The organism is Bacillus sp. B28 (assembly GCF_029536185.1).
GTDB lineage: Bacteria > Bacillota > Bacilli > Bacillales > Bacillaceae > Bacillus > Bacillus halotolerans.
This window is the reverse complement of sequence record NZ_CP120511.1, coordinates 1207126-1264531: the sequence shown is the minus strand read 5'-3', so window position 1 is coordinate 1264531 and position 57406 is coordinate 1207126. Positions and strand designations below refer to the sequence as shown.

The following is a 57406-nucleotide window of genomic DNA, read 5'->3' as shown; positions in this document are numbered from 1 at the left end:
CAAGACATCTACCCTTTCCAATTACAAACGAGAGGGCCGATGCGTGGCTCAGCTGTATGAAAGACGCAATGGACCATGTAGGACTAGAGGGCGATATTCGTGAATTTTTGTTTGGCCGGCTGGAGTTGACAGCAAGGCATATGGTGAATCAAACAGAAGCGGAGGATCGATCATATTGACAAACTATCAGCATGAGCAATACTTCGCCCATTGCCACGGCGATCCAAAAAAACCGCTGGAAATCTACATGTTTGTTGACCCTTTATGTCCCGAATGCTGGTCCTTAGAGCCTGTCATAAAAAAAATGAAAATCAGATACGGGCGTTTTTTCACCTTACGCATCATCGCATCCGCAAGCCTTACAGCGTTAAATAAGAAACGTAAAAAACATCTTCTGGCAGAAGCCTGGGAAAAGATCGCTAGCCGCTCCGGTATGCCGTGTGACGGCAGTGTATGGTTTGAGCAAGGTCAGCCGCTCTCTTCTCCATATATGGCCGCTCTCGCATTTAAGGCAGCCGAACTTCAAGGAAGAAGAGCCGGTATGCAATTTCTTCGGAATATGCAAGAGAGTCTGTTCGTTTCGAAGAAGAATATTACGGATGAAAACGTGCTTTTGGAAATAGCGTCAAAAACAAGCCTAGATCTCGAGGAATTTCAAAAAGACCTTCACTCCCAAAGCGCGGTAAAGGCGCTTCAATGTGACATGAAAATCGCGGCTGAGATGGATGTTACAGCCACCCCGACGCTGACGTTTTTTAATACGCAGCATGAAGACGAAGGACTTAAGGTCCCCGGCAGCTATTCATATCATGTATATGAAGAAATCTTATTTGAGATGCTTGGCGACGAGCCGAAGCCGTCGGAAACACCGCCTCTGGAATGTTTTATTGAATATTTCCGTTTCGTTGCCTCTAAGGAAATCGCTCTTGTATATGATTTGAGTCTTGAAGAGGTAGAAAAGGAAATGAAAAAATTGGCGTTTGCTAAAAAGGTTGCCAAAGTAGAGGCCAAGCACGGAATGTTTTGGCAGTCCCTCACCAGCAGTTCTGATGAATACCAATCATGTGAAAAATAGCCGCAGGCGTGTATATGCTTGGGGCTGTTTTCTTGCACAAAAACCAAACGTATGTTTCGTTCAAAGCACTAAAGAAACCGCGCCGGGATAAGCGCGGTTTCATATGTCTTAACGACAACAAAGGGGATGGGAGAAATTTTTCACGGTCAAACAAAGGGGTAATGTTTGTTTGTGATCAATTTCACATCCTTATCATATCAAAAGTTGTCGACTGTTGACAACCATTAAGCTTAATGTTCATATTTTTGTCACAAAACATAACTGACAGATTTCATTCATATGCTTGTAAGGAACAAGGACGAGGAGGATCGCCATGATGTTTAATGTGATCTCAATTGTGTGCATTGTTGTTTTTTTCTGTTTAAATTTATTGGCTATGATGCATATGCTGCCTCTTTACATTACATCCCCTCTGCTGTTTCTGTCTATTCTGTTTACCTTGTATCGCCTGAACCATCGGAAAACCTTTAAAGGATTTTAAAAAGCCTGTGCATCATTTATGCACAGGCAATTTTTTTAAGACTGCTTTACTTTTAACAGCAGTTCTTCCATCTCATCAAGCTTTTCCTCAAACATTTTGCACGCAGCTTCAATCGGTTCTGGAGACGTCATATCAACGCCCGCTTTTTTCAGGATGTCGATCGGATATTGTGAGCTGCCCGCTTTCAGGAAGTCAATATAACGGTCAACCGCAGGCTTGCCTTCCTTCAAAATTTGGCTGCTTAACGCCTGGGCCGCACTGTACCCTGTCGCATACTGATATACATAGTAGTTGTAATAGAAATGCGGAATCCGTGACCATTCGAGTCCGATTTCTTTATCAATCACCATGTCGTTTCCGAAATACTTTTTATTCAGATCATAATATACATTGGTCAGGAGCTCAGGTGTCAGGGGCTCTCCTTCTTGCGCTTTTATATGGATAAGATGTTCAAATTCTGCAAACATCGTTTGTCTGAAGACGGTTCCTCTAAAGCCCTCAAGCATATGGTTGAGAATATATAAACGCTGTTTTTCGTCCTCTAAATTGTTCAGCAAATATTCACCAAGCAGCGCTTCATTTGTCGTGGAGGCAACTTCCGCGACAAAGATGCTGTAATTGCCGTAAGGATATGGCTGATGTTTTCTCGTATAGTAGCTGTGAACAGAGTGGCCGAACTCATGGACCAGCGTAAAGAGATTATTGACGTTATCATGCCAGTTCATTAAAATATAGGGATTTGTGCCGTATGTTCCAGAAGAGTAAGCGCCGTTGCGTTTCCCTTTATTTTCATAAACATCAACCCAGCGGTTTTCAAGCCCCTCTTTTAAGATAGAGCGGTATTCTTCTCCTAAAGGTGCAAGCCCCTTTAGCATATAATCTTTAGCTTGTTCGTACGTAACCTTCATCCCCGCATCCTTCACAAGCGGTGTATACAGATCATAGATATGCACTTCATCCAGCTCAAGCACTTTCTTTCTCAGTGCAATATAGCGATGCAGCAGCGGAAGATGTTTGTTAATCGTTTTGACGAGATTGTCGTATACCTCTTCAGGGATACTGTTGTTAGAAAGCGAAGCTTCGCGTGCTGATTTGTACTTTTTCATTCTTGCGTAGAAGTTGTCTTTTTTCACAGTCCCGCTCAAGGTAGTCGCCATTGTGTTTTTATATTGGCCGTATGTTTTATATACAGCGTCAAACGCATTTTTGCGGACTTCGCGGTTTTCGCTTTCTAAGAAATTAATAAAATTGCCGTGAGTGATCTGTTTTTCATTTCCCTCTTCATCTTTAATAGATGGGAATGTAATATCGGCGTTATTTAACACGCTGAACGTATTTGACGACGAAGACAGCACCTCAGAAGCTTCAGCCAGCAGCGCTTCTTCCTTCTCGCTCAGCACGTGCGGGCGTTCCTTTGTGATTTCCTCAATCGCGTGTGAGTAAAGCTTCAGCTCTTCTTTTTCAAGAATAAACTGCTGCAGTTTGTCTTCCTCTATGGATAAAATCTCCGGAACAAGATAGGCTGTTGCGCTTGCGGCCTGTGTATACAGATTTCCAGCCTTATCATTAAGCCCCTGATAAAAGGAGTTCCCGGTATCTTGGTCTGAGCGCATATGCGCGTATGTGTAAAGTTTGCCCAAACGCTCCATCACCTTATCTTGGTAAGTAAGGGCTTCGTATAAATGATCAGCTGAATCAGCCAGCTTGCCTTTATACTTAGATAAATCCGGTATTAATTCTTTGACAGCTTGAAATTCTTTATTCCAGGCCTCATCACTAGGAAAAATATCCTCTAGTCTCCATGTGTCCTCTGCCTTTACCTCGCTTCGGTCAGGCAGTTGATTAGCTTTTTTTTCCTCAGCCATGGTGATCCCCCTCGTTTTCTTTGATTCAAGCCAATTGAAAAAACGGTTGTTTCTCAATAAACTTGTGTTGTGAATATCTTCCGGTTTTTCACTGCCATTTGTCAAATCATATGCAGTTATGAAGAGAACGAATGCCAAAAAAGCAGTAAAAACACGAAAAACCTTTCCTTTTGTGCTTCTCATAACCAGCCCACCACCTTTGTCTTAGGGTGAGCCAAATCAGGAAAACTCATTCGATAAAACAGCTTCTGTCTTTTTCAATGAGATCCTGTAATGATTGGCTGCGCTTTGCGGGCTGATCCAGCACATACACTTCTTTCTGAGTCTCCCTCAAAAATCCCTTCTTGCACAAAAACTCAATGTACTGTTTAACCGCCTCAATGAAATCCTGATCCCTGTATACGCCTCTTAGCAGAATGTTCTTTTTATGAATGTGTATTTTGCAGTGCTGCAAAACGGCTGAAAAGCGAATGGGCGCATGTTTATATCCAAGATCCGTAATAAACAGATAAAGATAGCCCTGCCATACAAAAACTGGACTCTTAAAAACAGCTCCTTTCTTTACAGGAACAAACACCTCTGTCGGAAGAAAAGAGAGAGGTGTTTGCCGTTTTTCATAAAACAGAAGCCTGATCCGATTCATATCTTTAGAGAGAAACCGATGAGTTTTGCGGCGAAAACGGAGAATGGCTCCTGTCCAATCTGAGTGCTTAAACGACGAATCTGGTTCAGTGAAAAATAAATCTTCAGCCGTTGCCTGGCGGATTGGAATCGTTTGGACGGAGCAGTAAAAATGGGTTGTGTAAAACGGGATCATGCGGCTGAGCCTCAGGAAAGAATGTATTTCGGGGCAGTAACATAACAGATCACTGTTCGGACTGGCATTGATAAACTGCCAATGGAAATCGGACAGCTGGTAAAAGGATGATGATGTCCGTTTTAAGCGGCTGCCTCCAAGAATCCACTGCGGTATCATTCCTGCTTGTTTGAAACCGGCTGTTCTTTTTTGAAAGACATCTGGAGCGAGAGTCGCGCATTGGTATTCAACTGCAAGCGTATCCCCCTTTACTTTTGCCAAGATGTCGGGCCTTTGTTTAATCTCTTTCACGTACGGCTCTAAGAGCGGGGAAGCCTTTTGCGTTTTCAGCCATACATAAAGCTGCCGTTTTCCTTCTAAGTGATAGGCGCTCTCAGGTTCTATGTCTATCGTGCAGGACTTGTTCTGTTTATGGGCAAAATGCGGCGCTTTCTGAGACCCTAGCTTCACATCGAGCTCCTCAGCACACACCGGGCAGAAAAACCTGGTCTGCTTTAATTGTTCTCTCCTCTGCCTGCCTATGAGGTGAAACACTTGGCCGTCTTCTGTCACAGCACTAAACAATTGTCATCTCTCCTTTCCAGATTCATAACTCTTTCTGGAAATAACCGATGAACTCCTGTTCGCTGATGTTTTGCCTATATGTATGTTTTTGATTTTCCAGCTTCAATATGTTGTTTTGAAATAGAAAAAAACCGATTTCCGTCAAGAAATCGGTCTGCTATGATGCAAAGTGTTTTTTTATCGTTTCAAGAGCGTGCTCTGATACAACCAGCTTGCCGTATTCTTCAAGACGGTGTATGCTGATTGAGGATTCAGACGCGTACTCCAACAGGATGCTTAGCTGATTTTCAACCTCTTCATCAGTCAAATTGTAAAAATCCACATATAAATAATATCGGTTCTCAAACGAATATAAAGTCGTTTTACTTCCGTTAACGTTTAATTTAGATAGAGAAATTACATCTTCGAAGTCATCAAACCGTAAGACAAATTGAAGCTTTTGCTCCTTCTCTTCCTGATTGACTTCTTGCTCTTCTTTTTGAAAATCATCCAGCAAGGCGTCAAGATCCTCAGATGCTGGTTCTTGCTTTTTATCCTCAGGAATCGGCAGTTCGAGCTTTTGTCCGTCTTTGGAAAGCTGGGCTTTGGTGACGATAATTTCTAATCCTTTGTCCAGTGCCTGAACTTGAATCCAAAGAGGACCTTCAACAGCGAATTCCTCTTCCTCATGAACTTCATCCATAACTTCCCAGAATAGTTCTTCACTGCGCTCACGGTTATACCAAATTTCTTCTCTGTCAAAACCGCGATCTTCAATATCTCCATAAGACATATAAAATTTTACTGTATGCTCGTTAATTCTTTCAATTTCCATTTGCCAACCTTCCCTTCTATATAAGATGTTGAAGGGACATCTAAGCTCCCGATTAATAGTACTTTACTACACTTTACCCATTCCGTCCACATCTTAACCTTGAACCAAGGCAAGTGTGAATTCCTTTGTATTTCTATTTTATGATAAATCAGTCACAAAAGAAATAAAAATGCATCTTCGGCCAAAAAATGGCTTGTCTTCCGCACCGCTATCATAAATTGCCTCCCGCTTCATATATTAGTGGTACAAGCGATGGAACGAAAGCGAGGTGCCGATTCATGGAGCATGACTATCTGATATCGCTGCTGCTTATCGTCGGAATTGATCTGATTCTCGGCGGCGATAATGCAGTCGTGATCGCCATGGCCAGCCGAAATTTACCGGACAAGCAAAGACAGCAAGCCATTATTCTCGGAACATTTATCGCCGTTGCGATGAGAATCGGATTAACAAGCGCAGCGGTTTATCTTTTGAATATTCCTTTCCTGCAATGCGCCGGCGGAATTTTCCTTCTATATTTGGGATACCAGCTATTAATTGAAAAAAAAGACGCTCAGCACGTCAAAAGCAGCACCTCTCTGTGGAAAGCCATACGAACAATTGTACTCGCAGACCTGTTTATGTCGCTGGACAATGTTATTGCTGTCGCAGGAGCGTCGCACGGTGAGCTTTCTCTCGTTATGATTGGTCTGTGTGTATCGGTGCCGGTTATTATTTGGGGCAGCAAACTTATCCACATCGCGCTTGAGAAAATACCTTTATTGATTTATGCGGGAAGCGGATTATTGGCTTATACAGGCGGAGAAATGATTGTCCGGGATAAAAAGCTGTCTTTTTTTATGGCTCAGCACGGGGCCGTTGAAGCGCTTCTCCCCATTTTAACTGTCGTCTTTGTCATCCTTGCCAGCATTTATTATCAGCAGGTTGAAAAATAAAAGAAGGCTGATGATGTCTCAGCCTTCTTTTTAACGTGCGATCTATTAGTTTGCCAAACGCTGTGCTTCTCTTAATTGGAAAGAGCGGACTTTTCTTGGCAGGAAACGTCTGATTTCGTCTTCGTTGTATCCGACCTGCAAACGTTTTTCATCGATGATGATCGGACGGCGAAGCAACCCTGGGTGCTCGTTGATCAAGCGGTACAAGTCTTGCAGCGGCATTGATTCAACGTTCACATTCAATTTTTGGAATACTTTTGAACGGGTTGAGATGATCTCATCTGTTCCGTCCTCAGTCATTCTTAAGATTTGTTTTATTTCATCAATTGATAAAGGTTCAGAGAAAATGTTTCTTTCTACATAAGGAATCTCATGCTCCTCGAGCCACGCTCTCGCCTTTCTGCATGAAGTACAGCTTGGTGATGTGTATAATGTAACCATTCATCTTCACTCCTCTAATTAGTAGGATGAACATCTATTTTATTCTTAAATTGAAATTACTCTAAAAAAGGAATCTTTATAGGTATTATACTATAAAAAAGTAAGTGTGAACAGTGTCCTAAGAAAAAAATGTGTCAATCCAGCAAATTTTTATTTTTTCATGTGTTTGCATTCTCAATTAGCTTAACTCATCGAAAATATTTTTTTGCTTTTCTTCATCAATGAGTGTCAGGACTTCATCCGTTTTTTCGTATGATTCCCCGTACCATTTCTCATCTTTATAAGTATGAATGTTTTCATATGTCTGTTTCATGGCTTCAAGAATTTCTTCTTCTGATTCTGTTTTCGGTGACCAGTACAGAATCTCCATCTTGTTGACTTCATTCGTAGCCAATGACCGGCGTCGGTACCCAATTGACTGAGCATGCTTAAAATGCTCTCTTTGATAAAATCTCAGGCGTTTTTCTGTATCAGCATCATCTTCATCCACAGGCTCCACCTCAAGCAATATCGGCTTATTTTTCTTTTTCAGCTTGGCAAGCAGTTTGCCCCCTAGCCCCTGCCCTCTTGCATCTTTTGACACATACAGATAATCAACGAAGATAAAAGATTCAAATTCCGCAAACATTAAAATATGATGCTTGCCTTCGTCTTTATGATAAATATCGCTTCGCTCTTTCAAAAGAGCTTCCATATGCGCTTTTGATTTCAATTCTTCAATTGGAAAGTACTCGCTAAGCTTTTCGTACCAGTTCATTGATTTGCTCCTTATGAGTTCGTTGTCTTCATACTTTTAGATATACCCCATTTCTTCTTGTTTAAACAGCCTTACATCTATAAAGACGTACGAACTTTCCGCATGGTTTCATTTTTTTTTCGGCAAGTAAGACGATTCGTCGTTCCACCGGAGATGTTTGGTCATGCTCAATTCGCGTGTTTTTTCCGTTTGTAATGACTCAGGCCGGGCTGCGCCAACGCAATCAAAAAAGTCATGCCGTATAATACAGCCGCCGAAATAAAAGCTGTTTTTGCACCGGCAGCATCAGCCAGCAGTCCCATGATGGAATAAGTAACACCAGACCAAGGAGTCAACAGCGCGTTTTTGGCAGCCATGATCCCGATGCGCTTATGTGCCGGAATGACCTCCTGCAATACGGTTTCCTGACAAATATCTCTGACCTGATAAAAAGGCCCCATTGCCGCGCAAGCCAGGGCGCATAAAAACGGCAAGGGAGAAATCGCAAAGAAAAATGTCAGCACTGACATCACAAGTGAGCTGAATATAATCACGTACCCCATGTTTCGCTCAAAAAATGCAGAAAAATGGATGGCGATGACACTGCCGATCATAGCACCTATAAAATAAGAAGCGTTAAAGATTCCCCACCACACTTCTGTTTCATGCAGAACAGCCACTGTAAAAGCCAAAAGAATGGCAGATGACCAAACTGAGCCGGCAAGAGCTTCTATCATGTCCATTGCAGTGATGTCTCTTACAATCGGGGTTGTCATCAAATCCTTCCATACACTTCTGGCAGATGCTGCTTCAGCTGTTCTTTTCGTTCCTTCATCGTTCACATGAAGCAGGCTGATGAAAGCTCCGGAAAAAACAAACAGGCATATGGCACTGCCGACAACGAACTCAAAAGATACAGCATATGTAAGAAAACCTCCAAGTCCCCAGCCAGCTGTTAAAAACAATTGATTAGCGAGTGAAATCACGCCGTTTGCTTTCACGTAATGCTCTTTTGAAACAATGACAGGCAGCAGCGCGAACCTTGCCGGCTGAAAAAAAGCGCCCAAAAATGAAAAACAAAAAACAAACAGCAGCGTCATGATCAAGGAGGAAATTCCGTTTTGGCTGACACTGTATGCGATTAGCATCGCAAAAACCGCTCTCAGCAGGCTTGCACCGGCAAGCACCTTTTTAAAACCAAGCTTATGGAGTGCATCTGAAATGCAAAAGCTTGCCGCAACACTTGCAAACGACATGAATGATAAAATAAGACCCGAAAAAAAGACAGAGTCGGTCATTTGATAGACCCTTACCATTAAAACGATTGTCACCAGTACTCCAGCTAAAGATTGCAGAGATTGCGACAGAAACAGCGCAAAGACGTTTTTCTGATGAATAATTTGAATAGTGTTCGCCTCCGTTTTTCCTCTAATTGTAAAAGATATGCCTCTTACTTTCTATCAGCCTGTATAAAAAAATCCTTCAAAACATTTGTTTTGAAGGATTTTCAACTTATGAATAGGCTTTAAATTCTTCTTCCGTGCACATCACAAAATGACCTGGTTTTACTTCACGGAATTCCATCTTTTCTCCATCCTTTAATCGATGCACGGACGGATCGTATTTCTGGCGTACACGATTTCTCTCATAATCCGGGTCAGGAAGCGGAATGGCAGAAAGCAATGATTTTGTATACGGGTGTAGCGGGTTTTCGTAAAGTTCATCTGCCGGCGCAAGTTCAACCAGTTTTCCGAAATACATCACTCCGATACGGTCGCTGATGTATTTGACCATTGATAAATCATGAGCGATAAACAAGTAGGTGAGCCCTTTTTCCTTTTGGAGTTCTTTCATTAAGTTCACAACCTGTGCCTGAATAGACACATCCAATGCAGAAATCGGTTCATCGGCGATAATAAATTCAGGATCAACGGCAAGAGCTCTCGCGATCCCGATTCTTTGCCGCTGTCCGCCGGAAAATTCATGCGGATAACGGTTGGCATGCTCCTTGTTTAAACCGACTGTTTGCAGGAGCTCATGAACCCGTTGCATACGCTCTTTCTTCGTTTTGGTCAGCTTATGAATGTCGAGGCCTTCTGCAATAATATCTGCGACTGTCATTCTCGGATTCAGCGATGCATATGGGTCCTGGAAAATCATTTGCATTTTGCGGTTGAATTCAAGCAGCTTTTTGCGAGATTTTTTACCGTGAACATTTTCACCGTTAAACAGCACCTCGCCATCAGTTGCTTCGTACAGCCGAATGATGCTTCGGCCTGTTGTCGATTTACCGCAGCCGGATTCACCAACAAGACCCAATGTTTCGCCTCTATAGATATCAAACGACAGGTCATCTACGGCCTTAACCGTTCCTCTCGGTGTAACAAAGTGCTGTTTTAAATGTTTGATTTCTAATAGTTTCTCCGTCAATTTATTCACCTTCTCTCACTAAGACAGGTTTTTGATACGTATTCGCCAGCGTCCGCATTTTCGCTTTTACCGCTTCAGGCGGCTCTACCTTTGGCGCATCAGGATGAAGCAGCCACGATTTCACATAATGCGTATCGGAAACCTTAAACATTGGCGGCTCCTGTTCAAAATCAATTTTCATCGCATATGGACTCCGGAGCGCAAAGGCATCTCCTTTTGGTGGATTTGTCAAATCAGGCGGCGTGCCCGGGATTGCCGTCAGCTGTTCGTCTCCTGAGCTGTCAAGTGTCGGCATGGATGCCAGCAGCCCCCAAGTATACGGATGTCTCGGATCGTAAAAAATTTCGTCTACCGTGCCGGTTTCTACAATCTGTCCCGCGTACATGACAGCGACCCTGTCAGCAACGTTAGCCACAACACCGAGATCGTGAGTGATAAAGATAATAGACGTGTCAATTTTCTTTTGTAAATCCTTCATCAACTCCAGAATCTGCGCTTGTATCGTTACATCAAGAGCAGTTGTCGGCTCATCGGCAATCAGAAGCTTCGGATTCGCTGCAAGCGCCATCGCAATGACGACACGCTGTCTCATCCCGCCTGAAAACTCGTGCGGAAATTGGTTGACCCGTTTTTCCGGCATTGGGATACCTACTAAATCCAGCAGCTCAACAGCACGTTTTTTCGCAGCTTCCTTTGAAATGTTTTCGTGTTTAAACAGCACTTCCGTAATTTGTTTGCCGACTTTCATTGTCGGATTTAAAGAGGTCATCGGATCTTGGAATATCATTCCGATCTCTTTCCCCCGTACATTTTGCATTTCTTTTTCGGACAGCGGCACTAAATCCTTGCCGTCAAATAAAATCTCACCGCGTTTAAAATAACCCGGGGGCATCGGTATCAGCTTCATGATCGCTTGAGATGTCACACTTTTTCCAGATCCTGACTCCCCGACGATTGCCAATGTTTCACCTTTATTCAGATGGAAATTCACTCCGCGGATCGCCTGGACCTCTCCGCCGTATGTTTTAAATGAAATCGCTAAATCTTTTACTTCTAATAGGCGTGTCACCCGTATCACTCCCTTATTTACGTAACTTAGGATCCAATGCGTCTCTTAATCCATCGCCGACAACGTTAAAACCAAACATGGTAATGCAGATAAAACCGGCAGGGAAAAACAAACGCCACGGATAATAGGTCAATGCAGGCAATCCGTCAGAAGCCATCGTTCCCCAGCTTGCAAGAGGAGCCGGAACACCAAGTCCTAAATAGCTTAAAAAGGCTTCTGTAAAAATCGCGGTTGGAACAGTCAGTGTCATCGTGACTAAAATAGAGCCCATTGCGTTCGGCACGATATGTTTAAACAGCAGACGGGATGTTTTCGCCCCGAGTGTCTGCGACGCAAGCACGTATTCCTGGTTCTTCAGCTGCAGCACTTGTCCGCGAACGATTCTGGCCATGTTAATCCAGCCCGTAATCGTCATGGCAATAATAATCGTTAACAGCCCTTTCGGAAGAACGACCATCAGCAGGATAACCATTAATAATGAAGGAACAGCCCAAAGGATATCTGCGATACGCATCATAATCTCATCTGTTCTGCCTCCGCGGAACCCTGAAATACTGCCCCAAATAACACCGATCAGCAAGTCAAGAACAGCGGCTGCGACACCGATAAAGATTGAAATTCGCGCACCTACCCATGTACGGACGAAAATGTCCCTTCCTAGATCATCAGTCCCGAACCAGTGATCTTTTGAAGGCGGCTTATCCGCATTTAAGAGATTGGTAGTCGAATAATCATATTTTGAGAAAACAGGCGCAAAAATCGCCATGAGAATAATGAGAACAATAATAACAAGCCCGACCATCGCAAGCTTATTGCTGCGGAAGCGTAACATCGCATCTTTCCAGAGGGAAAGGCTCTTTTTACTTATTTTCTCAGCATCGCCGGCATTCGCTGCGGCTGGTTCAAACATGTTTTTTGGAATGTTCTGCATGGCCTAGGCTCCTTTCTTTGCTTTGGAAAGCTTGATTCTTGGATCAATAATGCCGTATAACACGTCTACGATTAATACACACAATAGCAGGATGACACTGAAGAACACCGTTACACCCATAATGACCGTATAATCACGGTTTGTAATACTGTTTACGAAGTGTGAACCAAGCCCCGGGATACCAAAAATGGTTTCAATGATAAAGCTTCCAGTTAAAACTTGAGCGGCCATAGGGCCCATATATGTAACGACTGGCAACAGCGCGTTTCGGATGGCGTGCCGCACTGTAACTGCAGGACGCGACAGCCCTTTTGCTTTCGCTGTGCGAATATAATCACTGTTTAACACTTCGATCATGCTTGAACGGGAAAGTCTGGCAATAAACGCCATCGGCATGGAAGCAAGTGCGATGGAAGGCAAAAAGGTGTATGACCAGGACTCCCACCCCGCGACCGGAAACAGCTCAAGCTTCATGGAGAACACATATTGCAGCACAGCCGCCATGATAAAGCTCGGAACTGAAATACCAAAGATCGTTAAAATCGCGACGGTATAATCCTGCCACTTATTATGGTAAAGGGCTGCAATGACCCCAAACAGTACACCAAACGCTAAAGCGAGGAGAATAGCTTCTGCTCCAAGAGTGAATGAAACGGGGAAACCTGAACTGATCAGGTCATTGACACTCTGACCTTTATATTTAAATGACGGTCCGAAATCCCACATTGCAACTGATTTCAAATAGCTCGCATATTGTACAAACAGCGGCTTGTCCAAGCCATAATGCGCATTTAAGTTTGCTTCAATTTCAGGCGGAAGCTTTTTCTCACCCGAAAACGGCCCGCCCGGTGCTGCTTGCATTAAGAAGAATGTCACGGTTACAATCACAAATAATGTGATAATCATATAGACTAAGCGTCTTCCAATATATTTTAGCAAGGGGGAACACCTCCATGATTTTTACATTTTTACAATCCTTCAGTAAGAAAGGTATATGGGAAATAAGTCCCCATATACCTTGAGGTTTTTGTTTTCACAAATAAGACTTATTGAAAGTACGCGTTTCTGAAATAAATTTCTCCGGTTCCAGTAATGATGGTTCCTTTCAGATTTTCGTCTTGCACCCAAGGAATCGTATAAAAATAAACTGGCGCTACTGGCATTTCATCAATGAAAATACCTTCAGCTTTTTTCAGCAGCTCAGCACGTTTAGTTGGATCAGTTTCAGTTTGTGACTGGTTCAGAAGTTTTTTGAATTCTGGATTTTCCCAGCCGGTATCGTTATTTCCTCCGTCTTTGTCACGGAACAGCTCAAGGAAGTTAATCGGATCGTTGAAGTCGCCAAGCCAGCCCATACGGCCGATTTGATAATCTTGGCTGTGAAGCTTATCAATATATACATTCCATTCTGAGTTATCAAGCTCTACATCCACGCCTAAATTTTTCTTCCACATTTCTTGCACTGCCTGAGCGATTTTTGCATGTGCATCATCAGTGTTATAAGACAACTTGATTTTCGGAAGGTCAGATGCCTTGCTTAAGCCCATTTCTTTCAGGCCTTTTTCAAGATATTCTTTTGCCGTTTTGACATCGTTGTCTTTGTAGTAGCCTTCTTTGTTATCTTCAAATCCCTTCATTGTCGGCGGCACCGCAGCCATTGCCGGGATTTGTTCACCCTGTGTAATGTTTTTAACAATCGATTGGCGGTCAATCGCATAAGATAATGCTTTGCGGATATTGACGTTGTCTAACGGCTTTGCTTCAGTATTGAATTTGTACCAATACACACCCGCCATCGGCTCAACATGTAAAGAACCGTCTTTTTTCAAGCTAGGAAGCGATTCAGTCGGAAGCTGTCCGAGCGGCAAACCAGCCCAATCAAGTTCGCCAGCTTGGAATTTTTTGAGTTCAGTATTGTTATTGTTGATCATAACCATATTGATACTCTTCAGTTTGACTTTGTCTTTATCCCAGTATTGATCATTCTTTTCAAGATCGATAGATCCGCTGTGTTTCCATGCCGTCATCTTAAATGGCCCGTTTGACACATAATCGTCTCCGGCATTTGTGTTCCACTTTTTGTTTTTCTCTGCAATTTTTTTGTTAATCGGCATATAAGTATAGAATGCTGTTAATTCAGTGAAGTATGGAGTCGGGTTGTTTAGTTCAACCTTTAATGTCTTATCGTTTTCAGCTTTCACTGCCACATCATCAAGGCTGCCTTTACCGGTATTTGCCGCCTCAGCACCTTTTATGTAGTAGAGCTGGTAAGCGTATTGTGATTCGTTATTAGGATCAAGCGCCCATTTCCATGCATATTCAAAATCTTGCGCTGTGACAGGGTCACCGTTTGACCACTTTGCATCATCACGAATCGTAAACGTATAGGTTTTTCCATCTTTGCTTGTTTCAATTTTAGAAGCTGCGCCTTCTTCAGGCTCACCCTCTGCATTAATACGTGTCAATCCTTCAAAAGTCTGACGGATAACACCGCCTGATACCGAGTCATTTGCCAATCCGGGATGTAAGGAGAACGGCTCAGTTTTAATATTAATGTTAAGTGTCGTCTTCCCTTTGCTGTCTTTTTTCCCATCACCGTTTGAACCGCTGCCGCCAAAGCCGCATGCGCTCAGCACGAGAGTGAAAATGAGCATTAACGTGACAATCGACCAACGTTTTTTCATATCCACAAACCCCCTAATAATCATTTTTTCAGCTCCTTACGGCTAAATCCTCAGAAATATCAGACAAATGAACCTAAGTTTACATAACTTTTATTCTGTTCCGTCTTTTCTGATTATTTTTGTAAAAAAGCTGTAACAATAGAGTGAACAAGTTCATTATAATGAAACAAATTCTTTATTGCAATATTATTTTATCAATTTAAAATTTTTAAACTTCGTTAGTTTTTCTGCCAATAACGCGATATCCTTCTACCGTTTAAAGCATAAATTGATTAAAAACTATTTTAGGATTTTCCAATCCATATTGCTTTATACATATAATATCTAGCTGTTTAACTGCTGAGAGCGGTTATCATTTGGGCGATTTACAACTGTTCTTTTATTTATATCATTACAATTTTCATGCAAAAAGAACGTTTTTTCAGGATGACAATTGGTTATAATTGATTTATAATGAAGCAATCAAAAGAAAAGCTTGCTATGAAAAAGAGTAGTACGCATTTCACCCGTTTGAAGAGAGTCTGCGGTGCTGGGAGCAGATAACGGGCAATGTGGAATGGACTTTGGAGCAGCTGACCGAACCAAAAAGTAGGCTCAGCCGGAGCAGTCTCCGTTACAAACGTCAGAGTGATTCCATTTTAATGGAATAATCAGGGTGGTACCACGGTTCATTCGTCCCTTTTTTATAGGGGAAGAATGAGCCTTTTTTATTATGTTCTAAGAAATGAGGTTGATTTTCCAATGAAACAGACGATTTTTTCAGGCATCCAGCCAAGCGGTTCCGTTACACTCGGCAACTACATCGGTGCAATGAAGCAGTTTGTCGAACTGCAGCATGATTATCACAGCTATTTTTGCATAGTAGACCAGCATGCGATCACAGTGCCTCAGGATCGGCTTCAGCTGAGAAAAAACATCCGCAGTCTGGCTGCGCTTTATCTAGCTGTCGGTCTCGACCCTGAAAAGGCAACGCTGTTTATTCAATCAGAGGTTCCCGCACATGCACAGGCCGGATGGATGATGCAGTGCGTCGCTTATATCGGCGAGCTTGAACGAATGACTCAATTTAAGGACAAGTCAAATGGCAAAGAAGCAGTTGTCTCGGGCCTGTTAACGTACCCGCCGCTGATGGCTGCTGACATTCTGCTGTACGGAACTGATCTTGTGCCTGTCGGCGAGGATCAAAAGCAGCATCTTGAGCTGACACGAAACCTTGCAGAGCGATTTAACAAAAAATATAACGACATCTTTACAATTCCGGAAGTGAAGATTCCAAAAGTAGGCGCTCGGATCATGTCTTTGACTGACCCGCTGAAGAAAATGAGTAAATCTGATCCAAACCAGAAATCTTTTATTACATTGCTGGACGAACCAAAGCAGCTTGAAAAGAAAATCAAAAGCGCTGTGACAGATTCTGAAGGTATTGTAAAATTTGATAAAGAAAACAAACCCGGCGTTTCCAATCTTCTTACGATTTATTCAATTCTCGGCAATACGACGATTGAAGAGCTTGAAGCGAAATACGAAGGAAAGGGCTATGGCGAGTTCAAAGGTGATTTGGCAGAAGTGGTAGTCGGCGCATTGAAGCCAATTCAAGACCGTTATCATGAACTGATTGAGTCCGAAGAATTAGACCGGATTCTTGATGAAGGCGCTGAGCGGGCGAACCGGACAGCAAACAAAATGCTCAAAAAAATGGAAAATGCCATGGGTCTCGGCCGAAAAAGACGATAACAAAAAGACCGCTCTTGCGATTTGCAAGAGCGGTTTTTTTTAATTTACCTTTGATTCATTTTCTATTTCCCAAAGCTTCTCGAAAAAAGGCTGTCCTTTGATCAGGTTTTCGCAAAAAGCCAAATGCTTGTCCGACCAGCCTTCAATGGTTTCGTTATACAGCATGTCCCAAATCTCTTCAAAGCTCATCCGTTTGATTTGTTCATACATATGCGGGTTCCACTCTGTGTACCAGTAGCCAATCTCCGCACGGTTTTTCAGCCCTTTTAATTGATCCAGCGCCATAAACATAAGCTGCTTAATTTGCCGCTCTTTTCTCGTTAATCCTCTGACGTGCTCTGGTGCCAATGATAAGATATGATATTCTTTTAAGGACTCCAGCTTCTTCGGCTCAAATTCATACGTTTCCGGCTCTACATCTTTCACCATTTCATACACGAGCTGCTCCTGCCGCGGGATAAGGCGGCTTTTTCTGACAGGGATCGTGTAGCCGATTGTATCAACAGCCAAAATGCCGATTCCGTCCGTCACAACAAAACAATACTCCAGCTTTGTGCGTTCATGATTTTTGCGAATGTACGATTTTTGATGAACCTCTTCAAGCAAATCTTTCGGAAGCTCTGACAAATCGTTTTCTATGTAATGAAACAATACTGACGGCACCCTTAAGAGAGGCACCTGATCCAAAAGCTCAACCGTATCTTCCTTGCGCCATTCATGAAAGTGGCATACATTGTAGCCATTTTCTTCCCCTTCAAACCAATTGACCCACACATCATGAAGAAATAACATCTCTAACCCCTCACTTTATAAAAACTGTTGTCCACAGTATAGGCAAGGTGCAGAGAAATTATTCCATAGAGATTGAGGAAATCTGGAATAATTGGGTTTCTGTTATAAACACAAAAAGCAGACTCCCTCGTATATTTTCTGACAAAGGAAATCTGCTTACTTTAGGAATTCGTTACATTTTCTAACGAACATGATTTTCATTTTTATTTAATATTTTTGGGATCCAGAGCATCCCGCAAGCCGTCACCGACAAAGTTGAAGCACAGCACGGTAATTAAAATAAATAGCCCGGGAAATAATGGGTACCACCATGCTTGAATCATCACTGTGAAATTTTGTGCGTCTTGAAGCATATTTCCCCAGCTTGCGATTGGCGGCTGGATCCCAAAGCCTAAGTAGCTAAGCGCGGACTCAGCGAGAATAACTGAACCTACCTTTAATGTTGCTGACACAATAATCGGCCCTAATGCATTGGGGAGAATATGTGAAAAGATAATTTTGTGAGTCTTCGTTCCGATTGTTTTAGCAGCCAGAACGTATTCCCTTGAACGAAGCGATAGAAACTCTCCTCTTACCAATCGTGCCGTTGTTGTCCAGCCGGTGAGACAGAAAATTAAAATCAGTTTGTCCACGCCAGGCTTGAAAATGGTAACCAGCGTGATCAGCAAGAAAATATCCGGAATGGATAATACAATGTCGACTAAACGCATAATGACAGCGTCGACAATTCCTCTGAAATAACCTGCTAACGCCCCTAATACAGTTCCGATTAAAATAGAACCGACTACAGAAGCAAAACCGACCAATAAAGAGACGCGCGCTCCATATAAAATCCGGCTGAAAATATCGCGGCCGAATTTATCCGTTCCCATCAAATGTTCAAGACCCGGCGCTTTATACTTATCAAGCAAGCTTTGCTGCTCTTGGGGATAAGGTGCAATCAAAGGAGCGAAAACAGCCGACATAACAATGATAAACAGAATGACGGCACCTAGAATGGCCAGCTTGTTTTTCGAAAATTTTTCCCAGAATATCTTGGTCATCGTCTCTGGTTTTTTCGAAATGTTTTCTTTCAGTCTGATCTCCGGCGAGGGAGTTGTTTGCAGCTCTGACATCTCTGTTTCCCTCCTCTTAATATTCGATCCGCGGATCAACAATCGCGTAAAGGATGTCTGCAACGAGGTTTCCGACCACGACAAGCACCGCTGAAATTACGGTCATTGCCATAATAACCGGATAATCACGCTGGAATGCCGAATCCACAAACAGTTTTCCCAGCCCCGGCCAAGTGAAAATCTGCTCTACGACAACCGCTCCACCGATAAAAGAGGGAATCATTAATCCGAAGATCGTAATAACAGGCAATAGCGCATTCCGCAAGCCATGCTTAAATAGCACGCGATTTTCTTTAAAGCCTTTTGATCTGGCTGTTCGGATATAGTCTTGGTTTAACACATCAAGCATATTTGACCTTGTATATCTCGTTAAGCCAGCCATATCTGCCGTAGCTAACACAAATGCGGGTAATAACAAATGATGAATCCGGTCTAATAAGCTAAAATCCGTGTTAAGAGTAGCGACTCCCCCAGTTGGGAACCAGCCGAGATTTACAGCAAACACCATAATTAAAATCAGTCCAAACCAAAAATTCGGGATCGCTAAACCGATAAATGAAGTAAATGTAATGCCATAATCCAGTTTTGAATACGGTTTTTTTGCAGAAATCACACCAAATGGGATTGAAATGATCAGCGCCAAAATCGTCGACACCAGCATAAGGAGGAGTGTGTTAGGCAGCCTTGCTATAATCAGCTCTGAAACAGGCGTTCCTTTTCTGATAATGGACGTTCCGAAATCCCCTTGAACCATATTGCCGAGCCATTTTAAATATTGAACGTATTCCGGGTCATTCAGGCCGTATTTTTCAATAAACTGCGCTCTGTCTGCCTGGCTGATGGTAGGGTCCATCATAAGCGTCATCGGGTCTCCGGGAGCCGCTTTCATAATGACGAAAGACAAAATTGTAATTCCTAATAGGATAGGAATCGAAGATAGCGTTCTTCGAATGATATATGTAACCATATTCTTGTCCCCTTCGTTGTACTTTTTCAAATTCAAAGGGGAAGGAAACGCGCTCCCTCCCCTGCAAGGGAAAATTATTGGGCAAGCCACCATTTTTCAATTTGGTACAGCTCGCGTTTTGGATGATACACATACCCCTCTAAATTAGCCGGCATCGCCATATGGTTGTTTGGATAATAAAGGAAGGTATACGGCTGATCTTCAGCAAGCTTTTGATAAATTTTTTCATAGGCCTTAGAGTATTCCTTCCGGTCACTGATTGATTTTGCGTCTTTCAGAAGCTTATCAACTTCAGGGTTTTTGTACCACATGTTATTTAAGCCTTTTTCAGACTGGCTTGAATGGAAGATATCGTAATGATCCGGGAAAGTGGACAGACTCCAGCCTAATACCATTGCGTCATAGTCCCAATTAGGGGCACTGGTTTGTTCAACAAGCGCACTCCATTCCACGATTTGCGGCGTTACTTTAATACCGACTTTCTTCAGCTGTTCTTGGACAACAACTGCAATATCCTCACGCACCTTATTTCCTTGGTTCGTTTTCAGCGTAAACTCGAATTTTTTGCCGTCTTTATCTAAGATGCCGTCACCGTCAGTATCTTCCCAGCCGGCTTCTTTCAGCATCTTCTTCGCTTTTTTCACGTTGTATTTAAATTTAGGCACTTCTACGCCTTTCGGATAGTTCCAGGAAGCCGGGCTTTCCGGAATATAAGCGACTTCCGCGTCTCCATCCAATACAGTTTGCACCATCGTTTCACGGTCTAAAGCGGTGGTGAGCGCTTGGCGTACTTTTTTATCTTTAAAGAGCTCGTTTTTCTCATTCCAGCCGATATATGAGTAGCTCAGCGCCAAGTCTGTTACAACCTTGACATTATTAAACGATTCGGCTGTCTTATAATCAGTTGACGGAACGTTAAAGAAATCAATATCCCCCGCTTGAAGCTGGGCAACCGCAGCATTGGCATCAGGAATGATTTTATACGTGACACTGTCTAAATACGGACGCCCGTCATAGTAATCATCATTGGCAACGAGCTTGACGTATTGCCCATCTTTCCATTCTTTAAATTTGAAAGGCCCTGAGCCGATTGGATTTTTTCTGTTAAATTCATTATCTTCAAGCTGCGCAACCGGTACATCTTTTAAAATATGCTCCGGAAGAATGCCGTAGCTGTCTAATGTATTGTTATAGAAGTTAGGGTCTTTGTATTTCAGGGTAAATAAAACCTCGTAATCTCCCTTTTTCTCTACTGATTTCAGCATTTCAAAGTTAGAGCCGCGCTCACCTTTGTAGTCCTTGTTCAGCGGGATGTTAAACGTAAATACTACATCGTCAGCAGTAAGTTCTTCTCCGTCATGAAACTTAACGCCTTTTTTGATTTTTACATCATATTTCAGTCCGCCATCCAGCTCTTTGACACTCTCAGCCAATGACATTTTGACATTTAATTTTTCATCTGTCTTTGTTAAAAAGCTGTAAATCATTTGTTCTATATCTGTACTCGATTCATCCGTTGAATATAATGAGTTGAAAAGTGTCGGGGCACCGATTGAACCAACAACCAAGTCCCCGCCCTGCTGCGGTTTGCCGGTTGATTTTTTCTCGCTGCTGCTTGATTTCGATCCCGAGCAGGCCGATAAAAAGATGGCCATCACCATTAATACACTTAGCATCATCAGTGCGGTTTTACGTCTTTTCATTAGATATTCCCCCTCTTGAAATGTTCGTTCTTCTTAGCTGCTGTTTATGTAGTAGCATACCCCCTCTCAAAGCTGTGCGCGCGACAGTTAGCTATAAAGGTGACAAGCCACAAAATGGCTGGGAGCAGCTTCTTTGAATTCTGGTATTTGTTCCTTGCATATTGGTTTTGCAACGGGACATCTCGTATGGAAAACACAGCCTTTTGGCGGATTGGCCGGGCTGGGCAGTTCTCCTTTCAGGACGATGCGTTCGCGTTTGACAGATCCTTTTTTTCTTGTAACCGGGACAGATGATAAAAGTGCTTGGGTGTATGGGTGCAGCGGATTGTCATATAACTCGTGCTTATCGGTCAGTTCCATCATTTTGCCAAGGTACATTACCCCCACTCTGTCGCTGATATGGCGGACGACACTTAAATCGTGAGAGATAAATAGATACGTCAGATTAAATTCTTCCTGCAATTCTTCCATTAAGTTGATGACCTGGGCCTGTATCGATACATCAAGTGCAGAAACCGGTTCGTCTGCAATAATAAGCTCCGGATTCAGCGTGAGGGCTCTCGCAATGCCGATCCGCTGACGCTGCCCGCCTGAAAATTCATGAGGATAGCGTGAGGCAAACGACGGATGAAGGCCTACTCTCGCAAGCAGCTCTTCGACTTTCTCATTTCGTTCTCGCATCGTGTACATGTGATGTGTGTTAAAAGGCTCCTTAATAATAGACCGCAGCGTTTTTCTTGGATTCAGCGAAGCAAATGGATCTTGAAAGACCATCTGAATATTTTTGCGGACGTTTTTTCGTAAATTCTCCTCTGACAGATTGGAAATATCCTGTCCCTTAAAGAGAATCTGGCCTTCAGTCGGTTTGTACAGCCTGATCATCGTTCGGCCGGCAGTCGATTTTCCGCAGCCCGACTCTCCAACGATTCCGAGTGTTTCTCCTTTTTTTAAAGAAAACGAAACACCGTCCACCGCTTTCACATCACCAACTTTTCTTTGAAAAAAACCTGAGCGGATCGGGAAATATTTTTTTACGTCCCGAAGTTCTAAAATTGTTTCCTGATTAGCTGCTGTCATGATTGTTCGGCACCTTCTTCCTCGTATAAAAAGCATCTCACTGACCTTCCGCTTTTGTGTGTCAAAAGCGAAGGCTGATGGGTCCAGCATTTATCCATCGCTTTTGGGCACCTAGGAGCAAAACGGCACCCCGGCGGCAGATTATCTGGTGTCGGCACGCTGCCTTTAATCGCATTTAATTTATCAATCTCTCCATCTATGACTGGAATAGACATAAGCAGGCCTTCTGTATAAGGATGAAGGGGCTCTAAAAATAACTCATCGACTGAGGCATTTTCTACGACTTGTCCGCAGTACATGACAATGACTCTGTCGGCTGCTTCCGATACGACTCCTAAGTCATGTGTAATCAGCAAAATTGAAGTATCAAACTTCTGGCAGAGATCTTTCATTAGCTCCAGCACTTGGGCTTGTATCGTCACGTCTAACGCCGTGGTCGGTTCATCGGCAATAAGCAGTTTTGGATTACAGCTGAGCGCGATGGCAATCATTACCCTCTGTCTCATGCCGCCAGATAGACGGTGCGGGTATTCCTTCATCATTTGCTCAGCTCTCGAAAACCCAACCATCTTCAAGAGTTCGACGGCTCTTTGATGCGCTTCTTTTTTCTTCATGTTTTTATGGTAAATCAGCACTTCGGTAATTTGTTCTCCGATCGTTAACACCGGATTAAGGGAGGTCATTGGTTCTTGAAAGATCATGGATACTTCGTTTCCGCGGATTTTGCAATAGTCATTTTCAGTGAATGAGGTGAGGTCCTTGTCTTCGAGTTTAATCGTGCCGTCCATGATTTTTCCGCCTGAGCTCTGGACGAGACCCATAATAGATAATGAAGTAATACTTTTGCCGGAGCCCGATTCGCCTACAAGCGCGACGGTTTCGCCTTTTTTGATGTAGAAATCGACTCCGTCCACCGCAGGGATCGGCTCCTTTTTTCTAAAAAAATAAGTCTTTAAATTATTCACTTCTAAAAGTGTGCTCATGCTAGCTCCCCTTTCCCCCTCTTGTCGCCAAACGTTTTCAAGAGAAAGTAATCCTTCTATTCAGAAATAATAAACAATATTGAATTATCGAAAAATTTTATAGTTGTATATTATTACAATCATTTTGCAAAATCAAGAATTTTTTAGGATAATTGTAATATTATTAATGGAATTCCATTATTTTATTCTTTTAAAGCGTTGCTTTCAAAAAGGTTTCAGGAGAGATGGACAACCCTTCTGTTGTACTGGCTCTGTTCTCTGTTAAATATTTTTTTACAATATTGAATCCGACTGCGTATCCAAGCATTTTCGGCTGATATCCTTTGCCGTATAAAAGCTGATCGAACAATCGATGACCCCGTTTGATGTTCAGATGAGGCGCTATCTTTTTTTCGTAAAAAATCTCAAGCTGCAGAGGGGTATACCAGGTGGTCCATTCAGCCGTTTGGCTTTGGCCTAACCTCTCATAAACAGCATATTCTGCCAGCCCTTCCATGATGATTGTATCAAGTAATGTGACGTCTTTTTCCTCTTTTGTCATATGATCTAACCGGCAAACATGATGATATTCATGTGTCATAAGGGCTGAAACCGAGGACAATTCGATATCTGATGAGAGAAAGAGAAACATTTTATCTGGGAAGGCGAGCCCTGATTTTGACCCGAATTCTAAACGGATTCTTCTGTTACGTTCATCAACCGGCAGTGCTACGATTGGCACGTCAGGTCCTTGCCACTTCTTTTTGAGATACTGCTCCTCTTTTTGTATATGCCGGAAAAGTCCTTTTTCTTTCAGAATAGAAGACGTGCTTATTCCCTCTTTTATGTTTTTAAACATTCCGTGATGCTGCAAATGTCCCAAGATGCCTTTCCAGTCTTCTTTCTTCGTTTTTGAAAAGTACGGGACAATGTAATGCGCCAGATCATCTATTGAAGCGGCTTTTTCAAACCATTTGTATGTTTGTTCCACGCTCATGCTATCGCCTCCTCTTTTTTATCCTATGCGGACGAAAAAAACCGGCTACCCTTTTAGGGCAGCCGGTTTGGCGTTATGATTACTGATATTTTTTGAAGATTAGCGTTGCATTATGTCCGCCGAATCCCAATGAGTTGCTGAGAACATAGCTGAGATCCTGTCTGCGTGCTTCATCGGGCACATAATCTAAATCGCATTCTTCGTCAGGCGTTTCAATATTGATTGTTGGCGGGATCATGCCTTCTTTAATGGCAAGGATAGAGAAAATGGCTTCAATACCGCCCGCCGCGCCTAGAAGGTGGCCCGTCATAGATTTTGTAGAGCTTACCGCAAGTTTATAGGCATGCTCGCCAAAAACTGTCTTAATCGCCATTGTTTCATATTTGTCATTGTAATATGTGCTTGTACCGTGAGCATTGATATAGTCAATCTCTTCAGGCGCAATGCCCGCATCTTTAATGGCTTCTTGCATCGCTCTCGCTCCGCCTTCGCCGTCTTGGGCAGGCGCTGTGATATGATAAGCGTCTCCCGTCGAACCGTAACCGACGATTTCTCCGTAAATTTTGGCGCCGCGTGCAAGTGCATGCTCAAGTTCTTCAAGAACGATAATACCCGCACCTTCACCCATAACGAATCCATCACGGTTTTTATCAAACGGACGGCTCGCTGTTTTCGGATCCGGATTTGTAGAAAGCGCTTTGTTGGCACTGAAGCCCGCGAATGACATTCTAGTCAGCGGCGCTTCTGTTCCGCCTGTGATCATAGCGTCTGCATCGCCGCGCTGAATCACTTTAAATGCGTCACCGATAGAGTTTGTTCCTGTTGCACATGCAGTTACCGTACAAGAGTTAACTCCCTTTGCTCCTAAAGCGATAGAAATTTGGCCTGTCGCCATATCAGGAATCATCATCGGCACAAAAAACGGGCTTACCCGTCTTGGGCCTTTTGTTAAGAAGATTTCAAACTGAGACTCAAGCGTTTCAAGCCCTCCGATTCCGGAACCAACCCAAACACCGACTCTCGGCGCGATTTCATCAGTAATTTCAAGACCTGCGTCTTCAACTGCCATTTTCGCAGCGACAACCGCATATTGAGTGAAACGGTCCATTTTTCTTGCTTCTTTTTTGTCCATGTAATCTTCAACATTAAAGTCTTTTAATTCAGCGGCTACTTTAGCCGGATATTCTTCAGAATCAACACGAGTGATCGGACCGATCCCGGACACACCGTTGATTGCGTTATTCCAACTTGTATCGACGTCGTTGCCAAGCGGAGACAATGCTCCGAGTCCTGTAACAACTACTCTTTTTTTACTCATCTTGTGTGCACCTCACCTTTTTTTATCGGCCCCAGCGGATTGCAATGGCGCCCCAAGTTAATCCTCCGCCGAATCCTACCATGACGATCACATCGCCATCTTTGATTTTACCGGCTTCCAATTCTTCTACTAGAGAAATAGGAATGGATGCGGCAGAAGTGTTTCCATATTTATGAACAGTTTTAGACATCTTTTCGACAGGAAGCTCTAAACGCTCACGTGCAGCTTCCATGATGCGGATATTCGCCTGATGCGGAATCAAAAAGTCGACGTCCTCTTTTGAGAGTCCGGCTTTTTCAATGACGTTTACGCATGATTCACCCATTTGGCGGACCGCAAATTTGAAAACTTCACGTCCATTCATGATTGTATGTCCTTTTTCATTCAGATACAAGTGCTGACCGCCTGTGCCGTCTGCTCCTAGTTCAAATGAAAGGATTCCTCTGTCATCACTGACTGGCCCGACTACCGCAGCGCCCGCTCCGTCACCAAACAGAACGGCTGTGTTGCGGTCTTCCCAGTCTGTAATGCTTGAGAGCTTTTCTACACCGACAACAAGGACATGCTTATAAGTTCCGGATTCAATAAATTGTTTACCCGTTACAACCCCGTACATAAAGCCTGCACAAGCCGCGCTGATATCCATGGCACATGCTTTCTTTGCGCCGAGCTGTTCTTGAATCATACAAGAAACTGTAGGAAATGACTGATCAGGTGTGACAGTCGCAACGAGAATCATATCGAGATCCTCAGCGGACACTTCAGCTTGTTCCAGCGCTTTTTTCGCTGCTGCAACAGCCATATGTGATGAATATACGTCATCAGCGGCAATTCTTCTTTCTTCTATTCCTGTTCTTGTACGAATCCACTCGTCAGAAGTTTCAACCATTTTTTCTAAATCATGATTTGTTAAAACCTTCTCAGGGATATAACGTCCAACTCCAAGTATTCCAGCTTTCATAAGGGAAGACTCCTTTATATAGTTAATTTAGAAGATCAATCAGGTTATGATCAATTATTAGTATCAGGTACTAATTCTATCTTATTTTTTTTCACATGGCAATATATTCGTCTAATCTATCGGTTCATCTTACTCATAGAGTATGGTATATGGAAAAGGAGGCGTATGCAGATGGATGTGTTTTCAAAAATGATGTTCGGCGATAACGCCAAACAAAAAACAGAAAAAGAAGAAGTGCAGGAGGAGGAGGTTTCCCCGGCAAACGAAGAAGAGACGATTGATTACATGTATATTATGAACCAAATCGGTTCGATTATGAACTCTCTCGATCAAATCAAGCCCGCTCTGAAGGAACTCGCGCCTATGGTATCCGCTATTAAAAAGAAAATCATGTGAAAAGCCACTTTCGAGAAAGTGGCTTTTTCTTATTCGGTTTCAGATTTCGCGTCGGATTTACCCAGCTCATAGGCTTCCGCCATTACCGTTGTAAATAAATTCATAAACGGCTGAATGGCCTCCATCGACAGCTCTATTCCTGATTTTTCAAGCTGCTCTTTCGCTTCAGGCAGATATTTCATTGCTATTTGCAGAAACTCAAGTGATTTTTCGTGCTGCATGTAAAGTCACCCCATTACTCGTTTTTTGGCAGTTCACCTGTTTTGTTATATGTTTTGACCAGTTTGGCGATTTTTTTCTGAAAGGCTTTGTCTACAAGCGGACTGAAAGTTCCCATTTCGACAACTCGGCTTTTCAGATCGTAATAGTGGTCGCCGCCTTTTAAAGTGCCTTTGTCGAATTGCTCAGCTATAATTTCATAGGCCTTGTCCACATTTTGCACCGTGCTGGTTAACACGGTGTTCTCGCCAAGATCGGATTGATCTGTGACATAGCCGATCGCATATAGGCCGTCTTTTTTGATTTGCTGAATGACAGGAACATTATACCCGTCTCCGGCAGGATACACAACATCCGCGCCTTCGTTCTTCATTTTTTGATAAAGGTTCACCGCAGTCGAATCATCATCCCAGTGATCCGTATATTTTGTATTCACTTCTATATTAGGATTTTCATACTTAGCCCCTTTTATAAAGCCGTCAACTTCTGGCTGCCATGAAAAAGAAGCGATGACGCCGACCTGATTGGTTTTTGACATATGGGCAGCGGTCATTCCGCCGAAAAAGCCGATAGCTTCCCCGCTGAGATGGACGCTTGTGACATTGTCCGCTTTTGCTTTTGCGTTTGAAATCACAAACTGCATATCCGGATAGTCTTCACTCACCAAGTTAAATACTTCTTCATACTCACTTCCATGGCCAAAGAGGAGATTGACGCCGCGCTTATGAAAATCTTCAATCGCATTTATAATATCTTCATCTGTTTTCACGCCTTCTTTATAGTAGACGTCCACATTGTATGTAGATTGTATATTCAGTAATCCTTTATACCCTTTTGTGCCCCATACGAGGTCATTAATCGTATCAGGAAAGAGCATGCCGACCTTCTCAATTTTTCCTTTAAACGGAGTTTGTCCACATCCGCTTAATAAAAGGAGGACAGAAAAGATCATGACAAGCCTAGTGATCAAGTCATGTTCAACTCCTTTTGACAAGCTATCACATGTATTCAAATGATACGTTTATTGTATCTAGAAAACTCGAAACATGGAAGGTTTTTCTTAATATTTGTCGAAAATTGATGAAAATTGTCTTTTCCACTCGAGAATTTTTGTTTTCGCTTCATCTTTTGAAGTTTTTTTCGTGACTTGCAAATCAAAAATGCAATCTTTGCCGGTGTCACGGCCGGGCTCAAGCAGGAATCTCAACAGCTCGTCAGCTACATCTTCTGTATAAAAGCCCTCTTCCTCCTGTTCTTCTTTCCACGGCCCATACATTTTAGGAAGGATCACCGCTTGTTCTGAACCTGTCGTTTCACGTTTCTCCCACTCTTTTCGGTCTTGTTCGTATACCAATACATATGCGGATTTATATTGGTCCAAAGGCAAAAAGCCGCTGCCATATTGGATACAAATTGTATCATACTTTTGATCCTCAATGTGCTCAAGCTGCCGAAAGTGCTCGTTTCTTCCAAGCCACATGAGTCTTTCTTCTAAGTACATTTGTCTGTTTTCATCATCTGTTTCAGCCAAAACGACATCTACGTATATGCCTTCATCCATCATTCGCTCGCATAAAGAAAGGCCGAAAAATTCATCCGCCCCTACAATCAGCGTTGATTCCATTTCATCTGCCGCCCTTCCGGTTTTTCATTTATCCAAAGCAAAACAGCCTCCGCAAAAGAGAAGGCTATTGTTATTGTATTCTTTATAACTCTTTTTCATGCCTGTGAAAGAATTTGCAGATTGATGCATAGATCCTGCTTGGGTGCTCAAATAAATGAAACGTTATGTCAACCGGACAGCCTTGGTTTTGCTGCTGCTTTTCCTTAAATACTTCCGCATGCAGGCTGTACGGATACGGCGCTCCGGTCATCCGCTGCCATATATGAACCGGTACGCTGCTAGGATAGCTTTCGATTGTTTTATAACGGAGTGAAGCCGCTTCTTTTTCGGAGATTTCGTAGCTTTGCGATACTTCTTTCAAAAATTGCTTATAGAAAAATTTATTTTCTTTTTCTGATTCATAATGTGCCTGAAGATCGAGACAAGGATTCAACATCGCGGCTGATCGGATATGATCCGGGGAAAAACGAAGCAATTCATCGGCCACGAGAGCGCCCATCCCTTCTGCTAAAATATGAATCTTCGGATTGAGTATTTCCTGCTTCAACACGAAATGTATCAGCTGTTTGGCATAGGTGACCGCTTTTTCCGCGCCCCAGTGCCTTCCGAACAGATTGCTGTTAAAAATGGTATAGCCTTCGTCCCTCAGCATATGTAAAAGCTGATTTCTGCCATAATGCTGAAGCCAAAAGCTTGAATCATTACCGACAAAGTGGGTTCTGTCCCCGAGGACAAAGATGCCAAAGCCGTTCGGACGATAGGGCAGATGAATCACGTTATGCTCCGTTCCCAATTGAAAATACCTTTCCGTTATTCCCATCGCTTGCCCGCCTCCTTTCACACTTCATCTCACGCTATCTTATGTAAAAAGAAACGAAACGAATAAGGTAAAGTCCTAGCCTTTCTATGTTTTGGCTATTATACCAATTGACGATATTTATTTTTTATATTTTACCATTAAAATGTGACGAATCAGACTCTTTTGTCACCTCACTTTCTTCTAAAATTAGATTCCCCCTTGGCTTTATGTATGGTATGATAACTTCTAGAATAGAATGAGAAGGACGAGGTGGAAACGTGCGATTTATTATTGCTTTTATTTGGACGTTCCTTTTATCGCATATGGCATGCTATTTGATTGCCAGCATGAACAGTGTAGCGTATAACTTCACAACATCATCCGTAATTGCTGTCGTTTTATATGTGCTGATCATGGCGCTAGCAGCAATCATGCCTATGAACAACAATGCCAGCCAGCATTAATAAGCCAAAAACCCAAAACATGTATTGTTTTGGGTTTTTTCGTGATCACGGTTTTCTTTTATACGTCCACAAGCGGTTGTGATTCGATGTTTCAGGAAACATATCTCCTGCTGACAGATGGACCTTTTGCGGGTTTTTGACCATACTCCCCGTCTCGCCGATTTCTACGTAGATGCCGTTGTTGGGCGCTTTCTGCCCGGGCCGGAATTGATGCTGCTGTCCCACTGTTTTTCCTCCTTTTCCTTTTTCGTGTAGTATGCGCCTAAGCGGGTGTGAATATGTTTCCATAAAAAAACTGCTGAGAGTCGGCTCAGCAGTTTTTTCGGTTATTCCCCTTTGTAAAGGATTGCCTTTAACAGCGCTTTTTGCACATGGAGACGGTTTTCAGCCTGCTGGAATACAGCGGAATTCGGACCGTCAATAATCTCTGCCGTCACTTCTTCTTCACGGTGTGCAGGAAGACAGTGCAAAAATGTATAGTCAGGTTTAGCATGGCTGACAAGCGATGCATTCACCTGGTAAGGCGCGAAGACTGCGAGACGCTCTTGCTCTTCCGCTTCCTGTCCCATGCTTGTGAATACATCTGAATAAATGACGTCCGCATTTTTTACGGCTTCAATCGGATCAGCTGTAAGTGTAATGGAAGCACCGGATTGAAGGGCAGATGCCTTGGCTGCTTCCGCCGCTTCGTCTAACACTTCGTATCCCTTAGGGGAAGCAATCGAGACATCACAGCCCATTTTTGCGCAGCCGATCATCAGGGAGTGCGCCACATTATTTCCGTCACCGATATATGCGACTTTCACACCTTTGAGATCGCCTTTGATTTCCTTGATCGTCAATAGGTCCGCCAGCGCCTGGCAAGGATGATATTTATCAGTAAGCCCGTTGATGACCGGAATATCAGCGTGTTCAGCAAGCTCCTCCACCTTTTCATGCTCGAAGGTCCGGATCATGATTGCATCTACATAGCCCGAGAGCACTTTTGCCGTGTCAGCCACAGTTTCACCGCGGCCCAGCTGCAGATCTTTCTGGCTTAAAAAGAGGGCATTTCCGCCAAGCTGCGCCATGCCGGTCTCAAATGAAACACGAGTCCGCGTGGATGATTTTTCAAAAATCATCGCAAGGGTTTTGCCTTGAAAAATAGGCTGAATCTTGTTTTGTTTCAGTTCACTGGCTTCAGCAAGCAACGCGCTGATGTCCTGTTCACTGAGATCTTTTAGCGTTAATAGGTCTTTTCCGAATAGATTGGTTTGCATTTCTCCCATATTCACTGTGTGCATGATGCCACTTCCTTTTTATAAAGATCTCTGAGGGAAACAGGGTGCGGACTGCCTGATCCGCTTTGCAAAAACGCCCGTACGGTTTCCTCTTCAGTAAAGACGGTAATGCCGTGTGTCATGGCTTCCAAACGCTCTTTGCGTGCTTCTTCAGAGCCGTTCAAATGGATATGGAGCGCTTTTTCATCCTGTTCCATCCAGGAGGCGAATGTGCCTTCATGAACCGTAAAGCCGGCGTTTTCCGCTAATGTCTTCAAATCTTCCGGTCCGTTTTGCAAATAAATGCTTCCTTTTTGATTCCATACACGCGTGTAGATTTTTTTCAAGGCGCTGTCGGCGTCGTATGCAACACACATGCCTTCTCCCGTCGATTTCATTTCCGGTCCAAGCTTCACATCTACATCTTGAATCGCATGTGATGAAAAGACCGGGAACTTTACAGCAACACCATGGTGATTTTGAATTGCCGGGTTTACATCTTTTAGAGATGCCCCCGCCAGCAGCCGTGTGGCGAGCGGAATCATCGGGACGCCCATGACTTTGCTGACGACCGGAACTGTACGGCTCGCTCTCGGGTTCACTTCAAGGACGAGAATGGTTTCGTTATCGATCACAAATTGGATGTTCATAATGCCTTTAAATGAAAGCTTTCGGGCAATTTTTTGAGCAGCATCTTTTATTCCCTGCTGCAGCTTGTTTGTGACGGAAGGCCCCGGGAGAATGGCGAAGCTGTCTCCTGAGTGGACGCCCGCCCGCTCAATATGTTCGGTATATGTCGGGATAAAGACTTCTTCACCATCGGAAATCAGATCAATTTCGACTTCTTTTCCTGACACATACTGATCAATTAAAATGGGGTACGGCATGCTGTCTTCTCCGTCCAGCAGCTGAGAAAGCGCAGCTTCCGATTCAACGATGATCATGCCCATTCCGCCAATGACATAAGAAGGACGGATTAATACCGGATAGCCGATGCCGTTTGCTTTCTCTGCAGCCTCTTCTTTTGTATAAGCAATTTCTCCTTTAGCGTGCTGCAATCCGAGTTCATCAAGAAGCTGATAAAATTGATCGCGATCCTCTAACACGTCGAGCGTTTCAAACGATGTGCCGAGAAGCGTGATTCCGGCTTTTTCGAGCGCTTCAGCAGCATTGATCGCGGTTTGGCCGCCGAACTGCACGATCGCAAAGTCAATGTTTTCCTGCTCCGCCACGTTTAATATGTGCTCCGTTGTCAGCGGCTCAAAATACAGGCGATCTGCAATTTCATAATCTGTGCTCACGGTTTCCGGGTTGTTATTAATCATAATCGTTTCGAATCCAAGCTTTTGCAGCGTTAACACCCCATGAACAGCACTGTAATCGAATTCAACGCCCTGGCCGATGCGAATCGGTCCTGAGCCGATAATCAGCGCGCGCTTTTTCTCTTTGCGGCTGATGTCTCCATCGGTTTCTCCGAAATACGTGGAGTAAAAATAGTTGGTTTTCGCATCAAACTCAGCTGCGCAAGTATCAACAATTTTGAAGGAAGGCGTAATCCCCTTCTCCTTGCGAAGAGCGCGCACCTCTTCCTCTGTCTTGCCGATAAGCGAGGCAATCGTTGCGTCTGAAAATCCTTTTTCCTTTGCCTTTTTCAATAAATCAAAAGAGAGGTCGCTCCCCGCTTCCATGATCTGATTTTCCAGCTTGATGATATTGTTAAAGGTGTGAAGGAAAAACGGGTCGATTTTTGTTTTTGCATGGATTTCTTCTATTGATATGCTTCGGCTTAACAGCTCCATCACAACGAAAAATCTTCGATCGTCAGGTGTGATTGCCAGCTCCCAGAGCGCTTCAATTGATAAACCGCCGAGCTCCGGCAGATGCGTGCCGACGTTTTTCAGCTCAAGGGAGGCTGCCGCCTTTTGGAGCGCCGCTTCTACATTACGTTCAATCGCCATCACTTCTCCGGTGGCTTTCATTTTTGTGCCGAGCTTGCGGTCCGCGTTTTTGAATTTATCAAACGGCCAGCGCGGAAACTTGACGATGACATAGTCCAATGCCGGTTCGAAGCTCGCATAAGTGGAGCCTGTAAGCGGGTTTTTTAATTCGTCAAGCGTGTATCCGACCGCCAATTTCGCAGCCATTTTCGCAATGGGATAACCTGTTGCTTTTGAAGCGAGTGCAGATGAACGGCTCACACGCGGATTCACTTCAATGACGTAGTATTGCTTGCTGAACGGATCAAGCGCAAACTGAATGTTGCAGCCGCCTACGACATCAAGTGCCGAAATGATCGTCAGACTTGCCGTCCGGAGCATTTGATAGTCTTCATCAGTTAATGTTTGTGAAGGCGCCACTACGATCGAATCGCCTGTATGCACGCCGACCGGATCGATGTTTTCCATATTACAGACAGTAATGCATGTGTTGTTGCTGTCGCGCATCACTTCATATTCAATTTCTTTAAAGCCGGCAATGCTCTTTTCTACCAGACATTGATTGATCGGGCTAGCCAGAAGCGCTTGCTTGATCATGGCGGCAAATGCTTCTTTCGTAGGCGCGATGCCCCCGCCTTTTCCGCCTAACGTGTAAGCAGGCCGGATAATGACCGGAAAGCCGATGGATTCCGCAAAACGAAGGGCATCGGTTTCGTTATCGACAATTTCGCTCTCTGGAACTGGCTGATTCAGCTCGTTCATTAAAGAACGAAATTTTTCCCGGTCCTCTCCTTTTTGTATTGTATCAACGGATGTACCCAGAAGTTTGACGCCGTGCGCCTTTAAAATACCCGCTTCTTCAAGTTCAACCGCAAGATTTAGTGCAGTCTGCCCGCCTAAATTGGCCAGAAGTCCGTCGGGCTTTTCTTTCTTAATGATGTCTGTCAGGCTTTCTACCGTCAGCGGTTCAAAATAAATGTCATCCGCGAAAGCTTCATCGGTCATAATTGTTGCCGGGTTGTTGTTGACGAGAATAACACGATAGCCTTCTTCTTTGAGCGCGATGCACCCTTGAGTGCCTGAATAATCAAATTCTGCCGCCTGGCCGATGATGATCGGGCCTGAGCCGATTACTAATATGCTTGAAATACTGGTGTCTTTAGGCATGGGCGATTTCTCTCCTTGCTGGTATCACATTCTTTAAATAATCATCAAAAATCCATTCGCTTTCCGCCGGCCCCGGATGGGCTTCCGGGTGAAATTGCACACTCATGACAGGCAGCTTTTTATGGGAAAGCCCTTCAACTGACGTGTCATTGACATGGTGGAATCTAATCGTCAGCTCTTCTTGATTAATGGATTTTTCATCGACCACATAGCTGTGATTTTGGCTGGTCATGAACACCCGCTTCGTTTCACGATCGATGACCGGATGGTTTGCGCCCCTGTGACCGAACGGCAGCTTAAACGTATTTCCGCCGAAAGCGAGTGCAATCAGCTGGTGGCCGAGACATATGCCGAGTGTCGGAAAGCGGCTGACGATGTTTTTGATTTGTTCCATATACGGTGTAATGGCTTTCGGATCTCCAGGCCCGTTGGATAACACGACACCGTCGGGCTTTATGCCGTAAATCGATTCCATTTGCTGATACGGTATAACAGTGACCTTGCAGCCTCGTTTCACGAGTGATGATGCAATTGATTTTTTATAGCCAAAGTCAATGAGAGCGATATGTTTATTCCCTTCGCCGATTGTGCTGATGTCCTGTGCGGACGCCTGTTCTGCGACGTTCTCAGGCTGCAGGGCAATCTCAGCCGCTTCTTTAGAGGCAGTGACAGACGCCCCCATCGTTCCGTTCGCGCGAATTTTTTTGACGACAGCCCTCGTATCGACATGGGACAAGAGCGGGATGTTCCATTTTTTCAGATATTCCTTGAGACTGTATACCGCTTCATGATGAGAAAAATGATCGCACGCCTCGTAAACAACCGCTGCTTTCACTTGCGGTTTTTTGCTTTCAAAGTCGTTTTCATTAATACCGTAGTTGCCGATCAGCGGGTACGTAAATACGATAATCTGTCCTTTGTATGACGGGTCTGTCAGCACTTCCTGATAGCCCGTCATTCCTGTGAAAAACACAGCTTCGCCCGTACAGTTTTCATGTCCGTCCAGTTCTCCGCTGAACACTGTTCCATCTTCTAATACTAAATAACCTTCCATCTAAAAGCCCACCTCTTGATGAATAATTAATTATAAAAATGAATTTTTATGCTTTCATATCGAAAAAAAATTACAAATTAACAGCGGTATGCTGAGCAATCGCTTGTTTCAGCTTGCTGACGGCTTCTGTTATTTCATCCTTTGTCACGGTGAGCGGCGGCAGCAGACGAATCACGTTCGGTCCGGCCGGCAGTACGAGCAAGCCTAATGTCTGCAATTCAGCAATGATGTCTGCAACCGGCCCATCACACTCAATTCCAAGCATTAATCCTTTGCCGCGGATTTGCCTCACAAAAGGACTCTTCAGTTCAGCCTCCAGCTGTTCTTTCAAAAACGCACCCTTATCAGCAGCCTCTTGCAGAAATTCAGGCTGGAATACAACCTGCAATGTTGCATTGACGGCGGCCATCGCCAGCATATTCCCTCCGAAGGTCGTTCCGTGAGATCCAGGAGTAAACGCTGCTCCCAGCTCTTTCTTGCCGATTACCGCACCGACTGGAAAGCCGTTCCCCAATCCTTTTGCAGCTGTGATGATATCAGGTGAGAGGCCGAAGTGTTCGTATGCGAAGCCCTTTCCTGTGCGTCCAATACCGGTCTGAATTTCATCTACGATCAGAAGCGCCTGCTTTTCCTTGCAAAATGACTGTACGGCTGTTAAAAATTCTGCACTGCCCGGATTGACTCCGCCTTCTCCCTGTACGGTCTCAAGCATGACCGCGGCTATGCCGTCTTCCTCCCCAAGAGCATCAAAAGCGCCAGGATCATTGTACGGGAGGTAGTGAAAGCCTTCCAGCATCGGGCCGAAGCCTGTTTTGATTTTATCCTGTCCGGTAGCTGCCATCCCTGCATAGGTACGGCCGTGGAATGATTGGAGAAATGTGATGATTTTCGTTTTTCCAGTTGCTTTTCGTGCCAGCTTAATCGCGCCTTCATTCGCTTCCGCTCCGCTGTTGCAGAAAAAAACGAGATCTCCGGCACTGTTTGCCGCTAACTGCTGTGCCGCTTGCTCCTGAAGACTGTTTTCAAACAGATTGGATACGTGCCATACGCTGTCGAGCTGTTTTTTGACCGCTTCTGTGACCGCTTCATGGCAGTGGCCTAGGTTGGAAACCGCAATCCCTTGAATGAAATCGAGGTATGTTTTGCCGTTTTGATCCTCAACGCAAGTTCCCTTCGCTTTCTTTATCTCAATGTTCCACCGTCCGTAGGTTTGAAACAAGCTGCTCATGAAACAGCCTCCTTTGCTTTAACGATTTTTGTTCCTTGAAATGTTTGATCTGAGAAAAACGATCCTTTTCCATTTACGATCATCACTTCTGATACTTGATCCGATAATGCTGACAAGGCTGAATTGACCTTTGGTATCATCCCGCCTGTGATCACTTCCTGTTTAATGAGAGTCTGAATTTCCTCAGGGGTCAGGATGTCGAGACGCTGTTTTTCCTTCATAATTCCTTCCACGTCTGTGACGAACATCAGCTTATCGGCTTTCAGCGCTCCGGCGACTGCCGAAGCTGCAAGATCAGCATTGACATTCAGTGTTTTGTAATCGCTCGTCAAAGACAGGGGCGCAATTACCGGAATGATGCCTTCATCCATCAGCGCGTTTACCATAGAGGCATTAACCTTTTTAATTTCTCCGACTTCCCCGTATGTGTCCGGATCGAGATAGTCTGCTTCGAGAAGGCCTCCATCCTTGCCGGACACTCCCGCAGCCCGGAGCCCGTGTTTTGCAAGCTCGGCAACGAAAAATTTATTCACTGAGCCGGACAGTACCATTTCAGCGACTTCCAATACCGGTTTGGTTGTTTTCCGCTGTCCGCCTGCAAACTCTGTTTTGATGTTTAACCGTTTCAGCATATGTGTGATTTCCGGTCCGCCGCCGTGCACGATTGCCAATTTCCATCCTGATTCCATCAATTCTTTCAGGTTTTGAAAAAATTCTTCCGACAGCTCACGGATGACACTTCCCCCGCATTTAAAAACGATTGTTTTCTTCATTGTGCTCCCCTTTATTACGTGCGATAGCTCGCATTAATTTTGATATAATCATAGGTCAGATCACAGCCCCATGCTCTTCCGTTCCCGTCTCCTTCATGCATCTTGATGACAATGGCAATCTCGTCTCCTTCGAGATATTCTTTCGCGAGAGATTCAGAGAAAGGCTGAGGCTCGTTGTTTTTAAACAGGCATTGGCCCCCGAGATAAACCTCTACTTCTTCAGCCTTCACCTGAGCCGCGCTGTGCCCGATAGCACCGATAATGCGCCCCCAGTTCGCGTCTGTTCCGTATACAGCGGTTTTTACGAGGTTCGACCCGACAATTTTCTTGGCAATTACGTTTGCATCAAGATTGTTTTTCGCCCCTTTTACTTGGGCTTCGATTAGTTTTGTCGCGCCTTCCCCGTCTCTGGCAATCTCCTTAGCCAAATCTTCGCAAGCCATCAGAAGCGCTTTTTTAAAGAGCGGCCAGTCTTTATGATCTTCCGTAAGGCGCTCATTTTCCGCGCAGCCATTTGCCATGACCAATACCATGTCATTGGTAGAGGTTTCTCCGTCAACTGTAATTTGATTAAAAGAGACGTCAGTGATGTCGCGGAGCGCTTTTTGCAGCGTTTTTTCTTCGATTGCCGCGTCTGTTGTCACAAAACCCAGCATCGTTGCCATGTTTGGGTGAATCATTCCAGAGCCTTTAGCCGCTCCGCCGATGGTGACTTTTTGACCGCCGATTGTCAGTTCATAGCACGTTTGCTTGATGACGGTATCTGTCGTTAAAATCGCTTCCTCGAAATCTCCAGATCCCGCAGGCGTTTCTTTCAAAAGCTCGATGCCGGCCTGAATGTTTTCCATATTTAAATGTTCGCCAATGACACCAGTTGAAGAAACGGCGACAAGCTCCGGCTCAATGCCCAGCTGTAAAGCGAGGCTCTCCCGCATTTTGTATGCGTCCTCTAAGCCTTGTTCCCCTGTACAAGCATTGGCAATGGCGCTGTTGACAATGACTGCTTTCAGAGCTGATCCATGCTTTAAGCTGTCCTGTGTGACTTTAATCGGAGCCGCCTGAAAGTGGCTTTGCGTATAAACTGCCGCGCTCACTGCCGGTGTCTCGCTGATAATGACGCCAAGGTCTTTTTTCGAGTAGCGCAGCCCGCAATGCACGCCCTTTGCCTGAAATCCTTTTGGCGAGGATACATCGCCTTTTACTTTCACTATTTGATCTTCACTCAACTGAATCATGGTTCGATTCTCTCCTGTTCTATGGATAAATTGGTGTCATGGTAAGACCTGTCTCTTCGTTCCAGCCATTCATGATATTGAAATTTTGTACTGCCTGCCCAGCGGCACCCTTCATCAGATTATCAATTACCGAAACGATCGTGACCCTGTTCGTTCTTTCGTCGAGGGTAACGGATACATCGCAGAAATTGCTGCCGAACACTTCCTTCGTTTGCGGGTAATGACCCTTTGGCCTCACTCTCACAAAATATGAATCTTGGTAAAATTCCGAATATAAATCGTGCAGATCTTCTGCAGATAGATCAGATGTTAATTGCGTATACATTGTCGCCATGATTCCCCTTGTCATCGGAACCAAGTGAGCAGAAAATGTAATAGCCTTCAACCCTGGCTGCCATTCTTTTAACGTCTGTTCAATCTCAGGGGTGTGCTGATGTTCATTTACTTTATAAATTTTAAAATTGTCGTTAAGCTCAGAAAAATGGGTTCCCATGGACGCTTTTCTCCCCGCACCGGAAACGCCTGTTTTCGCATCAACGATAACGAACGATTCATCAAGCAGCTTTTGTTGAGCCAAAGGCGCGAGGCCTAGCAGCACAGCCGTCGGGAAACACCCCGGATTGGCGATGAGCTTCGCCTGCTGAATGTTCCTTTGATTCAGCTCCGAAAGGCCGTAAACCGCCTCTTGAATTGTTTCTTTTGGTGCCGCTGTCCGTTTATACCACTTTTCATATACAGCAGGCTCTTGGATCCTCAGATCACCTGACAGATCAATAACCGGAATTCCCGCCTCTGCAAGCTGCGGAGTCAGTTCACTTGATACTCCCGGGGGCGCAGCAAGAAACATGACATCGATTTCCTGTTTGATTGTATTCATATCAATGGGCTTGAGCTTCTGCTCAGCCAAGCCGGTAAGATGAGGATAAACATGACTATAGACCTTTCCTTCCCCGCTGGATGAATAAAGTATACATTCTTCTGCATGAGGATGATGTGTAAGAATCCTGACAAGTTCGGCGCCTCCATAACCCGTAGCGCCTACAATTCCTATTTTCAAAACGAATTCACCTTCTTGGTCTTTGTGAAATTATTTAACATTATAACATGAATAAAAATTAATTCAATCGTATATTTAATATTTTTATTCATTTATAAAATTTCTGTTCAATAAAAAAAATCGGCGATTAAAAAGCAGGCAGAAACCGCTTCAAGTTGTTGTTCCGGCGCCATTTGCAGCTGCATAAAAAAACAGGCTGACCGTGTCAGCCTGTTTTCATCATCATCAATCCGCTCAGAAAATATAGAATAGAGCTTGTATAAAAAATCATTTGCACCGTAAAAAAGTCGGCGAGAAAACCGCCGAGCATAATGGCAGCCGCTGAAAAAACAGCGGTCCAAAAATGATAATTCCCAATCTTTTTTCCGCGTTCCCCGGTGTCTGTAAAGTCGGCGATTAATACTTTTTCTCCGTGTTTTTGCATCGCCCCAAAGAGACCTAACAGCACTTGCACGATGTACACTTGAAGAACGCTGTTTACATGCGGAACATACAAAAGCAGAACCGCCATACCCCATGAGTTCGCAAGCAGATAATAGCGGCTGTCGATCCTTTCAGAAAGCCGGCCGAGGAGCGGGTAAATGAGCGCTCCGCTCAGTCCGAATAATCCGTAGGAAAAACCGAACTGCGTGTAGCTTGAGCCGATATTCTTCACAAACAGAATATAAAACGGAAAGATTAAACTGCTTGCGAAAAACACGCTGCTTTGTGAAAGTGTCAGCCATTTTAATTTGTTTTTCCCCATTATTTATACCTCTGATAAAAGTAATTCATAAACCGCTCATCCGGATCATACGTCTGTTTTTTCTGAAAAAACGCTTCGCTTTTCGGATACGCCTGTCTCATTTGCGCCTTTGTCTGATATGTCATATACGGCAGATAATAGCTTCCTCCGTGTTTGAGCGCAACGTCTGTCATACGCCTGATGATCCTGGCAGCGTCAGCCTGGTCTTCTTTTGAAAAGCCCTCGTTGATTAAGAGCACGAGCGAAAACATATCATCCTTCGCATAAGACAGGTCAGCCTTTTCGTTTTTTTGCACATACCGGATCGTGATATTAAGCAGATTCAGGTCTTCGTGTGACAGCGTTTGTCTCAGGTCATCAATATAGGAAGCGTACTCCTTCACCGGCACAAAGTATTCCTGCAGCACGTCTGTATTTTCATTGTTTTCGTATTCGAGAAATTTTGATTCTGACCGCATGACGTTATTGCGTGAGACCTTTGTTCCATTTTGGCTTAGAAAATAGGATTGCTGGGTGTTCCACAGCCAGTTTCTGCCCCACCCGTACCTTCTTGACAGGCCGAGCGCGAATTTCGTCACCTGTGTATGCTCATCCTCTTTGAGATCGCTGTAAGATGTCAGCTGATCCTGCTCTTCTGATAATACGTAATTTGTGACATACATGTCTTTCAGAAATCCTTTTTCTGCTGTTGAGATGCGAGCGAGATGCATGCGGACACCGGGATTGCCTTTGACATGCTTTGTAAAATAGTCAGCATATGTACTGTAGTTCATTTTTTCCGTCTGCATGACGTACAGCTCGTCATCCGTTAATTCAAGCTCAGCATCGAGAATCACGCCAAAAAGACCGTACCCGCCGATGACCGCTGAAAATAAATCATCTTTTGGAGTGACAGTGACAATTGTGCCGTCGGCTTTTAAAAGACGGAATGATTTGACTGTATCAATCAGCGACCCATAGCGGATATCACGCCCGTGGGCATTGGCGCTGAGAGATCCTCCGATTGTAAAAATATTTTGTGACTGCATGACTTTTACCGCAAGCCCGTATGGATTTACGTATTTCTGTATGTCATTCCACGTCGCCCCGCTTTGGACCCTGATGGTTTTTTTCTCTTTATCGAAAGCGAGGATTTTGTTGTAGCCTGTCATGTCGAGAACGATGCCGTCCTCGTAATATGTATGGCCGCCCATCGAATGCTGGGTTCCGGCTATTGAGATTTTTATGTTTTTTCGATTGGCCTCTTTGACTGTGTCAATAAGGTTATTTTCTTCCTGCCCTTTCACCGTCTGCTTAATTTTCACCGGCATCAAGCGGCTGACATCAGTCATCTCGCTGGAGCCGCTTTTTTGCTCTGAATGAACAGAGTACGCAAACAGGACCGCATACGCACCGGTGCACAGCGCGAATGCAAGCAATTTCTTTTTCATGGCGCTCTCCCTGCTGTTTTTTATGGCCATTATACCATGTTTGCGTCCTCTTTTTTCCAGATTATCGTCTTGCCCGTTTTTCAGCGCGGTGGTCAGCCACGATAAAACAAGCGTGAATGGCGCCCGGCAGCCAAAAGATGCATGTCAATATGAGATTGAGCAGGGCCTGAAACGGCTTTCCCGTAAACAAAACAGCAAGCGGCGGGCATAGAACGGCAAGCAGATACATCATTTTGCTTCACTCCTTTTCAGCTGTAAAAAGGACAGCCTCACAGTAAGGCTGTCCTCTTTTGTTTTATTGTATGCCAAGCGCGATTTTTGCATATCTTGACATTTTGTCCCGAGTCCACGGCGGATTCCACACAATGTGAACTTCCGTCTCTTTCACTTCCGGAATGTCCGCAAGCGCTTTTTTCACTTCATCAACAATAATCGGCGCTAAAGGGCATCCCATTGACGTCAGTGTCATTGTGACGTGCGTTAAGCCGTCTTCATCCATATCAACATCGTATACTAACCCGAGGTTTACGATATCAACGCCAAGCTCAGGGTCGACAACCTGTTCCAGGGCGCCCATAATGTTTTCTTTTAATGCTTCTTCCACGTTCCCTCACTCCTTTTTTCTACAGTATAACGTAAATCCGGCCTATGTTTACACCTTTGTGCTTTATAAATGTGTTTCAAACCATTCAACGGTTTTTAACACAGCGTCCCGCGGCACTTTGTGATCGGCTCGTTCATCCGCAATGAACTGGAGATGTTCCGGCTGCTCGCTGTAATAAGATTTAATCGTGTCATAAAATTTCCGGGTCGGCGCGTAAGGCACGACTTGATCTTTAACGCCATGCCAAAATAAAAGCGGGCGCTGGCGAAGTTTCTCCGGCTGAAGGCTGAGATCCAGCACTTTAAGGCGCTCCATGAGCTCCCGCACCCTTTCCTCCGGCACATCGATATCGATGCCCTGAGATTTGATGTGATCGATCTGCTGCTGAAACAGCTCGACATAATTCGGGCTTCCCATCAGGCTGACGCCGGCTTGTACCCAATCATAAACCGTTAAGGCGCCAAGCGTTGTAATGCCGCCCATTGATGTACCCGCAAGCCCGATACGGCCGCCGTCTATCAGGCCTTCCTTCTCAAAATGGCTCTTGAGTACTTCAAGCTCTTCAATCTCGTTTAGCACGATGTCCCAAAAATGGCCGGCCAGCTTTTCAACAGCCATTTGCTCTCCCCGTTCACCATGGTGCAGCGCCTCCGGCAGAACGGCTCTAAAGCCCTTCTCCGCAAGCAGATAAGCAATATGAAGGTTGTGTTCCTTTGCGCTTGTAAAGCCATGTATAAAGAAAACAAGAGGAACGGCACGGTGCCTGTTCTCTTCTTTTACAATATGTAAAAACGGAATGCCGGAAACGGTTTGATTTTCAATTTGAATCACAATGTCCCCTCCTTAGGATAACCATAATCATAAGTGTAACATGTAGACAATAAAGATGGTAAAAAGCTACACTGTAATTAAGGCAACTCACGCAAAATCTAAGGTTAAAGGAGCTTTTCATGGAGACAAAACCCTATGTAATCGCATTAGATTTAGATGGAACATTATTAAAGGACGATAAAACAATATCAGAAAACACCCTTCAAACGATACAGCGCCTAAAAAATGACGGACATTACGTTTGCATCTCCACCGGCCGGCCGTACCGTTCAAGTTCCATATACTATGAGCAAATGAATCTGACAACGCCGATCGTCAATTTCAATGGAGCGTTTGTCCACCATCCGCAAGATGACAGCTGGGGACGGTATCATACCTCACTGCCGCTTCAAGTTGTGAAACAGCTTGTGGATATCAGCGAGACCTACAACGTACATAATATACTTGCTGAAGTCATCGATGATGTGTACTTCCATTATCATGATGAGCATCTGATTGATGCCTTTAACATGAACACAACAAATGTCACCGTCGGCGATTTGCGTAAAAATCTCGGTGAGGATGTCACCTCTGTGCTCATCCATGCGAAAGAGGAAGATGTGCCAGAGATACGCGCTTATCTAACAGATGTGCACGCCGAGGTGATCGATCACAGGAGATGGGCAGCCCCGTGGCATGTGATTGAGATTATTAAAAGCGGCATGAACAAAGCGATTGGCTTGCAGAAAATCAGCGATTACTACGGCGTGCCGCGAGAACGGATCATCGCTTTTGGCGATGAAGATAACGACTTGGAAATGCTTGAATTTGCTGGATGCGGCGTCGCCATGGGAAATGGAATTGACGCAGTCAAGCAGATCGCTGACAAAACGACGGGTTCCAATGAAGAGGATGGGGTCGCCCAATTTTTGAAAGAATATTTCTCAATCTAAAGAGCGGAGTGTTTTAATTTTTCCCACTTATAAACCTTTACCCGCCCCAGCATACTATGGGAGACGACTCATCTCGTCAAAGTATGGAAGGGGGCAGTCTCACAATGGGTAAACGAAGCAAATCCAAAAGGTTTATTCAGCAGGGTAAAGACTCCATCGGGCTACACGCCGCAAGATTTCCATATCGGTCTACATTAGAAGAAGCTCACCAGCATGCCGCGGCACGAGATTCGGCCGAAAGACAGGTTGAATATTAAATGAGAAACGAACTGTTTCAGCAGGCGAAATCATTTGTTCAACAGGCAGTCATGGTGACAAACGGCTTTGAGGAAGGCGATCAGGAGCAAGCGATTCTGAGGGCCAAAAATGCTGTGTCTTCTGCGTATGCCAATTCGACAGATGCGGAACGTCAACAGCTTCATCAATTTCAAGATCAACTGGATAAATTGCAATAAAAAAGGGCTATGGCGATTCGCCATAGCCTATTATTTGACCTCAAACTGCTGTACAGCCTGGACCTGCTTAAGATTCTCCGCTCTGCCCTTAAACGTCACCTTCACCTCATATGTCCCCGGCTCCGGTACTTCCTTCCATTCATCAGAGAAATCATATGTTTCTCCCGATTCAAGCGTCAGGTTTTGAAAAGCCTGCGTAAACATTTTGTCTTTCGAATAACGGTATCTTTCTTTGTGCTCAGAATCATACACGACAAGTTCAAATTTTTGTCCCGTGCTGAATTGAAACTCCACACTGCGTTCGCTTTGGTTCTTCAGTGACATGTTAAACTTGATTTGTTCAGGCTCCTGAATTGCTTCAACAGATAAAACAACCTCTTGATTCTCCATTCCGCCTGATACCTCCTTATCGGGTTCTGTCTGCTCATTTTTCCCGCAGCCTATTAATAGCACCACAGGCAAGAGCATCACAAGCAGCCGTTTCACGACTTCCACCTGCTTTCGTCAGTCTTTTCTAAAGAAACCAAAAATCCCGGTCGTTTGGACAATGTTCGTAAATGCTTTCGGGTCCACTTCTTTTACGATTTTTTCTAAATCGTACAATTCATACCTCGTGATGACGATAATCATCATTTCTTTCTGCTCGTTTGTAAAAGCTCCTTTGGCTGGGACAGTCGTTATGCCCCGCACCATTTTTCCATAAATGGCTTCTTTGATTTCGTCCGCTTTTTTCGTCACAATCATTGCTGTCAGCTTCATGTGCCGCGTATGAATCGCGTCGATCACCCTCGTTGTCACATACAAAGTAACAAGGGTATATAAAGCTTTCTCCCAACCTTGCAATAATCCTGCCGTCAGAATGATAATCCCGTTCAGAATAAAGAAATACGTGCCGACGGGTTTATCCTTCCACTTGGCCAGCACCATAGCGACGATATCAAGGCCGCCTGTCGAAGCGCCGTACTTTAATGTTAAACCGATTCCGACCGCGGAAATCACGCCGCCGAATACCGCGTTCAGCAGGATGTCATGAGACAGTCTCATTTCCGGCAGGATTCCCATAAACAATGTGGTCAGTGCGACACTCAAAATGCTGTACACCGTAAACGATCTGCCGACCTTCAGCCATCCTAAAATACCGACCGGAATATTTAAGAGGAACAAGAGCGTTCCCGTCGATATGTAGAAAGGGGCATATTGGTCAACGACGCTTGATAAAAGCTGGGCGACACCTGTGAATCCGCTGGCATATACATCTGCCGGAATCAGAAATAAGTTCAGCCCGGCCGCATTAAGTAAAGCCCCGATGATGACGATGAGTAATTTTTTTGTTTGATCTAGTACCATGGCATGTTCCTCCGCTCATTCTTCTTTATTATGTTTTCCCTTAAAACAAATATTTGAACACGATTTTGACAAATTAATATGATATAGTTGGCTTAAATCATATGATGACGAGCGATAAACGGAAAGAAGGGAAGCAAAATGACAGTTCATCTCATCGCTGACAGCGCCGCTGATCTGCCTCGTTCTTATTTTGAGGAAAACGGCATTGGCTTTATCCCGCTTAGGGTTTCTCTCGGCGACAAAGAATATGAAGATGCAGTCACGATTCATGCGGAACAAATATTTGAAGCGATGCAAAATGGGGAAGCGCCAAAGACGTCCCAAGCCTCACCGCAAACCATTAAAAATGTATTTTTGCAATATGCCGAAACAGGAGAGCCCGCACTTTACATCGCTTTTTCCTCAGGACTCTCCGGCACCTATCAGACAGCCGTCATGATCGCCAATGAAGTGAAGGAAGAATTCCCCGATTTTGATTTGCGGGTGATTGATTCCAAATGCGCTTCATTAGGCTGCGGTCTGGCCGTCCGGCATGCACGCGAACTCTGTATCAACGGAAATACAATACAAGAAATTGAAACGTCTGTAAAGAGCTTTTGCGCACAGCTTGAGCACATTTTTACAGTCGATGATTTAACGTACCTCGCCCGGGGCGGCCGAATTTCAAAAACATCTGCTTTTGTCGGCGGTCTGCTCAATATTAAACCGCTTCTTCATATGGAGGACGGCAAGCTTGTGCCTCTTGAAAAAATCCGCGGACAGAAAAAGCTGTTCAAACGGATTATTGAATTAATGAAAGAGCGAGGAGACAATTGGAGCGATCAAACCGTCGGAATCAGCTATGCCGCTAACGAAGGAACAGCCAATGAAATGAAACACTTGATCGAAGATGCGTTCAAGCCGAAAGACATCATCATGCACTCCATCGGTTCTGCTGTCGGATCCCATTCCGGGCCGGGCACACTGGCCATATTTTTTCTGGGTAGATCATAAAAAAACAGCCAGGCTAAAAAAGCCCTGGCTGTTTTTTCATTTTTATTGAATTCCGACTGCGTCATATGCCTTTTCGACAGAAGCTGATTGCTTTGAGTCTTCACCGTATAAATCATTGGCGGCTTCGATAGCCGCTTGCTTCATCATGCTGAAGTCTGAAGAAGGCGTTACATAATATGTCAAAGCCCGGTAATAAATTTGCTCACAAGCTTCACGCCCGACCCCTTCAACCCGCACATCATGGTGCACGCCGCCTTCTGCGAGAAGATATGCCGCTTTATTGTGGATCGACGAATTGATGTGCACCCCGCCGTAATCCTCTGTGCCCGTATACCGGTTTGAATAATGATCCGGATTCCCCTGCTTGGAAGGGTCCTCTAACGAACGTAAAGCATCCCCGCGTACATCCGGCGTATATACATCCTCGCCGATTTCCCAGTCATCCCGGTCTGTCATCGCCGCCATAATGTCAGAAATGGATTCGTTTAGCGCGCCTGGTTCTCCCTGATATAAAAGGCCGGCGGAATACTGGGTGACCGCGTGTGTCATTTCATGCGCCACAATGTCGAGCGATCCGGACAGCGGCTTAAACCTAGCGCCGTCACCATCCCCGTACACCATCTGCACACCGTTCCACGCTGCATTGTTCCACTGTGTTCCCACATGTACGGTAGACGTAATTCTCGCTCCGTTTTGATCAAAAGAATGGCGGCCGAACGTGCGGCTGTAATAGTCGTAAACGGTTTGTGCGTTTGCATGGGCATCTACAGCCGCCGGATCATGAAATACGGACGTGCCGCTGACCACTTCACTGCCTGTATACCCGATCAATTGAGACAAAAGGGTAAACAAGGTTTCGTTCAGGTTCTTTGCGTCAAAAGTATTTATCCCTTTTCCCCTTGTTTCGTCAGCCAAATAATAACGCCCATTCTGTTCAGTTACTTCAAAGCTTTTTTCTTCGCCTGATACGCCGATCCCTGTACCGGCTGCTTCATGAATGGCATTGAAAGAATCAATGACCTTTCCGCTTTTGGCATTGATGAAATAATGCCAATATCCAGGTTCAGGTTCAGACGTCGAAAGTCTCACAAGGTAGGCAAGATCATATGCGCCTTCGTGCGGATAAATATATAATTCGGCTTTCGGTTCTCCGTCAACATACTCGATTTTTCCAATGGAGGCCTCAAGCGCACGGCGCGCTGTATGTATGGCTTTTTTCTTAGATACAGACGGTGTGACAGATATGTCATTTATTTGCGGGTGCACCTTCCCGAAGAAACTTTTCACTTGTTTGTTTTCCTTCATCGCGACCGCCTGTCCAAAACCGTAAACAGGAATCCCTTTATACACTTCCTCTAATTTAAAAAATGTTTGTTTTGTCTTTGAATCCTTTATTGTTTTTGAAATACGAAAATGGCTGTTCGCGTTTCCTTTGAGCTTAAAATGGGTTTGTTGCTTGTCCAGATATGAAAATAGCGCTTCTTTCTGCGTTAGGTTTTGAGCTGGCTGCCATGATGGCTGTGATTTTTCGATGATGTATGAAGGGGTTTGATACGTATGGTCGTATTTGATGCTTTGATCTGCTGAGGCATTTGATGCAAAAACACATTGAGCTGCCGTGCATAAGCCGGCCATGAACAGAGATGTTTTGAACAGTGTACGCAAAACACCACATCCTTCCTGTTTTGGAATCTACTTTTTCGTTCATCCTAACAAAAAAGCCGAAACTTGTATGTGGTGCTTCGTTCCTATTTTCAGGAAAAAGAAAGAAGGACAGAGGTTTCGCTCCGTCCTTCAGCTCCTATTCTACCAGTTTTTTATTCACGTAAATAATAACCCCTGCGCCATATGCCAAAATAAGCGGCGGAATCAGCTGCTCCTGGCCTTGAAATGAGATAAAGCTGTTCAGCAGAATGAACAAACCGGAATTCAAGAAAAAGTAGCCTGCTATTCTGGCCAGCCGATCCTTATCCCGGATACGTGCCTCATTAAACCCCGCCAGCATCCACGTCTGTTTTTTGATCCCGACAAAATAGGCTACCACAAAGAATAAAAGCGAAATGACAATTAATAGATAATTGATGCTGATCTCCATATTACAGCCTCCTACAACATTACTTGACGTTTAAATAAAGAAAAAAAGCGGCACAGCTAACCACAATCAGCAAAAGGACGACGAATGCATTGATGAGCGGCTGCACAAGAAGCAGAACAGCCAAAAACAGCAGATAGCCCGCACCGACCCTAGAAATCGTAACAATCTCATGTTGAGAGCGCATTTTGTTTTTTCTTACACCCGCAAACATCATTAACTTCTTCCGCTTCCACACATAGCCCGCAAGCACCGCCAAGTAAAGAGCCAATGGCGCATATCTGTATGAGGGCGGCAGCAGCGGCAGGAGTATGATTACAGCAATAAGAAAAACTGAAAGTCCGCTTTTTCCTAACACAGAACCCCTCCGTTTCTGTTCCTCCCCTTCACCCATCATCGCTTCGGCAAGCTCTTTCGGATGAGAAAACTCATTTTCGACAGCTTCCCGCAGATCCTCTACACAATGGCCGGCATTCATTCTGTCTTGTACAAAAGCGGTTAAATGGCCCTTCAGTTCGGCTATCGTGTTTTCTCTCTCTACTTCAGGCATATTCGCCAGCTCAGCGTTTAGTTCCTCCGTATAGCGGTCAATGATGTGCTGTGCATTCATAGCAAATCCCCCGATAAAGACAATAAAGCTTGATGGGTTTCCAGGTACTTCTCCAGCCGTTCTTTTAACATCTCTTCTCCTTTTTGCGTCATTTTATAGTACTTCCTTTTCGGGCCGTCCAAAGAATCTTGCCAAAAAAATTCGACCCAGTCCTTCTCCGTCATCCGTTTTAAAATCGGATAAATCGCACCCTCTGAAATAGCCAGTGCAGGGGTTGTTTTTAAGGACGATGTCAGCTCATAACCATACATCGGTTTTGAGCGCAGCAGGGATAAAATAGCCAGCTCGAAAATCCCTTTGCGAAATTGAACAATCCAGCGGTCGTTAATTTGATTCGTTTTCATGGTTTAAATATATCGAAAAAATCACTATATATCAATGACATATAGCTATGAAAAATGTCCTATTTTCCCCATTAACAAAAATGGAATTTCTCATACTTTTTAACCTTTTTATTACAGAAATGTTTTTATATTATGAAAAGTAAGAAAAATGAATTTCTTCAGTTTAAAAAGGAGCAGTCGAATGCAGAAATCGATATCATTTTTTATCATTTTTTCAGTTCTCTGGGGGTCTTTATTTCTGTTTTCAATCATTGGCAGCTTAGGGACAACCCCGATTCCGCTGACAAAGGACTCCAAATTTCTCATGTCCAGCGTCATTCCTCAAGGCTGGGGCTTTTTCAGCAAAAACCCCCGCGATACCGCCATCGGCTTATATGAAGATGGAGATGCCAGCGCCAAGGTCAGATGGCCTAATATGAGGGCTGATAACCTATTCGGCCTGTATCGTTATGGGCGATCGCAGGGCGTAGAAATGGGCGTTATCTACAGCCAAGTCGGCAAGGAACAGTGGACAGAATGTAAAGAAACGGACCTGAATGCCTGCAAAAGCAAAGCCAAAACCGTTCAGCTGCAAACACCGGCGCCCCGCCCGCTGCTTTGCGGCAGCTATTATTTGACGAAAGAGGACATCGTTCCTTGGAGCTATTCTAAATACACCGCTTCGTCTTATCAGGTAAAAAGCATAGTCAAGGTTGTGATCTCATGCTCGAAAACATAAAACAGACCATCACCGGATGGGACAAAAAAAATCCGTGGACAAATGTATACGGACTCGCGCGAAGCATTATTGCTTTATCCAGCCTGCTGACGCTGCTTGTCAATCATCCGAGCCTCATTATGAAGCCAGCCAGCGGAATCAGCAGTTACCCTGCTTGTAAAATGAATCTCAGTCTCTTTTGCCTCGGTGAAAATAACTATATGATGTTAAATCTGTTCAGGTGGGTCTGTATTGCCATTCTGGTGCTTGTTGTGATCGGGTGGCGCCCCAGAATCACCGGGATTCTCCATTGGTATGTCAGTTACAGCCTGCAGTCGTCGTTAATTGTCATCGACGGAGGAGAGCAGGCAGCCGCGGTTATCACATTTTTGCTGATTCCTATCACGCTGACTGACCCGAGAAAATGGCATTGGAGCGGAAGACCTGATGATCCAGAGGGCCAAAGAACAATTGGTAAAATCACAGCTTTTATTTCTTATTTTGTCATCAGGCTTCAAGTAGCGGTACTTTACTTCCACTCTACTGTCGCTAAGCTGTCTCAGCAGGAATGGGTGGACGGAACGGCCGTCTATTATTTCGCCCAGGAAAAAACCATCGGCTTTAACGGCTTTTTTCAGGCTTTAACGAAGCCGTTTGTATCAAGTCCGTTTGTGGTGATTCCGACATGGGGGACGCTTCTCGTTCAGATTGTCATCTTTGCGGCACTGTTCGCGCCGAAGAAGCATTGGAGATTGATTTTAATCATCGCTGTTTTTATGCACGAGATATTCGCGGTTATGCTGGGTTTAATCAGCTTTTCACTCATCATGGCCGGCATTTTGATATTGTATCTCACTCCAATTGATTCCACGTTTCAATTTACATATATACGCAGACTGAAGTGGAATAAAAAAGAAAAGAAGGGAGAGGTTTCAGTTTGAAGAAGGCGTTTCTTGTATTTTTGTCGGTTGTATTGGTGACAACAGTGTTTTTGGTGAAGCAGCAGGAAAGTGTAGCACAGGCGAAGCAGCTTGAGTATTCAGGTGAAGAGATTTTTAAAGGGTTTGTGTTTGCTCAGGGTGAAGTGGGCAAAAAGCTTCCAGAGGTATTTAATAAAGCCATGACTGACAAGCTCAACACAAAACAGGCAAAGGCTTTTGCCAATCAGGTTGTTGCTGATATCAAAAAAGAGGATGCTGACTTTTTTGACAATCTGAAGAAAGCTGTTTACAGCAAAGATGCAATGAAGGTGGATGAACTGCTGAAAAAAGCAGGTCAAATCGTTGAAGAAAAAGTAGAAGCTGCAAAGGACATCGCCGCTTCCAAGGATGATACGTCCAGAGTTCAAGCCGAGCTCGTCAACACGGTCGATACCGCTAACTATTTCTATTATGTTTCTTATGTTGCCGCAGCCGGTGCGCTGATTCTTGTCATTCTTGCCATTGATATTACGCCGATCGCGATTTCAGACAATGTGGATCGTGAAATGGCAATCAGAACGCTGGTTGATGAATTAAATTAGAATTAAAAAAGGCTCGCTCCGCAGTTCTGCTGCAGGCGAGCCTTTTTCATGCACTATTTTTTCTCGTATGTCCAGCCGTCTTCCTGATACACTTTTCCGTTTTTCATTAAGTGGCCAAGCGCCCGTTTAAAGGCAGCCTTGCTCATGTTAAAACGTTCTTTGATATCATCAGGCTGGCTTTTGTCGCTGTACGGCATGGCGCCGTTTCTCGTTCTTAAATACGTTAGAATATACTCGGCATCAACAGACAGCGCATCCTGCTTTCTCGGAAGAAGCGACATATTCACTGAGCCGTCTTCCTTCACTTGAATCACACGTCCTGTCACTCTTGAGCCGAGTCTAGGCTCTTCTTTTCTTTCTGATGAATGAATAAAACCGCGGATTCCGTCATCCGTAATGATGAACGATCCTGAAGCGATCAGCCTGTACACCGTTCCGGTCAGCTCTTTATTCATCAGATCTTCTGAAGCGTCCGTAAACAGCTCGCTGATGATGTCCTCCGGTGCGGGTTTGGCAAACATGCGCCCCCGATTTGTCACCTTCAGCATACAGTAGAGCTTATCCCCTTTTTGCGGCCAGACATCTTCATACGGCGGCAGATGCTCTGTTGCGACAAGCGCGTCTTTCGAAAGGCCGACATCGACGAATACGCCCATATCCTCTACCGTGTCCACCACTTCTACCCAGCCGTACTCATCAGCGCTGATGACCGGAATTTTCATCGTTGCTGCAAGCCGTTCCTGCTGGTCAACGTATATAAAGACCTCTACCTCATCTCTATCTTCTATATCCTCTGTCACTTCACTGTTATGTAAGAGAATCGTATCTTCTCCATCGGTTAAAAAGTAACCGAAGTCCGTTTCGTGATCTATACTCAAGGTTAATTGCTGCCCTGGTCTCATGCTATCGTCCTTCCTCTTCCCGCTTATTTCACTGCGGATCTTGTTAACATTTTTTCCAATCATCACAAATTGATTCTTTGTTCTGTTGGAAGTTTCTCTTTATTCTACTATAATCAACACATAAGTTAAATGTTATGGAGGTTTTCATATGGCAAAAGAAAGTTCATTTGATATTGTATCCAAGGTGGAACTCCCTGAAGTGCAAAACGCGATTCAAATCGCACTGAAGGAAATCAGCACACGCTATGACTTCAAAGGGAGCAAAAGTGACATTTCATTAGATAAAGAAGAGCTTGTTCTTGTTTCCGATGACGAATTCAAATTAAGCCAGCTCAAGGATGTGCTTGTCAGCAAATTGATTAAGCGCAGCGTGCCGACAAAAAACATTGATTACGCCAAAATTGAGAACGCGTCCGGCGGCACCGTACGCCAGCGCGCAAAGCTTGTTCAAGGGATTGACAAAGACAACGCCAAAAAAATCAATACCATCATCAAAAACTCCGGACTGAAAGTAAAGTCTCAAGTGCAGGATGATCAAGTGCGTGTCACCGGAAAAAACAAGGATGATCTTCAGCAGGTTATCGCAGCCGTTCGAGGTGCTGATCTGCCAATTGACGTTCAATTTATAAATTTCAGATAAATTTTCTGATTCCTATTGATTATTGTCTTTATTTTCGGTAAATTTGGAGAAAGGGAAAATGCCAGGCATCTTTTGGCAGCTCCTGAACATGTAAAATTTCATATCCGTTCTTATCAAGAGAAGCAGAGGGACTGGCCCGACGAAGCTTCAGCAACCGGTGTAATGGCGCATTGCCATGACCAAGGTGCTAAATCCAGCAAGCTCGAACAGCTTGGAAGATAAGAAGAGACAATATCACTGACAAAGTCTTCTTCTTAAGAGGACTTTTTTTATTTCTCTTTTTTCCTTGCTGAATGTGAATAAAGGAGGCAGACAATGGGACTTTTAGAAGATTTGAAGAAACAGGTGTTAATCGGTGACGGCGCAATGGGCACGCTGCTTTACTCCTTCGGAATAGACAGGTGCTTTGAGGAGCTCAATCTTTCAAAACCTGAGGAAATTCAGCGTATACATAAAGCCTATGTCGAAGCGGGAGCAAACATCATTCAAACCAACACGTACGGAGCGAACTATATTAAATTATCAAGACACGGCCTTGAAGATGACATCAAAAAAATGAATCAGGAGGCAGTAAAAATCGCGCGGGCTTCCGCCGGCGATGCGTATGTGCTCGGGACGATGGGCGGCATCCGCACGTTTAACAAAAATGCGTACAGCCTTGACGAAATCAAACGAAGCTTTCGCGAACAGCTGTACTTACTGCTGCATGAAGAGCCGGACGGTTTGCTGTTAGAAACGTATTATGATTTGGAAGAAGCCCGTGAAGTGCTGAAAATCGCCCGGAAAGAAACCAATCTCCCGATTATGCTGAATGTATCCATGCATGAGCAAGGCGTACTTCAGGATGGAACGCCGCTTTCTGATGCGCTGCGCTCGGTTGCGGACCTCGGTGCCGATATCGTCGGCATTAACTGCCGGCTCGGCCCTTACCACATGATTGAAGCGCTCAGTGAAGTGCCGATTTTTGATGACGTGTTTTTATCTGTCTACCCGAACAGCAGCCTCCCCTCTCTCGAAGAAGGCCGGCTCGTATATGAAACTGACGACACGTATTTTCAAAACAGCGCGGCTGAGTTCCGCAAGCAAGGCGCGCGGATTATCGGCGGCTGCTGCGGCACCACGCCAAACCACATCCGGGCGATGGCAGAGGCTGTGGGCGGACTCGCCCCCGTTACGGAAAAGCATGTAAAGGTTCGGGCAAAGGAATTGGTGACTGTTCAGCACGAACGGACAGAGCCGGGATTAAATGAAATCGCTGCGGAAAAGCGCTCAATTATTGTTGAGCTGGACCCGCCGAAGAAATTGAGCTTTGACAAATTTCTGTCCGCCGCTGCTGAATTAAAAGAAGCGGGAATCGACGCCCTGACGCTCGCCGATAACTCCCTGGCAACCCCGCGGATCAGCAATGTTGCCTGCGGCGCCCTTGTTAAGCAGCAGCTCGATATGCGGTCTCTTGTCCATATTACATGCCGGGACCGAAACATTATCGGCCTACAGTCACATTTAATGGGACTCGACACATTAGGGCTGCATGATGTGCTGGTGATTACCGGCGATCCTTCTAAAATCGGTGATTTCCCGGGTGCAACGTCTGTCTATGACTTAACGTCCTTTGATTTAATCAGGCTGATTAAACAGTTCAATGAAGGGCTGTCTCTGTCCGGAAAACCGCTCGGAAAGAAAACCAATTTCTCAGTGGCCGCTGCTTTTAATCCAAACGTCCGCCATCTCGATAAAGCTGTAAAACGGCTGGAGAAAAAAATCGACTGCGGCGCCGATTATTTTATCTCACAGCCCGTCTATTCGGAGCAGCAGCTTGTCGATATTCATAATGAAACAAAGCATTTGAAGACTCCGATTTATATCGGCGTTATGCCGCTGACAAGCAGCCGGAACGCTGAGTTTATCCATAACGAAATTCCCGGCATCAAGCTGTCCGATTCCATCCGCGAAAAAATGGCGCGCGCCGGCGAAGATAAAGAGAAACAAAAGGCGGAAGGCCTTGCGATTGCACGCTCCCTTCTGGATACTGCCTGCGAGCTGTTTAACGGCATCTATTTAATCACGCCTTTTCTCAGATCCGACTTGACCTCAGAGCTTACTTCTTACATTAAGCAAAAAGATGAACAGCGTCAGAATATTTATTTGCATTAACATCCCTTACTAAGACTGTCCGAACCAATTGGGCAGTCTTTTTCAAACCCGATTCGTGTTACGATATAGAAAAAAAATCACATAAGAGGAGGATCATCATGCTTGAAGTGAAAACCATTCCCGCAGAGGATACATATGAAATCCGGAACCGCATTTTGCGTCCCCATCAATCAATTGAACAATGCAAATATGAACAGGATCAAGCAGAAGGCTCTTTCCATCTCGGCGCTTTTTTTGAAGGAAAGCTGATCAGCATTGCTTCCTTTTCTCCCGAGAATCAGCCGCTATTGACCGATTCACCCGCATATCGGCTTAGAGGCATGGCAACGCTCGAAGAATACCGTGATCAAAAAGCCGGAAGCACACTGATCACATACGCGGAGCAGAAGCTGGCCGATATGGGCGTCAAGGCGTTCTGGTGCAACGCAAGATACCATGTGAAAGGCTATTACGAAAAGCTTGGCTGGAAAGAACTTGGCGAGCCGTTTGAGATTTCCGGCATTGGCACCCATATTGTGATGTACAAAAAACCAAGAACAAGCAGGTGATGACATGCATTCAGCGATTGAACTGATTCAGCTTACTGAAAAACATGTGCCCGGCCTATTGCGTCTGTCCCGGCAAGCCGGGTGGCCGGATTACGGCGAGCGAGAGCTGCAGTTGCTTGTAAAACATGGACGCTTCTTCGGGTATCAAAACAGCCAAGGAGACATCATCTCCTGCATCGGTTTGTTTTTGTACGGCCGACTTGCTTCTATCGGACTCGTTATCGTCGACAACGAGTACAAACGGCGCGGCCTGGGGCGGCGGATGGTGAACGCGTGTATCAGCCAAGTCGATGAAAACACCGCCATCATGCTTTGCGCCACGATGGAAGGTTTGCCGCTTTATGAAAAAGCCGGATTTCAAACAGCGGGTTCAATCCGCAAATACAGCTGTCAAAGCTTCAAGCCGCTTACAAAGCAGCATGACATTGAACTGACATCTTTTACAGAAAAGGATTTTCCGGAATTAATCGCGGCTGATCAAGCCGCCTTTGGCGGAGACAGAGCAGCACTTCTGCATCATTTGATCTCTCAATCAGCGGAATGTGTAATTGTCAGAAATAATGAAGGCACATTCATTGGCTATGGCTTATCTGTACAAACACCGGCCAATCTGAAATTAGGCCCGCTTATCGCACCTTCACCGGGTCTCGCTGCTGTATTGGTTAACAGGCTGGCCGCAGGAAAACAAGGACCGTTGCGAATCGACGTGTCTGGGGAAAGCCCGTTGCTGCATGACAGCCTGGAAGCAATGGGCTTTCACTTAGACGATGAGCCCCCGCTTATGATGTACCAAAAAAAGACGCTGCCTGCACGAAACAGACAATTATTCGCTGTCATCTCACAGGCGCTCGGTTAACCCTTTTTTACCCGAACAGGAAGA

General features: G+C 44.6%; 61 protein-coding genes, 2 pseudogenes, 1 riboswitch and 1 other annotated feature (1 of these 65 cut by a window edge). Of the genes and pseudogenes, 18 read left to right on the top strand and 45 right to left on the bottom strand.

What is annotated here, in order from left to right; all coding sequences use genetic code 11:
• From P3L57_RS06210 to P3L57_RS06200, 3 genes are all read left to right on the top strand, one after another.
• A protein-coding gene (locus P3L57_RS06210) for a globin domain-containing protein (RefSeq protein WP_010333756.1) crosses the window boundary here: on the top strand, positions 1 to 179 show its final stretch. Its footprint begins 220 nt before the window's first position; 179 of the gene's 399 nt are visible here — the last part of the coding sequence; the start codon falls outside the window, past its left edge; the stop codon is at positions 177 to 179.
• Positions 176 to 1075, top strand: coding sequence for a protease adaptor protein SpxH (spxH, locus tag P3L57_RS06205; RefSeq protein ID WP_069486380.1), 900 nt, complete (start codon positions 176 to 178; stop codon positions 1073 to 1075). The genes P3L57_RS06210 and spxH overlap by 4 nt, the downstream gene beginning before the upstream one ends.
• A gap of 313 nt (positions 1076 to 1388) precedes the next feature.
• Positions 1389 to 1556: a hypothetical protein gene (locus P3L57_RS06200; RefSeq protein ID WP_024120925.1), complete on the top strand. Its 168-nt coding sequence runs from the start codon at positions 1389 to 1391 to the stop codon at positions 1554 to 1556.
• A gap of 35 nt (positions 1557 to 1591) precedes the next feature.
• Here P3L57_RS06200 and pepF read toward each other — a convergent pair whose 3' ends face one another.
• The 4 genes from pepF to P3L57_RS06180 all read right to left on the bottom strand — a co-directional run bounded on the left by pepF (position 1592) and on the right by P3L57_RS06180 (position 5708).
• A complete protein-coding gene (gene pepF, locus P3L57_RS06195; protein WP_175422395.1) occupies positions 1592 to 3421 on the bottom strand; it encodes an oligoendopeptidase F in 1830 nt (609 codons plus the stop codon).
• A gap of 229 nt (positions 3422 to 3650) precedes the next feature.
• Positions 3651 to 4802 carry a competence protein CoiA family protein gene (locus tag P3L57_RS06190; protein ID WP_069486377.1) on the bottom strand — a complete coding sequence of 384 codons (1152 nt, stop codon included), beginning with the start codon at positions 4800 to 4802 and terminating at the stop codon, positions 3651 to 3653.
• A gap of 157 nt (positions 4803 to 4959) precedes the next feature.
• Positions 4960 to 5616 (bottom strand): adaptor protein MecA, encoded by a 657-nt coding sequence (mecA, locus tag P3L57_RS06185; RefSeq protein ID WP_024120921.1) that lies wholly within the window; start codon positions 5614 to 5616, stop codon positions 4960 to 4962.
• On the bottom strand, positions 5583 to 5708 hold the full coding sequence (locus tag P3L57_RS06180; RefSeq protein ID WP_120698858.1) for a hypothetical protein: 126 nt from the start codon (positions 5706 to 5708) through the stop codon (positions 5583 to 5585). Before P3L57_RS06180 ends, mecA begins: the two co-directional genes overlap by 34 nt.
• Before the next feature lie 186 nt (positions 5709 to 5894).
• Here P3L57_RS06180 and P3L57_RS06175 point away from each other — a divergent pair, with 186 nt between their 5' ends.
• Positions 5895 to 6551 carry a TerC family protein gene (locus tag P3L57_RS06175; protein WP_044156385.1) on the top strand — a complete coding sequence of 219 codons (657 nt, stop codon included), beginning with the start codon at positions 5895 to 5897 and terminating at the stop codon, positions 6549 to 6551.
• Positions 6552 to 6596: 45 nt separating this feature from the next.
• Here P3L57_RS06175 and spx read toward each other — a convergent pair whose 3' ends face one another.
• The 8 genes from spx to oppA all read right to left on the bottom strand — a co-directional run bounded on the left by spx (position 6597) and on the right by oppA (position 14842).
• Entirely contained in the window at positions 6597 to 6992 is a 396-nt protein-coding gene (gene spx, locus P3L57_RS06170; RefSeq protein ID WP_024120919.1) for a transcriptional regulator Spx, read from the bottom strand.
• 178 nt (positions 6993 to 7170) lie between these two features.
• Entirely contained in the window at positions 7171 to 7749 is a 579-nt protein-coding gene (locus P3L57_RS06165; RefSeq protein ID WP_059293039.1) for a GNAT family N-acetyltransferase, read from the bottom strand.
• Positions 7750 to 7916: 167 nt separating this feature from the next.
• Positions 7917 to 9134 carry an MFS transporter gene (locus P3L57_RS06160; RefSeq protein ID WP_083244451.1) on the bottom strand — a complete coding sequence of 406 codons (1218 nt, stop codon included), beginning with the start codon at positions 9132 to 9134 and terminating at the stop codon, positions 7917 to 7919.
• A gap of 106 nt (positions 9135 to 9240) precedes the next feature.
• A complete protein-coding gene (oppF, locus tag P3L57_RS06155; protein WP_024120917.1) occupies positions 9241 to 10158 on the bottom strand; it encodes an oligopeptide ABC transporter ATP-binding protein OppF in 918 nt (305 codons plus the stop codon).
• Between the two features lies 1 nt (position 10159).
• Positions 10160 to 11236: an oligopeptide ABC transporter ATP-binding protein OppD gene (gene oppD / locus P3L57_RS06150; RefSeq protein WP_082687942.1), complete on the bottom strand. Its 1077-nt coding sequence runs from the start codon at positions 11234 to 11236 to the stop codon at positions 10160 to 10162.
• Between the two features lie 4 nt (positions 11237 to 11240).
• Positions 11241 to 12158 carry an oligopeptide ABC transporter permease OppC gene (gene oppC, locus P3L57_RS06145; protein ID WP_024120915.1) on the bottom strand — a complete coding sequence of 306 codons (918 nt, stop codon included), beginning with the start codon at positions 12156 to 12158 and terminating at the stop codon, positions 11241 to 11243.
• Positions 12159 to 12161: 3 nt separating this feature from the next.
• On the bottom strand, positions 12162 to 13097 hold the full coding sequence (gene oppB, locus P3L57_RS06140) for an oligopeptide ABC transporter permease OppB (RefSeq protein ID WP_024120914.1): 936 nt from the start codon (positions 13095 to 13097) through the stop codon (positions 12162 to 12164).
• Between the two features lie 107 nt (positions 13098 to 13204).
• Positions 13205 to 14842, bottom strand: a complete 1638-nt coding sequence (oppA, locus tag P3L57_RS06135) for an oligopeptide ABC transporter substrate-binding protein OppA (RefSeq protein WP_069486375.1) — start codon at positions 14840 to 14842, stop codon at positions 13205 to 13207.
• A gap of 471 nt (positions 14843 to 15313) precedes the next feature.
• Positions 15314 to 15525, top strand: a binding site (T-box leader).
• A 58-nt stretch (positions 15526 to 15583) separates the two neighbouring features.
• Between oppA and trpS the strand changes: the two genes are divergently transcribed.
• Entirely contained in the window at positions 15584 to 16576 is a 993-nt protein-coding gene (gene trpS / locus P3L57_RS06130) for a tryptophan--tRNA ligase (protein ID WP_044156771.1), read from the top strand.
• Positions 16577 to 16615: 39 nt separating this feature from the next.
• Here trpS and P3L57_RS06125 read toward each other — a convergent pair whose 3' ends face one another.
• The 9 genes from P3L57_RS06125 to fabH all read right to left on the bottom strand — a co-directional run bounded on the left by P3L57_RS06125 (position 16616) and on the right by fabH (position 26468).
• Positions 16616 to 17368, bottom strand: coding sequence for a YjbA family protein (locus P3L57_RS06125; protein WP_069486374.1), 753 nt, complete (start codon positions 17366 to 17368; stop codon positions 16616 to 16618).
• A 203-nt stretch (positions 17369 to 17571) separates the two neighbouring features.
• Positions 17572 to 18483, bottom strand: a complete 912-nt coding sequence (gene appC, locus P3L57_RS06120) for an oligopeptide ABC transporter permease AppC (RefSeq protein WP_024120911.1) — start codon at positions 18481 to 18483, stop codon at positions 17572 to 17574.
• Positions 18484 to 18499: 16 nt separating this feature from the next.
• Positions 18500 to 19450 (bottom strand): ABC transporter permease, encoded by a 951-nt coding sequence (locus tag P3L57_RS06115; RefSeq protein ID WP_044156395.1) that lies wholly within the window; start codon positions 19448 to 19450, stop codon positions 18500 to 18502.
• 74 nt (positions 19451 to 19524) lie between these two features.
• Positions 19525 to 21153, bottom strand: a complete 1629-nt coding sequence (locus P3L57_RS06110) for a peptide-binding protein (protein ID WP_069486373.1) — start codon at positions 21151 to 21153, stop codon at positions 19525 to 19527.
• An 87-nt stretch (positions 21154 to 21240) separates the two neighbouring features.
• On the bottom strand, positions 21241 to 22230 hold the full coding sequence (gene appF, locus P3L57_RS06105) for an oligopeptide ABC transporter ATP-binding protein AppF (RefSeq protein WP_044156397.1): 990 nt from the start codon (positions 22228 to 22230) through the stop codon (positions 21241 to 21243).
• Positions 22227 to 23213, bottom strand: coding sequence for an oligopeptide ABC transporter ATP-binding protein AppD (gene appD / locus P3L57_RS06100; RefSeq protein ID WP_044156398.1), 987 nt, complete (start codon positions 23211 to 23213; stop codon positions 22227 to 22229). Before appD ends, appF begins: the two co-directional genes overlap by 4 nt.
• Before the next feature lie 190 nt (positions 23214 to 23403).
• Positions 23404 to 24189: a DUF2268 domain-containing putative Zn-dependent protease gene (locus P3L57_RS06095; protein WP_044156399.1), complete on the bottom strand. Its 786-nt coding sequence runs from the start codon at positions 24187 to 24189 to the stop codon at positions 23404 to 23406.
• A 79-nt stretch (positions 24190 to 24268) separates the two neighbouring features.
• Complete coding sequence (fabF, locus tag P3L57_RS06090; RefSeq protein WP_024120905.1) at positions 24269 to 25507, bottom strand: beta-ketoacyl-ACP synthase II; 1239 nt, start codon at positions 25505 to 25507, stop codon at positions 24269 to 24271.
• Between the two features lie 22 nt (positions 25508 to 25529).
• Positions 25530 to 26468 (bottom strand): beta-ketoacyl-ACP synthase III, encoded by a 939-nt coding sequence (gene fabH / locus P3L57_RS06085; RefSeq protein ID WP_010333732.1) that lies wholly within the window; start codon positions 26466 to 26468, stop codon positions 25530 to 25532.
• Between the two features lie 165 nt (positions 26469 to 26633).
• Between fabH and yjzB the strand changes: the two genes are divergently transcribed.
• Positions 26634 to 26864, top strand: coding sequence for a spore coat protein YjzB (gene yjzB / locus P3L57_RS06080; protein ID WP_083244450.1), 231 nt, complete (start codon positions 26634 to 26636; stop codon positions 26862 to 26864).
• A gap of 29 nt (positions 26865 to 26893) precedes the next feature.
• On the opposite strand, the gene comZ is transcribed toward yjzB, so the two are convergent.
• From comZ to P3L57_RS06060, 4 genes are all read right to left on the bottom strand, one after another.
• The gene (gene comZ, locus P3L57_RS06075; RefSeq protein ID WP_003224559.1) at positions 26894 to 27085 is read right to left on the bottom strand and encodes a ComG operon transcriptional repressor ComZ; all 192 of its coding nucleotides are present in this window, start codon (positions 27083 to 27085) and stop codon (positions 26894 to 26896) included.
• A gap of 14 nt (positions 27086 to 27099) precedes the next feature.
• Complete coding sequence (locus P3L57_RS06070; RefSeq protein WP_059336277.1) at positions 27100 to 28053, bottom strand: BMP family ABC transporter substrate-binding protein; 954 nt, start codon at positions 28051 to 28053, stop codon at positions 27100 to 27102.
• Positions 28054 to 28143: 90 nt separating this feature from the next.
• Positions 28144 to 28707, bottom strand: a complete 564-nt coding sequence (locus tag P3L57_RS06065) for a hypothetical protein (protein WP_044156403.1) — start codon at positions 28705 to 28707, stop codon at positions 28144 to 28146.
• Positions 28708 to 28789: 82 nt separating this feature from the next.
• Positions 28790 to 29527, bottom strand: a complete 738-nt coding sequence (locus P3L57_RS06060; protein ID WP_059352722.1) for a hypothetical protein — start codon at positions 29525 to 29527, stop codon at positions 28790 to 28792.
• Positions 29528 to 29784: 257 nt separating this feature from the next.
• Between P3L57_RS06060 and P3L57_RS06055 the strand changes: the two genes are divergently transcribed.
• Positions 29785 to 29970, top strand: coding sequence for a YjzD family protein (locus tag P3L57_RS06055; RefSeq protein WP_010333727.1), 186 nt, complete (start codon positions 29785 to 29787; stop codon positions 29968 to 29970).
• Positions 29971 to 30015: 45 nt separating this feature from the next.
• On the opposite strand, the gene P3L57_RS06050 is transcribed toward P3L57_RS06055, so the two are convergent.
• From P3L57_RS06050 to P3L57_RS05990, 13 genes and pseudogenes are all read right to left on the bottom strand, one after another.
• Positions 30016 to 30195, bottom strand: a complete 180-nt coding sequence (locus tag P3L57_RS06050) for a YjzC family protein (RefSeq protein ID WP_003239319.1) — start codon at positions 30193 to 30195, stop codon at positions 30016 to 30018.
• Between the two features lie 85 nt (positions 30196 to 30280).
• Positions 30281 to 31238: pseudogene (argF, locus tag P3L57_RS06045) on the bottom strand (ornithine carbamoyltransferase).
• A 2-nt stretch (positions 31239 to 31240) separates the two neighbouring features.
• Entirely contained in the window at positions 31241 to 34333 is a 3093-nt protein-coding gene (locus P3L57_RS06040) for a carbamoyl-phosphate synthase (glutamine-hydrolyzing) large subunit (protein ID WP_069486371.1), read from the bottom strand.
• Positions 34326 to 35387: a carbamoyl phosphate synthase small subunit gene (locus P3L57_RS06035; RefSeq protein ID WP_069486370.1), complete on the bottom strand. Its 1062-nt coding sequence runs from the start codon at positions 35385 to 35387 to the stop codon at positions 34326 to 34328. Before P3L57_RS06035 ends, P3L57_RS06040 begins: the two co-directional genes overlap by 8 nt.
• Positions 35388 to 35457: 70 nt before the next feature.
• Positions 35458 to 36615, bottom strand: a complete 1158-nt coding sequence (locus P3L57_RS06030; RefSeq protein WP_069486369.1) for an acetylornithine transaminase — start codon at positions 36613 to 36615, stop codon at positions 35458 to 35460.
• On the bottom strand, positions 36612 to 37388 hold the full coding sequence (gene argB / locus P3L57_RS06025) for an acetylglutamate kinase (protein ID WP_044156412.1): 777 nt from the start codon (positions 37386 to 37388) through the stop codon (positions 36612 to 36614). Before argB ends, P3L57_RS06030 begins: the two co-directional genes overlap by 4 nt.
• A gap of 14 nt (positions 37389 to 37402) precedes the next feature.
• Positions 37403 to 38623 carry a bifunctional ornithine acetyltransferase/N-acetylglutamate synthase gene (gene argJ / locus P3L57_RS06020; RefSeq protein ID WP_059293052.1) on the bottom strand — a complete coding sequence of 407 codons (1221 nt, stop codon included), beginning with the start codon at positions 38621 to 38623 and terminating at the stop codon, positions 37403 to 37405.
• 19 nt (positions 38624 to 38642) lie between these two features.
• Positions 38643 to 39680 (bottom strand): N-acetyl-gamma-glutamyl-phosphate reductase, encoded by a 1038-nt coding sequence (gene argC / locus P3L57_RS06015; RefSeq protein WP_059352716.1) that lies wholly within the window; start codon positions 39678 to 39680, stop codon positions 38643 to 38645.
• Positions 39681 to 39885: 205 nt separating this feature from the next.
• Positions 39886 to 40425: an MFS transporter gene (locus P3L57_RS06010; protein ID WP_044156416.1), complete on the bottom strand. Its 540-nt coding sequence runs from the start codon at positions 40423 to 40425 to the stop codon at positions 39886 to 39888.
• Positions 40425 to 41855, bottom strand: a complete 1431-nt coding sequence (locus P3L57_RS06005; RefSeq protein WP_069486623.1) for an FAD-binding oxidoreductase — start codon at positions 41853 to 41855, stop codon at positions 40425 to 40427. Before P3L57_RS06005 ends, P3L57_RS06010 begins: the two co-directional genes overlap by 1 nt.
• 61 nt (positions 41856 to 41916) lie before the next feature.
• Positions 41917 to 42087 (bottom strand): YqaE/Pmp3 family membrane protein, encoded by a 171-nt coding sequence (locus P3L57_RS06000; protein ID WP_069486368.1) that lies wholly within the window; start codon positions 42085 to 42087, stop codon positions 41917 to 41919.
• Positions 42088 to 42150: 63 nt separating this feature from the next.
• Positions 42151 to 42459: a metal-sulfur cluster assembly factor gene (locus P3L57_RS05995; protein WP_003224525.1), complete on the bottom strand. Its 309-nt coding sequence runs from the start codon at positions 42457 to 42459 to the stop codon at positions 42151 to 42153.
• A gap of 63 nt (positions 42460 to 42522) precedes the next feature.
• Entirely contained in the window at positions 42523 to 43290 is a 768-nt protein-coding gene (locus P3L57_RS05990) for a prolyl oligopeptidase family serine peptidase (protein ID WP_059336294.1), read from the bottom strand.
• A 119-nt stretch (positions 43291 to 43409) separates the two neighbouring features.
• Here P3L57_RS05990 and P3L57_RS05985 point away from each other — a divergent pair, with 119 nt between their 5' ends.
• The 3 genes from P3L57_RS05985 (at position 43410) to P3L57_RS05975 (ending at position 44677) form a co-directional block, all read left to right on the top strand.
• Positions 43410 to 44222, top strand: coding sequence for a Cof-type HAD-IIB family hydrolase (locus tag P3L57_RS05985; RefSeq protein ID WP_044156420.1), 813 nt, complete (start codon positions 43410 to 43412; stop codon positions 44220 to 44222).
• 104 nt (positions 44223 to 44326) lie between these two features.
• A complete protein-coding gene (locus tag P3L57_RS05980; protein ID WP_044156421.1) occupies positions 44327 to 44479 on the top strand; it encodes a hypothetical protein in 153 nt (50 codons plus the stop codon).
• Positions 44480 to 44677: a DUF3813 domain-containing protein gene (locus tag P3L57_RS05975; protein WP_003224518.1), complete on the top strand. Its 198-nt coding sequence runs from the start codon at positions 44480 to 44482 to the stop codon at positions 44675 to 44677.
• A gap of 30 nt (positions 44678 to 44707) precedes the next feature.
• Here the strand turns inward: P3L57_RS05975 and P3L57_RS05970 are convergent, their stop codons facing one another.
• Entirely contained in the window at positions 44708 to 45163 is a 456-nt protein-coding gene (locus P3L57_RS05970; RefSeq protein WP_059293057.1) for a BsuPI-related putative proteinase inhibitor, read from the bottom strand.
• An 18-nt stretch (positions 45164 to 45181) separates the two neighbouring features.
• Positions 45182 to 46024, bottom strand: a complete 843-nt coding sequence (locus P3L57_RS05965; protein WP_024120888.1) for a YitT family protein — start codon at positions 46022 to 46024, stop codon at positions 45182 to 45184.
• A gap of 138 nt (positions 46025 to 46162) precedes the next feature.
• Here P3L57_RS05965 and P3L57_RS05960 point away from each other — a divergent pair, with 138 nt between their 5' ends.
• A complete protein-coding gene (locus P3L57_RS05960) occupies positions 46163 to 47017 on the top strand; it encodes a DegV family protein (protein WP_059336296.1) in 855 nt (284 codons plus the stop codon).
• A gap of 42 nt (positions 47018 to 47059) precedes the next feature.
• On the opposite strand, the gene P3L57_RS05955 is transcribed toward P3L57_RS05960, so the two are convergent.
• From P3L57_RS05955 to P3L57_RS05940, 4 genes are all read right to left on the bottom strand, one after another.
• The gene (locus tag P3L57_RS05955; protein ID WP_059336297.1) at positions 47060 to 48682 is read right to left on the bottom strand and encodes a M4 family metallopeptidase; all 1623 of its coding nucleotides are present in this window, start codon (positions 48680 to 48682) and stop codon (positions 47060 to 47062) included.
• Positions 48683 to 48818: 136 nt separating this feature from the next.
• On the bottom strand, positions 48819 to 49112 hold the full coding sequence (locus tag P3L57_RS05950) for a DUF3784 domain-containing protein (protein ID WP_024120885.1): 294 nt from the start codon (positions 49110 to 49112) through the stop codon (positions 48819 to 48821).
• 19 nt (positions 49113 to 49131) lie between these two features.
• Complete coding sequence (locus tag P3L57_RS05945) at positions 49132 to 49719, bottom strand: HAAS signaling domain-containing protein (protein ID WP_069486367.1); 588 nt, start codon at positions 49717 to 49719, stop codon at positions 49132 to 49134.
• Positions 49716 to 50063, bottom strand: coding sequence for a PadR family transcriptional regulator (locus tag P3L57_RS05940; RefSeq protein ID WP_010333707.1), 348 nt, complete (start codon positions 50061 to 50063; stop codon positions 49716 to 49718). Before P3L57_RS05940 ends, P3L57_RS05945 begins: the two co-directional genes overlap by 4 nt.
• Before the next feature lie 181 nt (positions 50064 to 50244).
• Here P3L57_RS05940 and P3L57_RS05935 point away from each other — a divergent pair, with 181 nt between their 5' ends.
• Genes P3L57_RS05935 through P3L57_RS05925 form a run of 3 tightly spaced genes read left to right on the top strand, consistent with a single transcriptional unit; the run spans position 50245 to position 52282 of the window.
• Positions 50245 to 50781 carry an SdpA family antimicrobial peptide system protein gene (locus P3L57_RS05935; RefSeq protein ID WP_069486366.1) on the top strand — a complete coding sequence of 179 codons (537 nt, stop codon included), beginning with the start codon at positions 50245 to 50247 and terminating at the stop codon, positions 50779 to 50781.
• Complete coding sequence (locus P3L57_RS05930) at positions 50766 to 51701, top strand: sporulation-delaying protein SdpB family protein (RefSeq protein ID WP_024120882.1); 936 nt, start codon at positions 50766 to 50768, stop codon at positions 51699 to 51701. Before P3L57_RS05935 ends, P3L57_RS05930 begins: the two co-directional genes overlap by 16 nt.
• Positions 51698 to 52282 carry a sporulation delaying protein family toxin gene (locus P3L57_RS05925; protein ID WP_024120881.1) on the top strand — a complete coding sequence of 195 codons (585 nt, stop codon included), beginning with the start codon at positions 51698 to 51700 and terminating at the stop codon, positions 52280 to 52282. Before P3L57_RS05930 ends, P3L57_RS05925 begins: the two co-directional genes overlap by 4 nt.
• Positions 52283 to 52335: 53 nt before the next feature.
• Here P3L57_RS05925 and P3L57_RS05920 read toward each other — a convergent pair.
• Positions 52336 to 53234 (bottom strand): annotated as a pseudogene (locus P3L57_RS05920) (CvfB family protein).
• Positions 53235 to 53332: 98 nt separating this feature from the next.
• On the opposite strand from P3L57_RS05920, the gene P3L57_RS05915 reads away from it, so the two are divergent.
• From P3L57_RS05915 to P3L57_RS05900, 4 genes are all read left to right on the top strand, one after another.
• Positions 53333 to 53824 (top strand): YajQ family cyclic di-GMP-binding protein, encoded by a 492-nt coding sequence (locus P3L57_RS05915; protein WP_044156433.1) that lies wholly within the window; start codon positions 53333 to 53335, stop codon positions 53822 to 53824.
• Between the two features lie 107 nt (positions 53825 to 53931).
• Positions 53932 to 54049, top strand: a riboswitch (SAM riboswitch).
• A gap of 90 nt (positions 54050 to 54139) precedes the next feature.
• The gene (locus P3L57_RS05910) at positions 54140 to 55978 is read left to right on the top strand and encodes a bifunctional homocysteine S-methyltransferase/methylenetetrahydrofolate reductase (RefSeq protein ID WP_069486364.1); all 1839 of its coding nucleotides are present in this window, start codon (positions 54140 to 54142) and stop codon (positions 55976 to 55978) included.
• A 98-nt stretch (positions 55979 to 56076) separates the two neighbouring features.
• Positions 56077 to 56526 carry a GNAT family N-acetyltransferase gene (locus tag P3L57_RS05905; protein ID WP_069486363.1) on the top strand — a complete coding sequence of 150 codons (450 nt, stop codon included), beginning with the start codon at positions 56077 to 56079 and terminating at the stop codon, positions 56524 to 56526.
• A gap of 4 nt (positions 56527 to 56530) precedes the next feature.
• Positions 56531 to 57382 (top strand): GNAT family N-acetyltransferase, encoded by an 852-nt coding sequence (locus P3L57_RS05900; RefSeq protein ID WP_069486362.1) that lies wholly within the window; start codon positions 56531 to 56533, stop codon positions 57380 to 57382.
• Positions 57383 to 57406 lie beyond the last annotated feature (24 nt).

Coding starts and splice junctions, on each gene's coding strand:
- P3L57_RS06200 (WP_024120925.1), top strand. CDS start 1,389: ATGATGTTTAATGTGATCTCAATTGTGTGCATTGTTGTTTTTTTCTGT.
- pepF (WP_175422395.1), bottom strand. CDS start 3,421: ATGGCTGAGGAAAAAAAAGCTAATCAACTGCCTGACCGAAGCGAGGTA.
- mecA (WP_024120921.1), bottom strand. CDS start 5,616: ATGGAAATTGAAAGAATTAACGAGCATACAGTAAAATTTTATATGTCT.
- P3L57_RS06180 (WP_120698858.1), bottom strand. CDS start 5,708: ATGTGGACGGAATGGGTAAAGTGTAGTAAAGTACTATTAATCGGGAGC.
- P3L57_RS06175 (WP_044156385.1), top strand. CDS start 5,895: ATGGAGCATGACTATCTGATATCGCTGCTGCTTATCGTCGGAATTGAT.
- spx (WP_024120919.1), bottom strand. CDS start 6,992: ATGGTTACATTATACACATCACCAAGCTGTACTTCATGCAGAAAGGCG.
- P3L57_RS06165 (WP_059293039.1), bottom strand. CDS start 7,749: ATGAACTGGTACGAAAAGCTTAGCGAGTACTTTCCAATTGAAGAATTG.
- oppC (WP_024120915.1), bottom strand. CDS start 12,158: ATGCAGAACATTCCAAAAAACATGTTTGAACCAGCCGCAGCGAATGCC.
- oppA (WP_069486375.1), bottom strand. CDS start 14,842: ATGAAAAAACGTTGGTCGATTGTCACGTTAATGCTCATTTTCACTCTC.
- trpS (WP_044156771.1), top strand. CDS start 15,584: ATGAAACAGACGATTTTTTCAGGCATCCAGCCAAGCGGTTCCGTTACA.
- P3L57_RS06125 (WP_069486374.1), bottom strand. CDS start 17,368: ATGTTATTTCTTCATGATGTGTGGGTCAATTGGTTTGAAGGGGAAGAA.
- appC (WP_024120911.1), bottom strand. CDS start 18,483: ATGTCAGAGCTGCAAACAACTCCCTCGCCGGAGATCAGACTGAAAGAA.
- P3L57_RS06115 (WP_044156395.1), bottom strand. CDS start 19,450: ATGGTTACATATATCATTCGAAGAACGCTATCTTCGATTCCTATCCTA.
- P3L57_RS06110 (WP_069486373.1), bottom strand. CDS start 21,153: ATGAAAAGACGTAAAACCGCACTGATGATGCTAAGTGTATTAATGGTG.
- appF (WP_044156397.1), bottom strand. CDS start 22,230: ATGACAGCAGCTAATCAGGAAACAATTTTAGAACTTCGGGACGTAAAA.
- appD (WP_044156398.1), bottom strand. CDS start 23,213: ATGAGCACACTTTTAGAAGTGAATAATTTAAAGACTTATTTTTTTAGA.
- P3L57_RS06095 (WP_044156399.1), bottom strand. CDS start 24,189: ATGAGCGTGGAACAAACATACAAATGGTTTGAAAAAGCCGCTTCAATA.
- fabF (WP_024120905.1), bottom strand. CDS start 25,507: ATGAGTAAAAAAAGAGTAGTTGTTACAGGACTCGGAGCATTGTCTCCG.
- fabH (WP_010333732.1), bottom strand. CDS start 26,468: ATGAAAGCTGGAATACTTGGAGTTGGACGTTATATCCCTGAGAAGGTT.
- yjzB (WP_083244450.1), top strand. CDS start 26,634: ATGCAGATGGATGTGTTTTCAAAAATGATGTTCGGCGATAACGCCAAA.
- comZ (WP_003224559.1), bottom strand. CDS start 27,085: ATGCAGCACGAAAAATCACTTGAGTTTCTGCAAATAGCAATGAAATAT.
- P3L57_RS06065 (WP_044156403.1), bottom strand. CDS start 28,707: ATGGAATCAACGCTGATTGTAGGGGCGGATGAATTTTTCGGCCTTTCT.
- P3L57_RS06060 (WP_059352722.1), bottom strand. CDS start 29,527: ATGGGAATAACGGAAAGGTATTTTCAATTGGGAACGGAGCATAACGTG.
- P3L57_RS06040 (WP_069486371.1), bottom strand. CDS start 34,333: ATGCCTAAAGACACCAGTATTTCAAGCATATTAGTAATCGGCTCAGGC.
- P3L57_RS06035 (WP_069486370.1), bottom strand. CDS start 35,387: ATGGAAGGTTATTTAGTATTAGAAGATGGAACAGTGTTCAGCGGAGAA.
- P3L57_RS06030 (WP_069486369.1), bottom strand. CDS start 36,615: ATGAGCAGCTTGTTTCAAACCTACGGACGGTGGAACATTGAGATAAAG.
- argB (WP_044156412.1), bottom strand. CDS start 37,388: ATGAAGAAAACAATCGTTTTTAAATGCGGGGGAAGTGTCATCCGTGAG.
- argJ (WP_059293052.1), bottom strand. CDS start 38,623: ATGATTCAGTTGAGTGAAGATCAAATAGTGAAAGTAAAAGGCGATGTA.
- P3L57_RS06010 (WP_044156416.1), bottom strand. CDS start 40,425: ATGGGGAAAAACAAATTAAAATGGCTGACACTTTCACAAAGCAGCGTG.
- P3L57_RS06005 (WP_069486623.1), bottom strand. CDS start 41,855: ATGAAAAAGAAATTGCTTGCATTCGCGCTGTGCACCGGTGCGTATGCG.
- P3L57_RS06000 (WP_069486368.1), bottom strand. CDS start 42,087: ATGATGTATCTGCTTGCCGTTCTATGCCCGCCGCTTGCTGTTTTGTTT.
- P3L57_RS05985 (WP_044156420.1), top strand. CDS start 43,410: ATGGAGACAAAACCCTATGTAATCGCATTAGATTTAGATGGAACATTA.
- P3L57_RS05980 (WP_044156421.1), top strand. CDS start 44,327: ATGGGTAAACGAAGCAAATCCAAAAGGTTTATTCAGCAGGGTAAAGAC.
- P3L57_RS05975 (WP_003224518.1), top strand. CDS start 44,480: ATGAGAAACGAACTGTTTCAGCAGGCGAAATCATTTGTTCAACAGGCA.
- P3L57_RS05965 (WP_024120888.1), bottom strand. CDS start 46,024: ATGGTACTAGATCAAACAAAAAAATTACTCATCGTCATCATCGGGGCT.
- P3L57_RS05960 (WP_059336296.1), top strand. CDS start 46,163: ATGACAGTTCATCTCATCGCTGACAGCGCCGCTGATCTGCCTCGTTCT.
- P3L57_RS05950 (WP_024120885.1), bottom strand. CDS start 49,112: ATGGAGATCAGCATCAATTATCTATTAATTGTCATTTCGCTTTTATTC.
- P3L57_RS05945 (WP_069486367.1), bottom strand. CDS start 49,719: ATGAATGCACAGCACATCATTGACCGCTATACGGAGGAACTAAACGCT.
- P3L57_RS05940 (WP_010333707.1), bottom strand. CDS start 50,063: ATGAAAACGAATCAAATTAACGACCGCTGGATTGTTCAATTTCGCAAA.
- P3L57_RS05935 (WP_069486366.1), top strand. CDS start 50,245: ATGCAGAAATCGATATCATTTTTTATCATTTTTTCAGTTCTCTGGGGG.
- P3L57_RS05930 (WP_024120882.1), top strand. CDS start 50,766: ATGCTCGAAAACATAAAACAGACCATCACCGGATGGGACAAAAAAAAT.
- P3L57_RS05915 (WP_044156433.1), top strand. CDS start 53,333: ATGGCAAAAGAAAGTTCATTTGATATTGTATCCAAGGTGGAACTCCCT.
- P3L57_RS05910 (WP_069486364.1), top strand. CDS start 54,140: ATGGGACTTTTAGAAGATTTGAAGAAACAGGTGTTAATCGGTGACGGC.
- P3L57_RS05905 (WP_069486363.1), top strand. CDS start 56,077: ATGCTTGAAGTGAAAACCATTCCCGCAGAGGATACATATGAAATCCGG.
- P3L57_RS05900 (WP_069486362.1), top strand. CDS start 56,531: ATGCATTCAGCGATTGAACTGATTCAGCTTACTGAAAAACATGTGCCC.